The sequence below is a fragment of the Streptomyces sp. NPDC057697 genome (assembly GCF_042799335.1).
Classification (GTDB): Bacteria; Actinomycetota; Actinomycetes; order Streptomycetales; family Streptomycetaceae; genus Streptomyces.
The window spans coordinates 165,533-223,203 of the sequence record NZ_JBHVJA010000013.1 but is presented as its reverse complement, the minus strand read 5'-3'; the positions used below and the strand labels follow the sequence as shown (position 1 = coordinate 223,203).

The window sequence follows — 57,671 nt, the reverse complement described above, 5'->3', positions numbered from 1 at the left end:
CGGACGCGGCGCCGCCCGGCTTCCTGATGTCACGTCCGTACGAGGGCCACCCCACCGATCTGGCCGAGCTGCACGGCCGAAGGGTGATCGTGTGCAGTGAGGTCAAGCCGGGGGACCGGTTCGACGAGGCCCGGGTCAAGCTGCTCACCGGCGGCGACCGGATCAAGGCACGGCGGATGCGCCAGGACTTCTTCAGCTTCGAGCCGACGCACAAGATGTGGCTGCTCGGCAACCACCGCCCCGAGGTGGGCACGGGCGGCTTCGCGTTCTGGCGGCGGATGCGGCTGATCCCGTTCGAGCGGGTCGTCTCCGACGACCGCAAGATCGACAACCTGGCGGACATCCTCGTCACCCAGGAAGGTCCGGGCATTCTCAACTGGCTGATCGAGGGCGCCCGTCGCTACCTCGGCGGCGACAAGGACCTCTCCGGTCCCGAGCGGGTGCGCATCGCGACCACGGCGTACGCCGAGACCGAGGACCATACCGGGCGATTCGTCCACGAGGCCTGTCGGCTCGAAGCCGATCTGCGGGCCGAACAGGCGCAGCTCTACGCGGCCTATAGGGGCTGGTGCCAGAATGAGGGCGTATCAGCGATCTCATCCCGGGCCTTCGCGGCGCGTGTCCGCGAGCTGGTGGGGCTGGCGTCGCCGAAGGGAATGATCCTTTCCAACCAGCGCAAGTACTACCCGGGCATCGGCCTGCTCGCGGACCAGGAGACAGTATGAGCGCCCTCATCGCAGAGGACGAGATCGTCGACGAGATGGACCTCGTCTGGCTGGAGGACATCAGTCGGCTCGACTATGTCCGCCAGAGCCTGGACAGGCTGCCGACGCGACGGGGGAGACCGGCGTACCACCGCGACGGCCGGATGGTCGGGTACGCCCTGCTGGGGCCGAAGGCCAAACCGTCCCGGTCCTCGGGCACGTTCCGCCGACGGGTGTTCTGGCTGCTGCCGCACGACCGGGACAGCGAGCCCGACGGGCTGTACGCGCGGGGGGCGCCGGCGGAGGCCGTGGACGTGCGGACCCTGGCGCCGGGCGGCAAGGGGCACAAGACCGAGCGTTCGGAGGGCGGACCGATGTCGTCCGCGACGCGCGAACTCCAGCCGTGACCCCGGCCCCTGCCCGTCCCCGGGTCCGTACCCGCCGGTCGGGTGGGCGTCCCGTGCCCCCGGGCGGACGAGCGGGAAACAGGCTGTCCGGTATATTTCCATCAGCGGATTGTCCGCAGTCAGGGGAGGCGTCGCTGTGCAGGGGGAACGTCCGGTACGGGCGCAGGTCGTGGTGGTCGGCGGTGGCCCGGTCGGCATGCTCGTCGCCGCCGAACTGGCCGGGTACGGAGTCGACACCGTGCTCCTGGAATCCCGGGCCGATGTGTCCGAGCAGCCCAAGGCGACCACGCTGCACGCCCGCGCGGTGCAGAGCCTGGCCCGCCGCGGCCACCTGCCGGGGCCGGGGCATCCGTACACCGGAGGCGAGGCGGAGAGCCCGTTCCACTTCGCGGGCCTGCCCGGACTGACCATCACGACCCCCGCCCGCGAACCCGTGCCGATCCTCAAGTGCCCCCAGGCGGAGCTGGAGCGGCACTTCGAGGCACGGGCGCGGGCCGCGGGGGCGCGGATCCTGCGCGAGCACCGGGTGACCGAGGTCGCCCAGGACGACGCCGGGGCGCGGGTCACGGCCGAGGGGCCGCAAGGCCCCACGGTCTGCTCCGCCGCGTACGTGATCGGCGCGGACGGCGCCCGCAGCACTGTCCGGCACCAGGCGGGCATCGCCTCCGAGACCCACCCGGCGACGGTGTCCGCGCTCATGGGAGCCGTCACGCTCGCGCGGCCGGACGAGCTCCCCAAGGGCTGGCACCGCACCGAGCGCGGCTGGATCGTGGCCAAGCTCGACGCGGAGGGCCGGACGCACATCCGCACGCTGAACTGCGACGGAGCCCACCCGAACCGGCAGCTCCCGCCCACGCTGGAGGAGCTGCGCGCGGAGGTCTCCCGGATCGCCGGCCGGGACATCGAGATGGACGCGCCGCACTGGCTCAGCAGGTTCAGCGACTTCGCGCGGCTGGCCCGGACGTTCCGCGCGGGGCGGGTCTTCCTGGTGGGCGACGCGGCGCATGTGCACTTCCCGATCGGCGGCCAGGGCCTCAGCACCGGGGTGCTCGACGCACTCAACCTGAGCTGGAAGCTGGCGCTCACGGTCCTCGGATCGGCGGACGGAGGGCTGCTCGACTCCTACGACCCGGAGCGTCGCCCCGTCGCCCGGCGGGTCATCGACCAGACCCAGGCACAACTCGCCCTGATGCGCCCGGGACCCGAACTGGACGCGCTGCGCAGGGTGTTCACCGGTGTGCTGTCGGCGGACCGCGAGACCGGTCACCTCGGCGGCCTGATCAGCGCCCAGGACACCGTACTCCCGGACCACGCCGGAGGCGACGGCCGGGCGACGGGAACGTTCCTGCGCAACGCGGTGCTCACCACGGAGACCGGTGAGACCGATGTGATCGGGCTGCTGCACGACGGCAGGCCGCTGCTGCTGCTCCTCGGCGAGGAGGGCGAAGGCCACGGGGAAGCGGCGCGGGAATGGCGAGGCAGCCTGCGCGTGGTCCGTGCCCGGCCCACTCCCGAGGTGCCGCACGCCGCGCTGCTGGTGCGGCCCGACGGCTACCTCGCCTGGGTGCCGGAGGAGGGCCGTGACCTGACGGAGGCGCTGTCGGCGTACTTCGTCAAGGGCTTCGTACCCGGGGGTGAGAAGCCCGTGGGGGCTGTCGCCGGGGACAGCGCCGCCGTGGGGCAGCCTTGACGGCGCCCCACGACGGCGCCCGCGGCTCAGCCGGTGGCTTCGACGAGGTCCCGCATCTCGGCCGCCTTCACGGCTTCGGCGTAGACCGCGGCCCCACGGCTCTCGGAGAGGTCGAGGGAGGCGAGGACGGACGGGACCACCGCGCTGGGCAGCACATGACGCATCAGGGCGGAGACCCGCTTGACGAGGTCGCGGTACTCGCAGACGGCCTGCGACATGGACTGGATGCCGGCGAAGGAGCCCACGATGACGTCGGCCGTCTCGGACGGCGTGATGTGGGGCAGCAACTCGCCCTGGGCATGGGCCTGCTGGAGCAGTTCGTGACCGACCTCGCCCCAGCGCAGGAACGGACCGCTGCGGTCGAGGTTCTGCGCCAGCTGGTCCATCGTCAGCCGCACGCCGGCGCGCACCATCGGGTCGGTCTGCAACTGGTGGGCCTGGAGCATCACGACGTCCACGATCTCCTGGATCTTGGAGGCGCGGTGCGGGACGATGATCCGCTGGTCCTGCTCCGAGAGGACGCCCTGAGCCAGATCTTCCTTCGAATGGAAGTGGAAGTACAGGGCCCCCTTGGTGACCCCCGCCTCGGAGAGTATCTGGGAGATCGTGGCGGCTTGGTACCCATGCTCCTCGAAGATCTTGGCTGCCGCCGAAAGGATCGTCTGACGGGTACGGATGGCGCGTAGCTGCTCAGCCACTCTGCCTCCTCCCTCCTCGGGATGGTCGAACGTCGGGAGGCCGGTAAAGAAACCGTCCAGTTCGTATCTTACAGGCCGCTTCCTCGCCCTTACCGGCCGGGGAAATGCCGGACGAGAGAAGGAAGTTCATGATTCTTGTCACCGGTGCCACCGGGACCATCGGGCGGGAAGTGCTCCGCGGTCTCCCGGCCGACCTGGCCGTTCGTATCATGGCCAGGGACCCGGCGCGGGTCCGGGGGGCGGGTCCGGCGGCCGAGATCGTTGCCGGGGACTTCTCGGATCCGGCCTCGCTGGTGGGCGTTCTGCACGGGATTCACACCGTTTTCCTGGTGACCAATCCCGGTGGCGACGACGACTCGGCATTCCTTCGGAGTGCCCGCTCGGCGGGGGTGCGGCGGGTGGTCAAGCTGTCGGCGGCCGCGGTGGCGGACCCCGGGGCCGAGGACCTGATCACCCGGTGGCAGCGCCGCAACGAGGAGCTGCTGCGCGGATCCGGCATGCAGTGGACTCTGCTGCGTCCGCGCGCGTTCATGTCCAACACCCTCTCCTGGGCGCGCTCCATCCGCTCGGACGGCGTGGTGCGCGCGCTGTACGGGGACTCGGGCAACGCCTGTGTCGACCCGCGTGACGTGGCGCAGGTGGCGGTGCGCGCCCTCGTCGATGACGGCCATGCGGGCAGGATCCACACGCTGACCGGACCGGAGGCGATCACCGCGGCCGAACAGACCGCCCTGCTCGCCGAACTGCTGTGCCGCCCGCTCCGTTTCGAGGAACTGGAACCGGCGCGGGCCCGTGCCGCACTGGGCGCCCGCTACCCGGCGGACATCGCCGATGCGCTGCTGGAGAGCGCGGAGCGCGGCCGTGCGGGCGCGAAGGCGGAGGTGGACGGCACGGTCGCCGCTCTGCTGGGCAGGCCGGCCGGAACCTTCCGCGGATGGGCGAGCGATCACCTGGGCGCCTTCGGGTGAGTGCCTTCCGGCACCGGTACGGACAGGGGTACGGCGGCTGCCCGGCGGGGGCAGCCGCTGCCCGCCCCGGGTAAACCGGTGTTCGGCATGTCAGACGCCGTCCGTCAGGGGCGGCGCGCCGTGCGCCCCGGCCTTCACCGTGGCGCTGAAGACGGGCTCACCGTCCTGATGGGCGGTCACCAGGACGCTCTGTTCGTCCCCGGCGTCCGTGCCGGGCAGCAGGGATGCCTCGATCAGGCACGGGGAGTCCAGCTCGACGTACCGCTTGAACTCGTTGGCGACGTCGAGCGGGAGGTAGGAGGACCGGCCGAGGGCCGCTGCCGTGGCCTGGCGGGCGGCTTCGATCAGCACCATGCCCGGGACATGGTCGACCGCGTGCTCGAACAGCACGGGGTGGCGTGTGTCCACCCGCAGCTGCCAGCGGTTCGGTTCGCCGGTGGGGGAGAGCACGACATCCATGGGTGACATCCGCCCGACGCTCTGCGGGGCCGCCGGGCTGATCAGCGGCAGCTGGTCCCGGTAGCCGTCGGACAGGTGCTCGCCGCGCACCCTGCGGTAGACCGCCGGGGCCATGCAGGAGTAGGAGCCGCCACCGGTCGCGACGATATTCCCGTCACGGTGGAAGACGGCCTCGAAGCGCAGCCCCGAAAGGTTTCTGCCGCGTCGGTTGATCTCCGTGCAGTCGACGTCGATGCTGAGCGCGGCGGGTTCGTACCCCATCCGCAGGTGCTCGGGGCGTACGGCGATGTGGAGGTCCCAGACGAGGAACTGGTGGCCGAAGGGCACACCGAACTCCGCGTGCCCCAGCAGGATGCCGATCTGGCGGATGGTCTCGCAGCCCATGAGCGGGTCGTGGTAGCCGTCAGCGACCGGGACGAAGAAGCTGTGGCCGCGTGGCCATTGGGCGGATATGACGAAGTGGGTGTCGTCCACCCGCTCCCAGTCGGTGAGCAGGACCTCCGCGACGGCGGAACGGTGGACGAGCTCCTTGGGGACGGTGGTGGTCAGGGTGGTGGGGTAGAACCCACCGGGCTTGATCGTGGAGGCTCTGGTGCCTCGTGTCATTTCTCTGTCGAACACGGGTGGTTCGACCTGAAACGTGCGCGCAGACATTGGCTCCCCCTGGGCTGGCGCGAGAGATGTGTTCAGGAATGGGCTATTCCTGGGCCCGAAAATACATACCAACCGGTTTAATTTCTAGTGCCTCTGGGTCCTTGTCATCCCGCAGCGGCGGAGGGGTTCATTCCGCTCTGTCTGTTCCTGGAAATGAGTCCGGATCGGCGCGTTCTGACGCCGAGCCGGCGTCCAATTCTGGTCCGACATGGTCCGAGCGTGACACAAGTTGTCCTGGAGCGGGTGACCCGAGGTGTGCCGGCTGCGTTCTGGTGGGCGGACCGGAAATCAATCCCCTTCCGTGAAGAGGTCAGGGGCTTTCTTAGAAACCGCACGTACGGTTTGTTATAGTCACTTCCTGTCCTTCGACAATCACGGCAACCCCCAGCAGTGACGGAGCAGTTGATGGTCAAGCAGGAGCGTGCGGCGCGTACCCGCGAAACCCTGATCCGGTCCGCGGCCGAGATCTTCGACCGGGACGGATTCTCGGCGGCCTCGCTCACCGCGATCAGTACGCGGGCCGGGGTGAGCAACGGGGCACTGCACTTCCACTTCGCCACCAAGGCCGTCCTGGTGGACGTCGTCGAGGAGACGGCGCTGATCAGGCTGCTGGCCGTGACGAACGGCGCCCTGCCGTGCGGGACGAGCCATCTGCAACTCCTCGTCGACGTGACCCACGCGCTCGCCGACGCACTGCACGAGGACGTGGTGCTCCGGGTCGGCTTCGCGCTGGGCGGCGAGACGTCCCGACCGCCCCGGACCGACCTGCGGCAGTGCTGGCGGCGCTGGGTCGAGGAGACGCTGACGCGGGCCGAGGCCGAGGGCGAACTGCGCCGGGGCACGGCCGTCCAGGACGCGGCGACCGCCGTGGTCGCCGCGACCGTGGGGTTCGAGGTGCTCGGCATCCGGGACCCGACCTGGCTCGCGACCTCGACGGTCACCCGGTTCTGGCGGCTGCTGCTGCCGACGCTCGTGGCGGCGGCACCCCTCACCATGGTCGAGGCCGGGGGAACCCGGCAGCCGTCCCCGGTGGGATGACCCGGCCCCGCCCGGCAGGGCCTAGCGGGCGGCCGCGGTCGCGGCGTGCACGTCCTTCTTCCGCGCGCGGTAGGCGGCTGCCTTGATCTTGTTGCCGCAGGACTCCATGCCGCACCACTGCCGCCGCATGCCCCGGGAGCGGTCGATGTAGACGCGGGTGCACTCGGGGTTGCCGCACTCCTTGAGCAGGGGCACGTCCGGCCCGCTCAGGAGCTCGACCGCCAGGCGCGCCACGGCGGACAGGGCTTCGTCCGGCGTCGCCTGCGTCCACCGCCCCGACCTGGTGAGCTGGGGTGCCGCGGGTGGCCTGCGCGCCGCGCCGTTCAGCACCTCCAGCGCCTCGTCCGCGTACTCCTCACCGAGCCGGCGGGCCGTGACCAGTTGGTAGACGGCCTCCCGCACGGCCTTCGCGCGCTCGACGTCGGCCTGGTCGCCGGGGAAGACCGCGTCGACGATGCCGGACTCCAGGTACCACGCCCGCAGCCGCTCCGGCGTCACGAACATCTCGAACCGCACCGAACGCCGTGCCCGGAGCGTCGCGGCGAAGTCCAGTGCCGGGTTTCCGCAGACGAAGACGTGGTCCAGATTCACATCACCATTCTGGCAGGTGACTATCGGGTCGGCAAGGTTCGCCCAGGTGGTGCCCCGGGCCGGAACGGAGCCGGATCTCGCGGCCCTGCCAGCGTCCGCGCAGCCAGCGGTCGTGGCTGGCCAGGACGACCGCGCCGGGGCCGGTGCCCAGCGCCGCCTCCAGTTCGTCGCACAGCCGCGGGGAGAGGTGGTTGGTGGGCTCGTCGAGCAGCAGCAGTTCGGGCGGACGCGCCACCAGCAGCGCCAGCGCGAGGCGACGCCGCTGACCGACCGACAGCCGGCCGACCGCCTTGTCCAGATCCGCCTCGCGCAGCAGACCCAGCGAACCCAGCGGGACCGCCTCCGCCCGCTCGGCGCCGAGCGTGTGCGCGTAGGTCTCCCGCCCGGTCCGGTCGGGCCGGGCGAACACGGTGTCCTGGGCCAGCAGACCCACCGTCAGCCCCGGCCGCCGCCGTACGTCCCCCTCGGCCCCGAGCCGCCCGGCGAGCACCGACAGCAGCGTCGACTTGCCCGCGCCATTGCCGCCCGTGACGAGGAGACGTTCGGTCACCGACACGTCCAGCCGTGCGATGCCCAGCCGTCCCGGCACCCGTACCTCGCGCAGGGAGACGAGCGTGTCCTCCGCAGGTTCTTTGCCGGGCGCGGTCACGGCGAGCGCGGTCCCGTGGAAACGGAGCGGCCGCGGCGGCTCGTCGACCCGCCTGCGCTCCAGCCCGTCCAGCCTGCGGGTGGCGTTGCGCACCCGCCGCGAGACCTGGCTCTGCACCCGGCCGCCCCGGTGGCCGTACCCCATCTTCTCGTTGTCCCGCGGCCCCCGGTCGGGCGCCACGCGGTGCGCCGTCACACCGGCCGACCGGCGCAGCGCCGCCAGCTCCTCCCGCTCCTCGGCGTACCGACGTTCCCAGCGTTCCCGCTCGGCACGCTTCTCGGCCAGGTAGGCGCTGTAGTTGCCGCCGTAGCGGACCGGGCCGTCCACGGCCGGGTCGAGGTCGATCAGATCCGTGCACACGGCGTCGAGGAAGGCCCGGTCGTGGCTGGCCACCACGACGGCCCCGGGCAGGCCGCGCATCTGCTCCTCCAGGAAGGCGGCCGCGCCGTCGTCGAGGTGGTTGGTCGGCTCGTCCAGCAGCAGGGCCGAGGGCCGCCGGACCAGCAGGGCGGCCAGCGCCAGGCGGCCGCGCTGTCCGCCGGAGAGGGAGCCGAGCGCCCGGTCGTGCCGGAACGCGCCGAGGCCGAGCCCGTCGAGGACGATCGCGGCACGCCGGTCCGCGTCCCAGACCTCCCGTTCCTGGGCCTGTTCGAGCCGTCGGCCGTAGGTGTCGAGCAGTTCGGCGTACTCGGGGGAGTCCGGCGGGACCTGGGCGAGCCGTCCGGTGAGGCGGTCGAGTGCGGCCAGGTCGTCGCGGGCCTCGCGCAGGGCTTCGTCCAGCACGTCGGAGATGGTCGACGTGCCGTCGTACGGCAGCTCCTGGTGCAGGAAGCCCAGGTCGGCCGGGCGTGTGACGGTCCCGGCATCGGGTTCGTCCACTCCGGCGAGGAGTCGTAGCAGCGTCGATTTGCCGACGCCGTTCTCCCCGATCAGCCCGATGCGGTGGCCGGGGGAGGCGGTGAGGGAGACGCCGTCGAGGATCCGCTCGGTCCCGAGGGTGCGGACGACGTCGTGGGCGAGCAGTGCGGGTCGGGTCATGGGGGTCCACCTGAGGTGATCGGTGTGCGGCCCGCCGGGTGGTGACCACCTCGGGCGGGCCCGGTCGGCACACCGGCGGCTCACACCTCCGGGGCCCCCGTCTCCGTCAGCCCGCCGTCGGTCAGCCGCAGCCACCGGTCCACGCCGATCCGGGCGAGGAACCGTTCGTCATGGCTGACCACCACGAACGCTCCCCGGTAGGAGCCCAGCGCGCTCTCCAACTGGCCCGCGCCGACCAGATCGAGGTTGTTCGTGGGCTCGTCCAGCAACAGCAGTTGCGGGGCCGGTTCGGCGCACAGCACACAGGCCAGGGTGGCGCGCAGCCGCTCGCCGCCGGAGAGCACCCCGACGGGGAGGTGGGCCCGGGGGCCCCGGAAGAGGAAGCGGGCGAGCAGGTTCATCCGCTCCGCCTCCGGCCGGTGCGGCGCGAACGCGGTGAAGTTCTCGGCGACGGTACGGTCCGTGTCCAGCAGGTCCAGCCGCTGCGAGAGGTAGGCGATCCGGCCGTCGGCCCGCTTGACCCGGCCGCCCTCCGGGGCGAGTTCGCCGTTGAGCAGCCGCAGCAGTGTGGTCTTGCCGGAGCCGTTGGGGCCGGTCAGCGCGATGCGTTCGGGACCCCGGATGGTGAGGTCGAGGCCGGGTCCGGCGAACAGGTCCCGGCCGCCGTGGCGGACCTGGAGGTGTTCGCCGAGGACGAGCGTGCGCCCGGCGGGCACATCGGTCTCGGGCAGATCCAGGGTGAGGCGCTGATCGTCGCGCAGGGCGCGCCCCGCCTCGTCCAGCCGGGCCCTGGCCTCGCCGACCCGGGAGGCGTGCAGCTGTCCCGAGCGTCCGGCGGACTCCTGGGCGCCCCGCTTCATGTTCCCGGCGAAGATGCGCGGCAGACCGGCGCTCTTGAGGTTGCGGGCGGCATTGCTCGCGCGGCGCTCGGCGCGTTCGCGGGCCTGCTGCATCTCCCGCTTCTCCCGCTTCAACTCCTGTTCGGCGTTGCGGATGTTCTTCTCGGCGACCTCCTGCTCGGCCTGTACGGCCTCTTCGTACGCGGTGAAGTTGCCTCCGTGGAAGCGGAGTTCGCCGCGTTCGAGTTCGGCGATGCGTTCCATGCGGTCGAGCAGCGCCCGGTCGTGGCTGACCAGCAGGAGACAGCCGCCGAAGTCCTCCAGCACGTCGTAGAGCTTGTGCCGGGCGTCGAGGTCGAGGTTGTTGGTGGGTTCGTCGAGGAGCAGTACGTCGGGCCGCTTCAGCAGTTGGGCCGCGAGACCGAGCGAGACGATCTGGCCGCCGCTGAGCGTGCTCAGGCTCCGGTCGAGGGTGAGGTCGACGAGGCCGAGCCGGTCGAGCTGGGCCCGGGTGCGTTCCTCGATGTCCCAGTCGTCCCCGATGGCGGTGAAGTGCTCCTCGCTCACGTCGCCGGACTCCACGGCGTCCAGGGCCCGGATCACCGCTGCGACGCCCAGGACCTCGGCCACCGTGAGATCACTGCTCAGGGGGAGGTCCTGCGGGAGATGGCCGAGGGTGCCGTTCACGGAGACGGACCCGGTGCCGGGCCGCAGTTCGCCGGCGATCAGCCGGAGCAGGGTGCTCTTGCCGGCGCCGTTGGGGGCGACCAGGCCCGTGCGGCCGCCGCCCAGGGCGAAGGACAGATTCTCGAAGACCGGGGTGTCGTCGGGCCAGGCGAAGGACAGCTGGGAACAGATGACGGAGGCGTCGGACATGGAGAGACCTCGAATGGGATACGGGCAGCCGGAGACCGGTGCCCGGGACATGGAAGAAGGGGACGACTGAACGGCCACGACGGCGATGCTCCTGGGCATCGGCCGGTGGCCTGACAGGTCGGGGTCTCACCCCGAGATGTCGTCGTCACCCACCATGTCTGGTCTCCTCATATACGGACTGTCACCCATGGACTGTCGCGTCTGCGCACTGTGGCACGCCCACGCACTGTCGCACAGGCGGACTGTCGCGCGTACGGTCCCGCTCAGGTGCGGGACCGATGCTCTCGCGAGCCTAACAGCCCCGGGCTTCTAGAGACCGAGGTCGGCGGCCAGGCAGGAGAAGGACATCCACGAGCCCTCCGGGTCGTATGCGTCCCTCGCGGGCTCCCTCGGCGAGGCGGGCTTCACCTCGACCATGTCCTGGTAGGGGACACGCTCGGGCAGCTTCCCGAACCGCTCGTGCCGGGCCGCCGCGGCGCCGTCCGTAGCGCTTCCGCCACTCGCCGTGCCTGTGGCGTCCGCCGTGCCCGCGGTGTGCTGGGTGTCCTCGGTGTTCCTGGCGCTCGTGGTGTTCGTGGTGTTCGTGGTGTTCGTGGTCTTCACGGTCTTCACGGTCGACCTCCGCTCGATCGGTCATCGCTTGCGGATCGCGCCGAAGCGCTGGGGCTGCTATGAGCGTCACACTTCTGGCGTCACCTGTCAAGCCGGTGACGTATGCGAGGTGGCGCCGGACGGGACGTGTTGTGTGCTCCGTCAGAGGCGGTCCGCGTCGACGACGGCTCGGGCGAAGTCGGCGGGTGCCTCCTGCGGGAGGTTGTGGCCGATGCCCTTGAGGGTGCGGTGGTCGTAGGCGCCCACGAACCTGTCGCGGTACGACGATCCGTCGCCCGACGCGGTGAAGGGGTCGAGCTCGGCGTCGAGGGTGATGGCCGGCACCTCGATGACCGGCCGTGCGTCGAGCAGCTGCTCGTAACGGTCGTAACGCCGCTCGCCTTCGGCGAGGCTCAGCCGCCAGCGGTAGTTGTGGATCACGATGGCGGCGTAGTCGGGGTTGTCGAAGGAGGCGGCCGTGCGTGCGAAGGTGGCGTCGTCGAAGTCCCACGTCGGGGAGACGGTCTCCCAGACCAGCCTGTTCAGCTCGTCCCGCTTGCAGGGGTCCTCCATGGCCTGCCGGCCCCGCTCCGTGGCGAAGTAGTACTGGTACCACCAGGCGTGCTCGGCCGTGGGGTCCAGCGGCTTCAGGTTGGCCGCGAGGTTCGTGACGAGGTAACCGCCCACCGATACCAGGGCCTTGCAGCGCTCCGGCCAGAGCGCCGCGATGATGTCGGCGGTCCTCGCCCCCCAGTCGAAGCCCGTGAGCACCGCCTTCTCGATCCTGAGGGCGTCCATCAGGGCGACGATGTCGAGGGCGACCGCCGACTGCTGGGCGTTGCGGAAGGTGCGGGCGGAGCGGAAGCGCGTCGTGCCGTGGCCGCGGAGGTGGGGGACGATCGCGCGGTAGCCCCGGGCCGCCAGCAGCGGAGCGACGTCGACGAAGCTGTGGATGTCGTAGGGCCAGCCGTGCAGACAGATGACCACGGGGCCGTGGGCGGGGCCCGCCTCGACGTAACCGATGTCCAGCAGACCCGCCCTGACCTGCTTCGGAGCGGCGAAGGACGTGGGTGCGGCGGTCGGTGTCCCGGCCCCGTCCCGCGCGGTGGCGGACGCGGCCGAGGGGTGGACCAGGCCCGCCAGGGAGGCGGCGGCCGTGCCGGTGCCCAGACCCAGGACCTTGTTGAACGTACGCCTGTTGACCATGTGGAGCCCTCCGTGTGTGTCGACGTGCGGGGTGGTGCGCGGACCGATGGGCGGAACGAAGCGCGGACCGCCGGGCGGATCCGTGTACGGGATCGGCGGGCGGGTCCGGACGCGCATGACTGTCCCATGCGATGCGTCACCAGTCAAACAGGTGACGTCGGCGTGCCTGCGTATCGTGTCCGGCTCGTGCCTTTGGCGAACTCGATGGAGGAGAACCGGACATGACGGCCCCGTACCCGCCGATCGACCCCTACGACCACGGCATGCTCGACACCGGGGACGGGAACCTCGTCTACTGGGAGACCTGCGGCAACCCCGAGGGCAAGCCCGCGCTCGTCGTCCACGGCGGCCCCGGTTCGGGGTGTTCGACGGGCCCGCGCAGATCCTTCGACCCGGAGCGCTACCGGATCATCCTGTTCGACCAGCGCGGCTGCGGCCGGAGCACTCCCCACGCCGCCGACCCCACCACCGACATGGCGCTCAACACCACCGGGCATCTGATCGCCGACATGGAGCTGTTGCGCGAACACCTGGGCGTGGAAAGGTGGTTGCTGTTCGGCGGCTCCTGGGGCTCCACGCTCGGCCTCGCGTACGCCGAGCGGTACCCGGAGCGGGTGTCGGAGATCGTTCTCGCCTCGGTCACCAGCACCCGTCGCCAGGAGATCGACTGGCTCTACCGGGGTGCGGGCCGGTTCTTCCCGGAGGCGTGGCGGCGGTTCCGCGACGGCGTGCCCGAGGCCGACCGGGACGGCGACCTTCTCGCGGCGTACGCGCGCCTCATGGACCACCCCGACCCGGACGTACGGTCCCGGGCCGCGACCGACTGGTGCGCCTGGGAGGACGCCGTTCTCTCCGCCGAGCCGCACGGCTCACCCCACCCGTACGGGGGCAGGCCGCCCCGGGCGATGCTGGCGCTGGTACGGATCTGCTCGCACTACTTCTCCCGGGCGGCCTGGCTGGAGGAAGGGCAGCTGATCCGCGACGCGGGACGCCTGGCGGGCATCCCCGGCGTCCTGATCCACGGCCGGCTCGACATCAGCGGGCCGCTCGACACCGCCTGGGAGCTGGCCGAGGCGTGGCCCGGGGCGGAACTCGTGGTCATCGAGGACGCGGGACACAAGGGCAGTGCCGCCATGAGCGCGGCGGTGTACGAGGCGTTGGACCGCTTCGCGCAGCGGTAGGCGCCCCGGGGGCCGGTCGGACCCCCGGGAACGGCCCGGTACGAGCAGCCGGCCCCGGCTGCTCGTACCGGTGACACGTCAGGAGCGGCAGGTCACCCTCATCTGGGCGGCGGCGTGGTGCGCCTTCTCCCAGCCCTTGGACCAGTCGTCGCCCCGGTCGAGCAGCTTGACCCCGATCGTGGAGCCCTTCATGGGGAAGGTGCCCGCGTCGACCCACTGGCCGCGGTGAGCGGTCTGGTTGAGCGTGAAGCTGCTGTACATGGACGAGGCGTCGTTGGCGTTCACCAGCACGTGGTACTTCGTGGGGTGGCCGCCCACGTACTGCACGGAGCCGTTGTTCGGGATGTACACGGAGATCTGGCAGGTACGGGCCCGGGTGCCGGGCTTCCACCACCACTTGACGCGGTTCTGCATGTCGGTCGTGGTGCTGCCGGACATCGGGATGGAGGCGTAGCTGCCGTTGCAGCCGTTGCCCGTCCAGCCGCCGGACGACGGTGTGTACCAGCCGGCGCTGCCGTCGGTGAAGAAGTGGTCCTGCTGGTAGCCGCCGCCCGCGGGGGTGGGGCAGCCGCGACCGGCCACGCCCGTGTAGACCACGTTCGACTGCGGGGTGGTCTTCGTGGGGGTGCCGCCCGAGGTCCCCCCGGCCGATGTGCTGCCGGTGCCGGTCTTGACGGCGTTCTTGGTGGTGCTCTTGGTGGTGTTCTTCTGGCCGGTGGCCGTGTTCCCGGTCGTGGACTTCTTGCCGTCGGTGGACTTCTGGTCCGGGGCGTCGCCGCCTCCGGTGCCACCCGCAGTGCCCCCGCCCTCGTTGAGCGGCTGGGACCCGTTGCCGTCGGCCGAGGGACCGCCGCCCTTGCCGTTCTCGCCATGGGGCGGCTGCTTGCCGGAGCCCTTGCGGGGCGAGGGGTCGGCGGACGCGAACACGCCGGGCATGTCGCCCTTGCCGGATCCGAGCACCGTGCCGGGGGCCTCGCCACTGCCGGCGTTGCGACGGCCGTCGTTGCCGCCGCCCGTGTGGACCAGGAACGGGACGGTCACCAGCAGCACGCCCGCGATGGCGGCGCCCGCGAGGAGCGCCTTGTTCGGGCGGCCCACCTTCTCGGGGGCCTCGGCCGTGGTGGTAGCCGTGCCCGTGGCTATGGAGGCGGCTTCCTCCTCGGCGGTCGCGGTGGTGGTGGTTGAGGTCGCGGACTCGCCCTCGGCGGCGGTTTCGGCGGTGGCGGACTCGCCTTCGGCGGTGGCTGCGGCCTTGGTGGTTTCGGCGGTGGCGGCCTCGGCCTTGGTGGCGGCCTCGGTGGTTCCGCCCTTGGCCGTGGTGGTTTCGCCCTCGGCCGTCGCCGGGGAACTCGCCGCCTCGCCCTCCGTCTTCGCGGCCTGCTTCTTGTTCTTCTTCTCGGCGGAAGCCGCGGAGGCGGAGGAAGCGGGGGCGTTGGCGGGAGAGGTCCGGGCCGAGGTCCCGCCGGAGGCCTCTGCGGTGGCATGGACCTCCGACTCGGAGGCGGCCTCTGTCTCTTCGTTCTTGGACGTGGTCATGGAGTCCTCTGGATGACGGAACTGGTGGGGACGGTGCGGCGTGCATCGGTGGAGCTGGTCGCCGAGGTGGAACCGGTGGGACGGAGCACGTCGGTCACCTGACGTGCGTTCAGCGAGATACGCGCGGGGCCCGCCGGATTGACCGACAGACGGGTTTCGTCGGACGCGAGGCCCCGTACCAGGTCGGCGACGGAGACCCGGTCGTGTGCCAGCGCACCCTCGAACGGCTGGTGGGGTGCGGCGGTGAAGACCGGCACCGCGGGTGTGCCGTCCGCCCCGATGACGCTCGACGGACCGCCGTCCGGCCCCCGGAGCACCATGACCTCCGCCCCGGCCAACGCCTCCACGGCATCGTCCAGGGACCCGTATCCGGTGACGGCCAACTGTACGGCGGCATCGACGGGATCGGTGGGTTCGGGCCAGCCCAGTGCGAGCGGGGAGGGCCGGTAGTCGTCGTTGGGCTGCCACTCCACGACATCGCCGTCGAGCCCGGAACGCCACTCCCCGGCCACGGCCCAGGGCGGTGGTGGGGCGGCGTCGGTCCACGCGGGGTCGACGACGCCGATCCAGTGGTCCGGCGCCTCCCGCGCGGCCTCCCGGATGTGGTCGGGCACGGGTGGCAGCGTCCGTGAGCCCGTCTCGTCGGTTTTCTGCATCTCTGTCTCTGTGCCTCGGTTCGTGTCCGTCATGGCGTCGTCTCGGACGTCCACGCTGCGGATTCCTAGTTCTCGTGTCTGAGGATTGCTGCGTACCGTTCGTTCATGCGCAGGTGCGTCACCGCGTCCTGGGACGCGTACTGGTTGCGTGCCAGCACCCGCAGTACCTGTTCGTCGGTCAGGCCCAGTTCGCTCAACGACGCGGCTCGGCCCAACATCACCAGCGTGGCCAGCGCGCTGTCGATCTCGGTGACCTGGGTCAGGTGTGCATTGTGCACTCTGAAATCCCGCACGTTGTAGGTATCGAGGACCCAGCCCAGGAACTCGGGTGAGGTGGGGAGCGGAACCGGCTGAATGTTGTGGTTCGCGGGCAGCGGATGAACCGGTGCCGCGGGCTGGTTGGGCTGGTCGGGCTCGTCCGGCTGGTCCGGCTGGTCGGGCTGGTTCGGCTGGTTGGGTTGGTCGGGCTGGTTGGGTTGGTCGGGCTGGTCGGGCTGGTTCGGCTGGTCGGGCTGGTTGGGTTGGTCGGGCTGGTTGGGTTGGTTGGGCTGGTCGGGTTGGTCGGGCTGGTTCGGCTGGTCGGGCTGGTTGGGTTGGTCGGGCTGGTCGGGCTCGTCCGGTTGGTCGGGCTCGTCCGGCTGGTCCGGTTGGTCGGGCTGGTTCGGCTGGTTGGGCTGGTTGGGTTGGTCGGGCTGGTCGGGCTGGTCGGGCTCGTCCGGCTGGTCCGGCTCATCCTGCTCGTCCGACACCTCCGGCTGCTCTTGGTCCTGGTCCTCCTGGTTCTCCTGGTCTTGTTCCCATGTTTGTTCTTGTTCTTCTTGCCACCTTTGTTCGCGTGCTCGGTTTCGTGCTTGTTTCTGCTTCTGCTTTCGGGCCTCGGCTCGTTGTTGTTTGCGTGCTTGTTTTTCTGCTTTTTCCTGGTCTCTTTCCTTCTCTCTGTCTCGTTCTTGTTTCCTTCTTCGCTTCTCCTCTTTCTCCTGCCTTTCCTTCTGCTCCCGTGCCCGCTCTCGCTCCTGTTCGCGCGCCTGCTTTTCCCGCCGAGCCCGATTCCGCTCGGCCTCGCGCGCCTGCTCCTGCTCCTGCCGCTGTTGTGAGGGCAGCCCGGTTTCGTTGTCCCGGCCGTCGTGTGTGGGCGCACTCGACTCCGGTTCGTCCCTTTCGCTCCGGTCGTCTTCCTCTTCCAGGACTGTGACCTGGTCCTGGTCCTGGTCCTGGTGGTCTTGTTCCCATGTTTGTTCTTGTTCTTCTTGCCACCTTTGTTCGCGTGCTCGGTTTCGTGCTTGTTTCTGCTTCTGTTTCCGGGCCTCGGCTCGTTGTTGTTTGCGTGCTTGTTTTTCTGCTTTTTCCTGGTCTCTTTCCTTCTCTCTGTCTTGTTCTTGTTTCCTTCTTCGCTTCTCCTCCTTTTCCTGCCTTTCCTTCTGCTTCCGTGCCTGTTCTCGTTCCTGTTCGCGCGCCTGCTTTTCCCTCAGCGCCCGCTTGCGTTTCGCTTCCTGTTCGGCTTCGCGCTTCTGCCTCTCTTCGCGTTCCTGCCTCTGCTGTTCTCGCCTCTGCTCCTCCTGTTCTTGCCTCTGCTGTTCCTGCCTCTGCTGTTCTCGCCTCTGCTCCTCCTGTTCTTGCCTCTGCTGTTCCTGCCTCTGCTGTTCTCGCCTCTGCTCCTCCTGTTCCTGCTTCTGCTGTTCCCGCCTCTGCTGTTCCCGCTCCTCCCGCTCCCGGTTCCGCCGCTGGGCGTCGGGGGCCAGGGCCACCTGGTAGTGGCGGTCCTTGAGGTAGAGCACTACGTGCCCGGTGGACGGGGTGGTGGACGGCGGGTCGAATTCCTGGAATGTGCCGTCGTCCCGGACCACGGTCACCTGGACGTGGAAGCTCCTGGCGGCGAGCGCGGGCAGCAGGTCCGAGGCTCCGTGGTCCCAGCCGGTGTGGTCGGGCGAGCTGCCGACGCGCCGTAGCTGGGTGAGCGCCAGGGCCCTGCGCTGGTCGGCCGTCAGCTCGCCGTACAGGGGCAGGAAGCGGGGGTCACCCGTGGACTCGCGCGCCTCGGGGGAATTCGCCGTGTACGTGAGGCCGCCGGCGGACAGTTCATGCGAGCTGAACGTGTCGAGGAGATCCGGCGTCATGAAGTCCAACAGGTCACCGGAGTCGTTCGTCAGGGTCCCCGTCATCCGGTCGAGCAGGAAGGCGAGGGGCGTACCGGTGTGGGCCGGGTCACCGGTCGGGCCCGGCAGCATGGTGCCCGCGTCCGTGTGCTGGAGGCCCACCGTCAGTGCGTGGAAGAAGGCGTCGCCGTCCTCGGGCACGTCCCGCAGCGTGTAGGTGTCACCGGACGGGGAGACGATCGTCTTCGGGCCATCGGCGGTGTCCGTCTCGGTGGCCGGAGTGAACGCCGTGCCCGTGTACTTGGGAACGGTGGGTTTCACCTTGGCGGGGGCCGTGAAGGTCACCGGAGGCGGCGGGGTGCCGTCCGGGCGGGGGCTCTGGTGGTACCAGCGGGTGAGTTGGTCCGCCGCCGCACGTACCCGGCGGAACTCCCGCATCGCCTCGTTGGCGCTGTCCTCCTTCGTCCTGAGCTCTTCCGTCTGCTCCGGATCGGGCACCCGGGTGCCCACGGATTCGGTGATGCCGCGCCTGAGCTTCCAGTACGCCTTGTCCGCGTCCACCCACGCCTTGCTCGCCGCCGCCGCGGCGGTCCAGGCGTCGGTCACCTCGGTCGGGAACGTCGTGTCGTCGATCAGCCCGAGCTCCCGGGCCACGTCCTCCCGTACCCAGGTCAGGACATTGGTCTGGTACTCGACCGCCTGGGACGTGCTTCCGGGCCCGAAGACGCCCGCGACCTTGCCCCGGGCGATCGTCGCCTCGCCGAGCCAGTCCGTGGGGATCGAGAACAGGATCGCCCGGCCGGTCTTGGGCTTGATGTTCTGCTGGGTGCCGCCGGCCGATGTGGTCTTGAGGGTCTCCGTCTCGCCGGTGTTTCCCCCGCTGCCCGCCGGGGAGGGGGCGATGGAGCCCACTGCCGGTGCGGCCGTGCCGATGGTCGCGTTGACCGTCGTGCTCTGTGCGCCGGTCTCCGTGATCGTGGCGTCCGAGCTCGTGGTCAGCCGCTCGGGACTCTCCATCGTGGCCTCCGCGGCCACACTCAGCAGCACCGCCTCCCTCAGCCGGGGCCTGGAGAACAACCGGTAGCTGCCCTGGGTGTCCATCACGATGCTGTCGTCGTGCAGTGAGGCAGCCAGATAGCCGCCGTCCGTCGCGGTGTTGGCGAAGAAGGCCGCCGTCTGTGTGCTCGACAGCCCGTCGGAGAGCGCCTGCCCCGAGGCCCCGCCCTGGGGAGCGGGACCATTCTTCCGGGCCGCCGCGACGGCCTCCGTCAGCCTCTGGCCGGTGAGATGAGTGTCATCGGTGGAACGGGGCAGGTGCGGGACCTTGGACTTGTACGCCTTGGCCATGGCCAGCTGGGCGGCGCTCAGCGCGGTGCCGGCCTGGGAGATCCGACGTGGCATGAAGCCGTTGGCCGGCATGGTGAACGTCCGGGCCACTCCCTTGCTCCGCCATGCGGTGATCTCCGCGTCCGTGAGCCGTCCGGGCCGCCGGACCGTGACCGCGGGGGGCCTGTGCGTCGGCTGCACCGGACCGAGCACGGCGTTCTGCCGGGGCCGTATTTCCTGGATCTCGGAATTCTGCCGAGAGCTCGATGTGGGGACGTCGTTCCCGGACGACGCGTCATCCATGTCCGGCACGGCCAGGCTCAGCGGCAACTGCTCCCGCAGGGTTCCGACCGGGAAGTTCCGCGACGGGAGCTCCGTTCCGTCGGCGTTGACCAGGACCATGCGGAGCTCGTACTGGACGAGGAAGTCGGCGTGCGGCTCGTTGGGGTAGAACGTGTAGTTCTTCAGGCGGGCCGTCGATGTGGTGGTGGCCTTCTGCTGGGTCGAGGCGACGGATTCGGAGAGTGCCGGGCCCGCGTTGGGAACCTTCGTGTTCCCGGTCCGCAGCGTTTCGGTGACCGAGAATCCGACGGTCCGCGAACTGCCCTTGCTGTTGGCCACGTCGACGGTCTCGGTCATGCCGAGGGTCTCCTGGAAGGTGACGCTGTGGTCGATCCCGTCGAACTCCGTCTTCGTCTGGATGAGTTCGATGCGTACCGTGGCGCGCTGCGAACCGATGTGCACCTCACCGAGGCTGCTCCAGGCGGTGCGGGTCACCGCGGTGACCCCGCCCCCGGTGGCCGACATCTGCTGCCGCAGGGCGAGCAGCGCGCGCGGCGTCACCATGTCGAGGATGTGGTCCCGTCCGGCGTCGTCCACCCCCCTCGACCTGAGAAGCTCGGCGAAGTCCCGCGCGGCCCTGGCGGAGTCCAGGGAGTTGACCGGGAACGAACCGAACGGTGTGTCCTTCAGCCAGGGCGCGGGGGACCAGGAATCCTCCTGGTAACGGGGCGCGGGGGAAAGCGTGGTGCCGACCAGGCCCATTCGGTGCGCGGTCTTCTCCGGCACGTGGCCGAGCCAGCCGCCCGGCAGGGACAGCTGGAATCCCGCCCAGTGCGATTGCAGCGCCGGCAGCACGACACGCAGCGGACCGGCCAGCCCGTTGGCCCGGGTCGAGAACCCGACCTCGTGCTGGATATCGGCGGTGACCAGGTACTTCGGACTCTCGTCGTCCCGGTCGTTGTCCACCGCCACCGTGTTCGTCACCGTCGCCGTCCGGCCGTCGCTCGACGTCCCGTTCAGGACCAGACCGTACGTACCCACGGGGGAGGGCCGGCCGTCGTGGCTGCGCGCGTAGGCGAACCCGAGGTTCAGCTTGGCCACCGTCACCGAGGTCGTCGCATGGTTGACCTGGGTCTCGGCCCCGAGCGTCTGCTCCGTCTCCACCGAGATGGGCTTCGACTGCACGACCGGGTTCTGCAGGGTGACCCGGTGGACGAGCCGGCCCATCCGGTTGGAGTACGGTCCGGCGCCGAACAGCTCGACCATCCGCATGCCGGAGTTGCTGACCGACTGGTCCAGGAACGAGGCGACGACCTGCGGCTGGAACTGGCGCATCACCGCGTCGTGCGGCGTGGCCCCGTACAGAGTGAACTGCCAGGCGTCGCCGGATCCTTGCTGGAGGGCCGTCTGGACCTGCCGGGTCAGTTCGGAGCTTCCGGCGACCCCGATGACCTGGTGCGGCAGGTCTCCGAACGGCTGCTGCGGCTTCGGCAGGCGCGTCAGCTGGGTGCTGTCCGTGGACTCCTCCGTGGCCCGCCCCTTGCCCTTGCTCTCCGTGGGCGTCGGCTCCGGCGAGCCGTCCAGCAGCGCCCGCACCTGCTCGGTGGTCAGTGTCGAGGCGGCGGGGGCGGTGGTCGTGGGCCGCGGCGGGGTCGTCGAGATGTGCTCGTCGGGCGCGTTGAGCAGGATCCGTCCGGTCATCGAGGGCCGTGCCGCCGTGCCGCCGAGCAGGTCGGCCTTGCTGTCGCGCTCGACGAAATACCCCGTGCCGAGCACGCCGAGGACCCGCAGAACCTGGCGGAAGCGCGAGAATCCCTCGCTGGTGACGCTCACGTCCAGCTGGTAACTGAACACATGGGACGGCCCCGCCGTGGCGTGCAGCGGCTCGTAGGAGACGGTGGCGCCGGAACCGGTCTTGCGGTTCTTCTGCCAGGCGTACCGGCCCGCGGGGGAGATCACACCGCTGTTGAGCGGCTGCCCGAAGGAGTCGACGGAGTTCTGACGTACCGAGACTCCGACGTCGATGCCGACCTCCCTGGTGTGGGAGACCGTGCCCGAGCTGTCCAGCCGCTGATTGGCGTGCGTGCTGCTGCGCAGGATCAGTTCGTTGCGGGTGCCCTCGTAGCGGCGTCCCGTCAGCGCGCCCTTGACCAGGATCGTCCGGTAGTCCCGCTTGGTCCTCGTGGTGTCGACGAGCCGGATGCGTATGCCATCGGCGACGAACGACTCCAGCTGCCCCGCCATGCTGTGATGGCTGAGGGCGTCCATGAGGCTGAGCGTGTTCGCCAGGGCCGTGCTGAAGTGGTCCTTGCCTCGCCACCCCTTCGACGTGTCGTTGTGCTTGGTGAAGTCGGAGAGGGGGGCGACGATCCCGGGGTGCTGCTCGGCGACGGCCGCGATCACGTTGTTCGTCAGTTCCGTGAGGAACGCGTTGGCGGGCGGGGGCGGGGTCGAATCGGTTGTGCCTGCCGTGCCTCCCGTGCCTGCCGTGGTGTTCGGGTGGTCGGCGGGGAGGAAGGCCTCCACTTTGACCATGCCGAGCATGGTCGGATGGTTCTCGGGCAGGTAGATCGGCGCCGCCGGTTCGCCCGGCCGCGAGGCCGAGGGCGCGGTGACGGTGGTGTTGCCGTTCGTGACCACGCTCGCCCCGACCGTGGGCGAACTCTGGGACGCGGGGCGCGCGGTCCGGGTACGCAGCGTCGACCCGTCGTCCCAGCCCGCCAGCCGTCGTGCCTCCGCCCGGGTCATCCGGTCGACGGTCCAGACGGGGTGCGAGAAGCCGGGCTCCTTTCCGGTTTTACGGATGTGCACCATCTTCTGCACCAGGTAGAGCTCGGTGCGCACCTTCTTGGCACGGGCCACCGTCTTGCGGCTGCCCGCGCCGCCGAAGCCGGTGGTCCGGGTGGAGCGGTTTCCGGCCTGCACGAAGGCGGCCGCCTGCACACGTGGCTGTGCCACGCTCGTCGCGTACTGGGCGAAGGAGAAACTGGGACCGAAGGTGACCTGGGCGTCCTGGCTGTACGCCGTCGACGTGCTCCGGTCGTTCTTGATCACCCGCTGGATGGCGTTCCGCATCTCCACCGCGTTCGTGCCCGAGATGCGGGTGGCCCTTTCGGGCACGACCTTGTCCACGACCAGCACACCGGCAGGTGCGCCGGACTCCGTGTACAGCGGCTGGCTGGTGACCGGCCCGTGCGCCATCCGGTCCGCGAGCTGGATGAAGTTCTCGGAGCTCAGGAACCGCGTGATCTCGGCGTGCATCGTCGTGCCGACCACCGCTCCGGTCGCGCCGACCGCCCAGGTGTGGATCTCCGACACCGGCCCGACCCCCTCGGTGTGCACCATGCGGTAGTCGCTGTGCTCGCCGAGCGTCATCTCTTCCGGTGCGTGCTCCGCCGTGGGAGTGGCGGTCAGGTTGTCCGGGAGGCGGAGCAGCAGGCCGTCCGTCACACCGAAGTTGAGCTCAGAGGACCTTCCCTCGTCCTGGTGGGCGTTCCGTCTGCCGAGCCACCGGGCGATCCGGCCCAGGGGGGTGGACTTCTCGGGCGCCGGCTTCGTCAGCTTGACCGTGTACATCACATCACCCAGGTAGAGATGTGATTCGTCGGAGTGACGGCTCTCCACCTGACTCAGGGTCTGGTCCTGGAGGTTGAAGTCGACGGACTTCGTGAATCCCAGGGTGAGTCCCACGCGTCCGAACGGCCTTATCGGTCCGCTGGGCGGTCCCAGCGGCACCGAGAGGCCGAACTGCCGTGCGGAGCTGACCGTCTGGGATTTTCCGGAGGTGATCTGGGAGCGGTGGATCTGGTCCACCTTCACCGGGTCGAGCGTGATCGGCCGGCCCTCCGCGTTGGTCAGCATCGACCAGGGGGCCCGCGGTCTCTGGGAGACCTGCAGCTGACGCAGGCGCCCCGAGGTGTCCTTGAACGGGGCCGAGATCCAGCCGTCCCCGTGGAACACATGGGGTGTCTTCCTGAGCGCCTGCTCCAGTTCGGCGAGGGGGTTGTTCTCGGCGGGGGCGGTGTCCCGGGTGGGGATGGGCAACGCCGACGATTCGATGTGCTCCACTACGTTCTCGATGCCGCGCTGGGTCACCTCGCTCTGACCGTAGGTGAAGGCCGAATCGTTGCTCTCGCCGTCTCCCGTGATGTACGTGGGCAGGCGCAGGTTGCCGGGGAACCGCTGGATCGCGCCCGCGGCGGGTGCCGGTGCCATGGCGGGGGCGATGGTGGCCGGGCGCTGGGTGTCGAGCTGCGCCGCCACGAGCTGGACCACCCCCTCGGTCTCCGTGTCGTCCGTGGTGGAGGTCGATGCCTGGGACAGCAGCCCGCCCGCGTCCTGGGTGACGTCCCGGGAGGGGGACCGGGAGTCGTCCTGATGGGCGTCACCGCCCGGCCCGGTCCCGTTCTCACCGGATGCCGTGTGGACGCGGCCGAACAGATCCGCGTACCTCTCCCCGCCGGGCAGGGCGGTCCCCAAGAGCCCGGCGGTGATGCGACGCAGCAGATCGGGGGTCATCCGTCCGTCGCGGTACGGTGCCCAGACGGAGTCGTCCCCGGTGAAGCGCTCGTTGTCCAGCGCGCCGAGCGCGGCCAGCAGACCGTGGTGGTCGGGGGACTGCTCGATCTGCGGGCCGAGGGTGCCGCGCAGCGTGCGGACCAGCTGGAGCGTACGGGTGGTGGCCCACGGTCCGGGGGCGTCCCCGGCGTCCCCGGAGGGGTGCAGGCCCGCCGCGCGCGCGAGAGCGGTGAGCTCGTCCCCGGACGGCTCGGGGGCGTACGACACCCACTGGCCGGGGTTCTCCGCGCTGTCCCGGAAGAGCACCGGGCGTATCTGCTGCGCGGAGTCGATCGCCGTACCGGTGGCCGTGGTGGGCGCGTACACCGTGCGGCCCGTCAGGTTGGCCACGTGCTGGGCGACGGAGAGCCCACCGTGGGTGGGCGCGGCGCCGGTGGCGCAGGCGTACAGCACGATGGGGCGGTCCTTCGGACCGAGGTCGGCGGAGTGTTCCAGATAGCGGCCGAGCTCCCGGCCGCTGATCACGATCTCGGTGCCGTCGTTCTTCGTCAGCTTCACCCGGGTGGGGGTGCCGTGCGCCGCGAAGAAGGACACCTTCTGGTCGTGCCAGGGAAGTTGGCGGGGCTCCCGGTAGAGGGACTGTTCGCTGTGGTGGTGGTCCTGGTAGGTCGCCGAGGCGACGACGGTGCTGAAACGCTCGCCCCGCCGCGACCAGTCGGACGGGGTGTACGAGGCGACGAACGACGTGTCGGAGGAGCCGTCCGTGATCGTGTGCTGGACGACGTCGTCCGAGTCGGTCGTGGGGTCGTCGGCCTTGCGGGCGGATCGGAGCACGAGCCGGGGAGGCTTCCCGGGAGAACCGGGGGCGACGGGCGGCTGCGGACGGGTGACCGGCGCGTCGTTCTGCGCCGTCCGGGTCGTGGCGTTGTTCTCGCCGTTGTCCTTGGTGTTGTTCCCGGGTTCCGGCCTCGGGCGCGGGGTCGTCGCTCCCTTCTTCGGTTCCGGTTCCGTGTCCGGCTTGCGTACGGGCCCGGCGGCGGGCGCCAGCGCGGGCGCCGGCTGGACCTCGGGGGCGAGGTCTTCCGATACGGGTACGGGTGTGGGTTCCTGGCTCTCGGTCCTCGTCCGGCCGCCGTCGACGGGGAGCGTCGAACGGCTGGACGTCGGAGGGCGGTTCGCCGGATCCGGGCGACCGGGCACGGTGTCGGCGGGCGACTCGTCCGGATCGGTGATCTCGGTGGCGGAGTCGGCGTCCGGCCTGGTGTACCGGTAGTGGCGTGGGGCGCCCCCGTCGGAGGGGTTGAGCACGAGCGCCTGGTCGGCCCCCATGAAGTTCAGGAACCGTGTCGCCATGTCACTGTCGTCGCCGAGCCGGTCGCCCGCCGCGACCAGGACGAGCCCCTGAGCCCCCGGTTCGCCGGATGCCCGGCGGTCGGTCGTCGGGATGCCGGGGTCGAACGTGCGCGATTCCCAGGTGACGCGTGCGTTGAGCTCGTCGCTCAGCAGCGGCTGGAGCTTCTTGCGGACGTCGGCGGGGACGATCGCGGTGACGGGCCCCTTGTGGCCCAGTCCGTCGAGCGACCCCAACAGCAGTGCGGCGGCGGCGTGGTGGTCGATGGCCGCCGCGTCGTCGATGAAGACCGTGACACTGCCCTTGTCGTCGGTCAGCTGCTTCGACAGCTCCCGGCGGAGGGTGGTCTCCTGCGGTGACGGGGTGGCTGCCGGGCGGTGGCCCGCCGGGTCGGCGGGGGGAGTGGCCGGTGGTGTGACGGGGGGTGCCGGGGCGGGCGGCAACAGCTCGGTGTCGGAGGAGCCGTCCTCCGTGAGCAGGTCCGTGCTGGGTTCGGTGCTGGTGTCCGGGTCGCCCGACCTGTTCGACTCGCTCGGCTCGTTCGACGTATTCGATGTACTCGACGTATCGGATGTGTTCGACGCGTCGGACGGGTTCGGCTCGCCCGTTTCATCGGTCTCCGTGTCCGGGTCCGCGTCCGTGTTCTTCCGCGGGTTCGTGGTCTCGGAGCCCTGCTGCGACTGCTGTGTCTGCGGCGACTGCTGCGACTGCGGGGTCCGCTCGTCGCGTGAGGGCGTGGTGCCGTCGTCGTTCTGCCGCTGGTCGTCGTGCGAGGTGTCCTGGGTTTCGTCGGCGGGAGCCGCGTGGACCTGGTCGTCCTTGCTGGAGGTGTTGACGGACCCCTTGGTGGGCGAACCGCCGGAGTTCGACGGGCTCGTCGACCCCGAGGGAGGCGTCTTGGACGCCGGCCCCGTGTGCTCGTCGTCCCCCGGCTGTTCGGACCGCTCGTCCTGCCCGTTCTCCGTCTGGTCCTGCTCGTCGGTCGATTCCGTCCGGCCCGGGGTGTCGGTACTGTTCGTCGGGTTGCTGCCCTTGCCGCTTCCCGAGCCCCCGCCGCTGCCCGTTCCCGAACCGCTGCCCGTTCCTGTTCCCGTTCCCGCGCCTGTTCCCGTTCCCGTTCCCGCGCCGCTTCCGGTGTGCGTACCGGTGCCGGAGTCCTTCGTGTTCTCGGAGTCCGTCCCCGACCCGGACTCCGACCCCGTGCCGTTCTTGTCGTTCCGGCTCGACGTCGGGATGTCCTTGAAGTTGTTCTGCACCCAGTTCCCGGGCTTGGCCGCGCCGCTGCTGAGCACCGACTCGGCCTTGCCGCTGATCCCGGAGCCGAGGAAGGTGTCCCAGCTCGTCGACCACTTCCCCGTCATGAGGCCACCGGCCACGATCTCCGCGACGGCTTCCGAACCACCCGAGACCAGGAAGTCCTTGGTGTCCTTCACCCCGTTCTTGACCAGGTTCTTCACGGAGAACTTCGGCGGAGGAACCTTGCCGGTCACGTCCTTGGTGAGGTTCTTGGTCGGATTCGGGCCCTTGAAGTTCTTCAGGAACTTGCCCATGCCGGACGAGAACACGCCGTGGAACAGACCCGCGAACGCACCGAAGACACCGTCCTGGGCGATGGCCTTCCAGTCGAATCCCTTGGGTCGGCGCCCGTCGGGCCCGGCCGCCATCATGGCGAGCCGGACCGCGAAGTTCATGAACGCCTCTTCGAACGCCTCGCTCAGGCTCGGCATCAGGTGCGTACGCTTGAGCAGCGTGTCCAGGGCGGTGAGAATCACCACCCGGCTGCGGCCCTTGGCCACCGCGGCATCGCTCGCCGTGGTCCCCGCCGTGAAGAACGACATGACGAAGATGACCAGCAGCTCGATCATCAGCCGGATCAGCTCGGCGATGATCTGCCACTTGGACTCGACGATGTTCATCGACGTCTCGGTGCGCCCGTCACCGATGGTCTTCAGCTGGTCGGAGAAGTCCCGGAGATGGTTGGTACCTCCGTTGTCGATGAAGAGTTTCATCGACTGGAGGTAGTTCGCGCCCACATTGGGCGGCAGCGACCTGCTGATCCCGACGACGGACTGCTCGATCTCACCGGACAGATCGGTGAGACGGCCGGAGAGCCGGTGGTACGGCCGACGGCTGGCGTACGCCAGATCCTCGTCGGCCTGCAACAGCCGTTCGCCGATGAGGACGAACAGCAGGTTGTTCAGCTCGGGCGTCGCCTTGATCGACATGGGGCCGTGCTCTCTGTCGTCAGCGCTTTCCGCTGGTGTTGGGCTTGATCCGGTGGTCGCGGATGGCGTCCAGGATGTTGTTCTGGTTGGAGATGATCGAGGTCAGGTTGATCGAGGTCCCGTGTGCCACGCCCTTGACCGCCTCGGACAGGGCGATCGCGGTCTCGCAGCTGCTCTCCCGCTCCTTCTGCTCCTGCGGGATGACCTCCTGGGCGAAGCTGTCGTTCTGGCCGGGCCAGTCGCGCGTCGCCCGCACATCCATGACGAAGTCGTCCACCATCGCGCCGATCGAGGTGCTGATCGAGAACATCTGCCGCAACCCGGCCTGGATGCGGGCGGGTTCGGCGAAGTAGTTGTCGCTCATGTCGCGCTCAGCGCTCCTCGTCCTCGTCGATCTCGTCACGCAGTCGGCGTGCCGAGTCCTGCCGGGCCCGCTCCTCAGGGTCCTGGAGCACCTCGGGCCCGAAGATCCGCTCCCAGTCGATGTCCACACCCGTCAGCTCGGGCACCTCGGTGCTCGGCCGGGTGAACGGCTCGAACGCCTCCATCACCTGCCGGGCCATCTCCGCACGGGCGCGCCCGAACGCCTCCAGCACCGCCCCGGACAGCTCTCCCGGCGACATGGTCCGGTACTTCTGCTCCAGGAACCGCAGCGCGGTCAGCTCGCCCTGGGGGCCGACCGTCACCTCCACCGACCGGTCGGCCGACCGCACGGTGCGCTTCGCCTGACGGAGCTCGGCCTCGGCCTTCGCCACGCCCTTCTCGGTGGCCTCCAGCTCGGCCATCGCCGTGGCGAGCCGGGCCTCCACGGACCGGGCGTACGGCGAGACCTCGCCGCGCCCCGAACTCTCCGACGCCTCGTTCACCGCGCCGCTCACCGTCCCACCACCGTGGGCGTGCCGCCCTCCTCGGCGCCCCACACGTCCTCGTCCTCGGCCACCCAGTGCACCCGGTCGCGCTCACCGCTGCTGCCGGTCGCCTGCCCGCCCTGGGTGGCGCCGGGCGCTCCGCCGGCTCCGGCCGTGGAACTGGTGGCCGTACGGGCCCTGCGGGCGCTGCGCTCCTCCTCGGCGCCGCGTCGGCCGCCGGTGCGCGACGACCCGCCGCGCGTGCCGGGGCCGCTCTCCGTCAGGACGTTGCGGACGCGTTCGCCCGACGAACCGCCGGCCTGCCCGCCACCTCCACCCATGCCGCCCATCCCGCCCATGCCCATGCCGCCCATTCCCATGCCACCCATGCCCATCCCGCCCATGCTGCCCGCGGGGTTGAGCGGGGTGGAGCCGTCCTGGTCGGAGCCGGCGCCCGTGCCCGGTGCCGTGCCCAGCTCGGTGGTGGGGGGCGGGGCCGCCTCGGTGCCGGGCGGCGCACCGAGCGTTCCGCCCGGATGGAAGGTGTTGTCGTACTCCTCGTACTCGCCGCCGCCGGACCGGTTCCGGCCGCCTCCGGACGAGGACGTGTCGTTCAGCGCGTGCGAGTTCCCGCCGAGGGAGTTGAGATCGTGGCGGAGATTCCGGTCGAGGTCCCGCAGGCTCCTGTCGAGATCATGGTTCAGATCCCGGGTCAGGTTCCGGGTCGGATCGTGGTTGAGATCCTGGTGGACCGGCGGCGGTGTGAAGTGGGTCTTGGGGTTGGGCCACTGGAAGTCGGTCCGGGGGTTGAGATCGCTGACCGTCTCCTTGCCGTTCTTGTCGATGTTGGTGACCTTGCCGGTCGCCGGATCGACGATCTGCTTGCTGCCGTCCTTGTGCGTGGTGGTGAGCGTGCCGTCCTTGTTCAGCTTGGTGACACTGCCGTCCGGGTTGGTCACGCTCTGGCCCGGGTTGAGGTCGTGCACCGTCGGCTTGCCGTCCTTCGGGGTGACGGTGTACTTCCCGGTCTTCGGGTCGTACGTCGCCTTGTCACCGTTGGGGAACGTCATGACCGGGTTGCGGTCCTTGTTGAGCTGGACGGTGGTGCCGTCGGGCCCGGTGGCCGAAGGGTTCGGACTGTTGGGGTTGTTGGGATTGGGGAACATCGGGTTCAACGGGCCCGTGTGCGTGGTGTCGCCGTTGCCCGGGGTGGTGTCCTTGTTGCCCGGATTGAGATCGTCGATCAGCTTCTTGCCGGTCTTGTCGTCGAGACCGCCGCCCGAGCCGGGGTTGAGGTCCTTCGTGTCGCCGTTGCCGAGCAGGTCCTTGATGCCGCCCGGCCCACCACCGAAGTCGTTGAGGGACTTGGTGATGTTGTTCCCCATGTCCCCGATGCCCTTGTTGAGATTGTTCAGCGTCGTATTGAGGTCCTGGTTGTTCTTGTCCGCCTCCTCCTTGGCCTTGTCGGTCTTCTCCTTGGTGTAGAACTCCGTCAGCGACCCGGTGTTCTTGGTGGTGAGCGGCGTCTCGAACGGGGTGGTGGCGTCGATCCAGGCGTTGTTGAGGTCGGACAGCACCTTCTGCGCCGTCCCGTTCAGACCGAGTTCGAGCCCCGCGATGTCCGGGTGGGGGGTGTCGATGAACTCGTTCCACTGCCGTACGGCCTCCTCGCCCACCTTGGCCCAGTTCTGGATGTCGGTGAGGTCTCCGTACTGCGGATGGGGTTCCTGGAACCCCTCCTTGGTGGAGTACGTCGTGGTGGAGTTGGGGTTGACGGTGTTGCCCTGGATGGTCGTCGACGTGATGAACGGGATGTTGTGTTCCGTCAGCCAGGTCAGGATCTCGTTCAGGACCTTGATCAGGAAGTAGTGCGGGTCGTGCTCGTTGCGCCCCATCCACGCGTTCCACGCCGTCTGGAGGGACGTCCCCTGGGTCAGCAGCGTCTGCTGCGCGGCCATCAGCTGTTTGGAGTGGCTGGACTTCGGGGTGAACGCGGGGTCCCCGACGGCGTCGTACGTCTCGCCCGCGCCCAGCTGCTGCTTGTAGTTGTCGTAGTTTCCATTGAGCTGATGGACCAGCTGCCAGAAGATTCCCGCTGCCTGGCCCTTCCAGGAGGACTGCTCGCTCCCCAGCGACTTCTCCCACCCCGCCAGGACCTCCGTCTGGTCCACGAAGAACTGGGCGGCCCGGTCGAAGGCCTGGGCGGTGTACTGGAAGGAATGGAGATCCACCACGTTGGCGTCCGGGACCGAGGCGCCGTTGAACTGCACCCCCTGCGTGGTCTTCAGGCCGATCAGAGCGTTCAGGGCCGCTCCCGGGCCGCCCATGTACTGGCCCAGGGGGCCGATGTCGAAGTCGTCGCCGTACGCGCCCTTGTACTTGCCGCCGCTCAGGGACTCATGGGCCTCCAGCCCCCGGCTGCGCCCGTTCTCCGACATGAAGGAGCCGATGAAGACCAGCCGGGCGTGGTACATCCCCACGCGGCCGTCCTTGTTGGTGTAGAAGTACAGGTCGTAGTCCTGGCCCGAACTCTTCAGCGACCCCTGCTTCGCCGCGTCCACCACCGACTGGACGCCGATCTTGTCCAGGCTCATCCGGAAGAGCGGGCTCTTCTCCTTGCTGCTCAGGCCGGTGAACAGGCCCTTCCGGCTGGGCATCGGATAGCCGGTCAGCTTGTTGACGGCCTGCCCCCAGTAGTCGTCGGCGTCGTAGTTCTGTGAAGTCGGGGTCGACATGCGGAACGCTCCGGAGGCGAGGAAGAGGGTCGGGGCGGGCGGACGAGGAGTCGGTACGGAGACGGATCGGCCCGGACCGGCGGGAGCGGTCCGGGCGGATCACCGGGGAGGGGCCGCCCCGCGGGGGCGGCCGGGACGCAGGCTGCCGGAGCTCGCCCGACAGCCCCTCAGGCGCTGGTCGTGGTGGTCGGGCTCAGGTCCTTGTCCACGTCCGAGAAGATGTCGAGCAGCGCGGCGCCGTCGATCGATTCGAGGCTCTTGCCCTGGGTGCTGAGCAGTTTCTCGATGGTCGTCAGCAGGTCGATCTTGATGTGCTTGAAGAGCGTCTGCTGGCTCTCGAAGATCGCGTCGACCGAACCCGCCGCCGTCTTGACCGCCTTCACCAGGGACTGGCCGTGCACACTGTCGTCCGTTCCCAGCAGACCGATGGCCAGAGCCGGGTCCTGCTGGAGCGTGGTGGGTGTGGTGCGCCCGTCGAGGATGCTCTTGAGCGCCTTCAGGCCGTTGGGGTCGTCCTTGCGGATCTTGTCCAGCGCCGTCTGGAACTCCGTGACGTCGTTCTCGGCGAACGACTTGAGGCTCTTGCCGTCGAGGTGGGTCAGATCGGCCATCGGGTGCCCTCGCTCAGCGGCCGATGGTGATCTCGGACCACATCTGCGACAGCGAGTTCTCGCTGTACTTGTAGTTGCCCGAGATGTCGGTCAGCAGGGCCGCGTGCGAGTTCAGCAGCGTCTCCATGTTCTTCACCGCCTGGTCCCAGGCGGCCTGCTTCTGACGGTAGGTGTCGGCGTCGGAGCCGTACCACGTCTTGCGCAGCTCGGCGAGCTCCGCCTCCAGCGACGAGAGGGTCCGGGCGATCGCCTGGGTCTGGCGGACCATGTCGTCGCCGGCGTTGTTCATGTGGCCGTAATCGACCAGGATGTAACCGTCTGTCAGGTTGTCGGGCATCGGGGAGACCTCGCTTCACTGCCTGGGAACGATGCCCCGCCGCGGAGGCGGCGAGGGGGGTGCCGGACGGCCGGCGGGATGGACGGCGGGGCGGTGCCGTCCGGGGCGGTCCTACGCCATGAGGTCGTCGAACGCCTTCTGCGAGGCGCTGTACGCCTGGTTGATCGCGTCGTTGGACGATCCCTGCGTCTTGCCGTGCTCCACCAGGCTCGTGTTGAGCTTGTCGACCATGTCCTCCAGGTTGCGGAGGATGATGTTGACCTGGTCGTCCCACTGCTTCAGCAGGGCGCCGTACTGGCCGCCGTCGCTGCCCTGGTAGCCCTTGCTCAGGTTGTTGCGGGTGTCGTCGACGTCCTGGCGGGACTTGAGGATTCCGCTGTAGGCGGCTTCGAGGGCCTGGATGCCGTTCCGGGTCGAGGTCTCGCTCGACTGCTGGAGGTTGCCGCCCGGTCCCGCCTGAGCGTCTGTGTCTGCCACGGTCTCTCCCATGCTCAACTGCTGGATGGCCGCGATCCTATGATCAGATCAGCGGTGTGCTCAATGACTGGTGACGGCATCTGAGCTTTTCCTGAGGGTTGCTCAACTTCCTTTACCGGACGGCAACGTTCCGTTGCCCTGACGGCCCTCCGCTTTTCCCGTCGACCGCGGGCACGAAGGCTCCGTCGTGCCCGTGCCGCGTCCCGCCGCGGCCGCCTCCGGGCTCAGATCCGGGCCGGACGGCAGCATCGCCAGGATCGGCGACGGAAGCGCCTGCGCGGCCGCGCCCTCGTACCCCAGCGCCTTCTGCGCCGCCTGGGACAGGAGCCGGTACTTCACCCCGTTGTCGGCGACGAAATACGTGGTGGAGCCGACGTCGGTACCGCCCGCACCGAGCGCCTTGACCAGCGCGCCGTGTCCCGGGCGTACCGCCGTCGCGTCGACCGGCAGACAGGCCGGGGCGATGTCCTCCGGCGCGGCGGCGGAGGCCGGGGGCAGCGCGGTGAGCGGAACCAGCGCACCGGTCACCCGGGTGCCGTCCCCCCGGTCCGGCCGCACCCGGGCGCAGGCGGCCCAGCCCGCCGGTACGGGTTCGGCGTGCGGCGGCTTCGCGGGCAGCCCGGCCGGAACGGGCTCGGCGCCCTCCGCGCCGGGCGCCAGCCGGGCCTTCACCTCGGCCGCACCGATCACCACCGCGGCGGGCGCCGCGCCCCCGTACGCCGCGTCACGGGTGGCCGCGTCACCGAGCGCCAGCGCCGCCCCGGTCTCCGTCAACGGCACCAGGCCCTCCTTGCGCAGCAGGTAGTACTGGCGCGCCGCCCCCGGCGTACGGGACTGGAACACCTGCCCCAGCTTCGACGGCCGTCCGCCCAACGACGGTCCCGCGCCACCACGGCCGGGCACGGCGGGCGGCACCAGATCCGGGCCCTGCACCAACGCGTCCAGGAACGCGGCGGACACCGGCCGGGGCGTCACCGACCCGTACCCCAGCGACACCGCGGCGTTCCCGCCCCGGTCCAGCCGCAGCCGGCTGCCCTGCCAGACCAGATACCGCGTCCGGTCCGGCCCCGACACCACCAGGGCCTGCCCGGCGCCCATCCCCCGCCCCTCGACCGGCGCGCCCGCCACCAGCGCGGTGAACGCGCCCGTCGCGCTCCGGGCGCCGCCGGAGTCCTCCGCGCCCGCCTCCGACGCCAGCACCGAGCACACCTGCCACGGATCGCTCTCCAGGTCCGCCCGGCCCGGCACGGAGTCCGGCGCGCCCGGTATCCCGACCGGGGCGCCGACCGGAGTGCCCTTCAGCGACGCCGTACCCACGTCCTCGGACTTCAGCTTCCCCTCGCCGACCAGCAGCGCGGAGGCGTAGTTGCGCACCGGACGCAGCCGGCCCGACACATACACGTAACGGGCCCCCGTGTCCCGGTTGACCACCAGGGTCCCCGCGGCCCGCCACGCGTCATTGCCGCCCGGGGACATGAAGCCGTACACCAGGGAACCGGCGGCCACCAGCGCGGTGATCACCACACCGATCAGCACGCCGCGGGTCGTCCGCCCCAGCGGGCTCTCCGGCGCGTCCGGGTCGGCGAGCAGCATCCCGGAGGTCAGCCGGCCCATCACGAAGGTGTGCGCCTGGACTTGGTCACGCTTGGACTGCATGTCGCATACCTTCCGGATCAGCCGTTGATCGCCCGGAGCGCGGCGAAGACGCCGAGCACCCAGAGCGCGAGCGGCAGCAGGCTGATCGCCAGTGCCGAATGCAGCAGTTCGGCCGCGCGGCCCCAGTACGGCACCAGACGGCGTCCGGGCACCGTCCACGACACGATGGCCAGCAACGCGGTGAACGCCACGAGCCCCGCCACCAACAGCGGCCGCTCACCGGGGGCCAGCGTCGCCGCCAGCGCCAGGACCAGCAGCGCCGCCCCCCAGACGCCGGGCAGCAGCAGCGCCAGGCGCTGCGGAACGTTGACCATGCCCCGCCCGTGCAGCAGCAGGAGCAGCGAGAGCACCGAGGCGGTGAGCGTCTCCGGCAGGTTCGGACGGTCGGCCAGCACCAGGAGACTGGCCGCGCAGACGGTGCCCGCGGCCCCGTACAGCGCGGTCATCCAGCCGCTCGCCAGCTCGGTACGGGTCGTCACGTCGCCGCCCGCGTAGGGCTCGATGCCCTCCTGCAACTGCTGCGAGTTGGTCGGCAGCGAGGGCATCCGCATGCCCGCGAGCTTGAAGGCCAGGGCCGGGACGAAACCGCCCAGCATCACGGCCAGCGCGGCGAGCACCGTCGCCGCGCCGTCCATCGCCAGACCGGCGGGCCCGGCGAGCGCCCCGCCCAGCGCGACGGCGCACCAGAACACCGCCGTCGCCAGGAAGAACGGCACCGACACCGCCGCGAGGGCCAGCCCCAGCACGGCACCGCCCGCCCCGGCGGCCCCCGCCGCCAGCAGCCGGGCACCCAGCACCTGGTGCATGTCCGGGCCGCTCAGGTCACCGCCCGGCAGCAGCCAGCCCGCCAGCGCCAGATAGGGGCTCGCCATCGAGCCGAGGACCGCGGCCGCGGCCGCGTCGCCCACCGCACGGCTCGCCGAAGCGGCCCCGGCGAGCAACAGCGCACCCACCGCGCCCGCCCCGACGGCGCGCACCCCGACCGGCCCGCCGGGCCAGGCCAGCAGCGCGAGTCCGGCCAGCAGGGTCAGGACGCACAGCACGCGCAGCAGCCGCCTGCTGGAGTCGGCGGTCCAGCCGTGCAGCCGGTCGCGCACCACACTGGCGATGCCGTCGACCAGGTCGTCCAGCCGCACTTCGGGCAGGGCGTCGGTGTGCGGGCGCAGGTAGAGGACCTCGCCGTCCTTCAGGTCGAGGGACTCCAGGGACCCCTCGTCGTCCAGGACCGGGCCACCCAGCCTCTGCAACACCCAGCCGCTGTGGTCGAGGCCGTTCTCCTCCAGCTCCTCACCCGCGTAACGCAGCACGGTGGGAAGGAGATCGGCCACCGGCACATCGGCGGGCACCGCAAGGTCGATGGTCTTTTCGGGGGCACGTATGGTGAGGCGGCACAGGCCCGCCACGGAGCTGTCGGTCAAGGTCAGGGCTCGCGTTCTCGTGGGGACGTGTCGGAAGCGACATGGACGCGCTTGGCGAATCGGATGCAGACTACTGATCATCATCCGGAACGTCGTCAACGGACCTCGTCCGAGTCTCTGTTGGTCCGCAAGTGCCCGGGTTGTGCATATCTCGACACCCCCTGCCGCACCCGCGCCGATCCGGTCCACCCCCGTCACGGCGGGCGGTCCGCCGCCGTCCGCGGCCCGCCGTCGCCGTCGTCGAAGGAGTCTGTTCGTTGAGTGTGGTCCTCTTCCGCCGCCCAGCCCGCCGCCGCGGCCCCGACATGCCCGAAGGGGAGCTGATCCTCCAGGAGCCACCGACCCTGCCGGAGACGGTCCCCGACTCCTCCGCGATCTGGACCTATCTGCCGATGGCCATGATGTCGGTGTCCATGATGCTGATGTTCATGCGTCCGGGCGGCGGCAGCAGCGTCTTCACCTATCTGGCGCTCGGCATGATGGTCACCGCCTCCGCCGCCATGCTCATCGGCCAGATGATGCGCAAGGGCGGCGAGCGCAAACAGCGGCTGCGCGGCGAACGCCGCGACTACCTGCGCTATCTCTCCCAGATCCGGCGCAGCGTCCACGAGGCGGTCAGCGACCAGCAGGAGGCCCTCGCCTGGCGGCACCCCGAACCCAAGGTGCTGCGCACCATGGTGCGTTCCACCCGGCTCTGGGAACGCCGCGTCACCGACGACGACTTCGCCGAGGTGCGGATAGCCGTCGGCGACCAGCAGCTCGCGCTGCGCCTCAGCCCGACGGCGACCAAGCCGGTCGAGGACCTCGAACCGCTCTGCGCCCACGCACTGCGCCGGTTCATCAAGGCGTACGGGGTCGTTCCCGAGCAGCCCACCGGGCTCTACCTGCGCTCCTGGACCAGGATCCTGTACCGCGGCGACGACCGGGCCGTACGGGACTCCGTCCGCGCGGTCCTGTCCCAGCTGGCCTTCTTCCACCCGCCGGAGGAACTCTGGATCGCCCTGTGCGTCGCCGACGAACGGCGCGCCGAATGGGAGTGGGTGAAGTGGCTCCCGCACAGCCAGCACGCCCAGGAACAGGACGGCGCGGGCCCCTCCCGGCTGGTCGCCTCCGCCTTCCGTGACCTGGAAGCATTGCTCGGCGCCGAATTCTCCGAGCGGCCCCCCTTCGACCCCGAGGCCGTGCCCGGCCGCGACGAACCGTTCACCGTGATCGTCGTCGACGGCGCCACCGTGCCCGCCGGCCACCGGCTGGACGGCCCCGGCCTGCGCAATGCCGTCGTGCTCGACCTGTCCGGCGCGCTCAGCTGGCGCCCCGGCCGCACCACACTGCGCCTCGACGTCCAGCCCGACAGCCTGAACCTCGTCCGCACCGACCGCAGCCGCAAGGAACAGACCACCCTCCTCGGCCGCCCCGACGCCATGGGCCCCGGCGCCGCCGAGGCGCTCGCCCGGCTGCTCGCCCCGTACCGGATGAGCCTGTCCTCGGACGCCGCCCAGCCGCTGGACACCGACGTCGAACTCACCACCCTCCTCGGCATCCCGGACCTGTACCGGCACGAACCGGCCACCCTCTGGGAACGCTCCACCGGCGCGGCCCGGCTACGCGTACCGGTCGCGGTCGGCGCCGACGGAATCCCCGTGGAACTGGACATCAAGGAGTCCGCGCAGGGCGGCATGGGCCCGCACGGCATGCTGATCGGCGCCACCGGATCCGGCAAGAGCGAGCTGCTGCGCACCCTGGTGCTCGGTCTCGCCCTCACGAACTCCTCGGAAACACTCAACTTCATCCTGGTGGACTTCAAGGGCGGCGCCACCTTCCTCGGCCTCGACGAACTCCCGCACACCTCAGCGGTGATCACCAACCTGGCCGACGAGGTCGCGCTCGTGGAGCGCATGCAGGACGCCCTGCACGGCGAACTCGTCCGCCGCCAGGAACTGCTGCGCAGCGCCGGCAACCACACCTCCGCGCTGGAGTACGAGAAGGCACGGGCGGCCGGAGCCGACCTCGCACCGCTGCCCAGCCTCTTCGTCGTCGTCGACGAGTTCAGTGAACTCCTCTCCGCGCACCGTGAATTCATGGACCTCTTCGTGATGATCGGCCGCCTCGGCCGTTCACTCGGCGTCCATCTGCTGCTCGCCTCCCAGCGCCTGGACGAAGGGCGCATGCACCAGCTGGAGAGCCACCTCTCCTACCGGGTGGGACTGCGCACCTTCTCCGCCATGGAGTCGCGCGGGGTGCTCGGCGTCCCCGACGCCTACCAGCTGCCCTCCCAGCCCGGCAGCGGCTTCCTCAAGAGCGGCGTCGACGCGCTGACCCGGTTCCGGGCGGCATACGTGTCCGGCCCCTACCGCAAGCGCCGCGGCGCCGCGGTCCAGGCCAGGGTCGCCAGCCAGGTGATGCCCTGGACGACCGACTGGGTCGTCCCCCGGGCGCCCGCCCGCACCTCCGAACCCGATCCCGCCGCGGCGGCCGACGAGACGGACACCGGCGACACCCTGCTCTCCGTCGCCCTGGACCGGCTGCGCGGCTCCGGACCGGCCGCCCACGAGGTGTGGCTGCCGCCGCTGGACCTGCCGCCCGCCCTCGATGTGCTGCTCCCCCCGCTGGAACCCGACCCGGACCGCGGCCTCGCCCCGGCGGGGACCTCGGGACCGGGCCGGCTCAAGGTGCCGCTCGGGCTGGTGGACATGCCGTTCGAGCAGCGCCGCGACCCGCTGACGGTGGACCTCTCCGCCTCGGGCGGCCATGTCGCCGTCGCGGGCGGCTCGCAGAGCGGCAAGTCGACCATCGTACGGACCCTGATCAGCGCACTGGCCCTCACCCACACCCCGCGCGAAGTGCAGTTCTACTGCCTGGACTTCGGCGGCGGAGCGCTCTCCGCACTCTCCCGGCTGCCGCACGTCGGCGGTGTCGCGGGACGGCTCGACACCGAACGGATCAGCCGTACGGTCGCCGAGGTCACCGCCGTGCTCAACGAGCGCGAGCAGTTCTTCCAGGACAGCGGCATCGACTCGATGGCCTCCTACCGGCGCCGCCGCGCCGCCGGGGAGTTCCCCGACGAACCCCACGGCGACGTCTTCCTCGTCGTCGACGGCTGGGCCACGGTCAAGCAGGACTTCGACACCCTGATCCCCACCTTCCACCAGATCGCCTCCCGCGGCCTCAACTACGGCGTCCACCTCGTCGTCACCACCGCCCGCTGGATCGAGCTCCCCGCCCAGGTCCGCGACCAGTCCCTGACCCGCATCGAGCTCAAGCTGGGCGACCCGATGGACTCGATGATCGACATCCGCAAGGCCGCCACCGTGCCGCGCGGCGCCGGGCGCGGACTGACCATGGAGGGCAAGCTCCACTTCCTGACCGCACTGCCCCGGATCGACGGCAGCGACGAGGCGGACGACCTCGCCGAGGGCGTCGCCGACATGGTCGCCCGGATCGCCGAACACTGGCAGGGACCGCCCGCCCCGCCGGTCCGGATGCTCCCGCACCGCCTCCCGGCGGGTGAACTCCCCGCACCGGAGCGCACCGAGGGACTTCGCGTCCCGATCGGCCTGGACGAGGAGACCCTCTCGCCCGTCTGGCACGACTTCGGCCGCACCCCGCACCTGATCGGCATCGGCGACAGCGAGAGCGGCAAGACCAACCTGCTGCGCCTGCTGGTCCGCTCCATCACCGCGAAGTACACCGCGGCCGAGGCCCGCATCCTGGTGGTGGACTACCGCCGCGAACTGGTCGACGCCGTCCCCGAGGAGTACCGCCTCGGACACGTCGTCGCGATCGACTCGCTGCGCGAACTGGTCGGCGGCGCGGCCCGCGCCATCAAGACCCGCCTGCCGGGCCCGGACATCGCGCCGTCCCGGATGCGCCAGTGCGACTGGTGGACGGGCCCCCGGCTGTTCGTCCTGGTCGACGACTACGACATGGTCAGCGGCACCGGCTCCTACGACCACCCCTTCGCCCCGCTCCTGGACCACCTCGCGCTCGGTTACGAGGTCGGCCTGCACGTGGTGGCGGTACGGTCGGCCACCGGTGCCGGACGCGGCCTCAACGACCAGCTGCTGCGCCGCCTGGACGAGGTCAACACGCCCGGCATGCTGCTGTCCTGCCCGCCCTCGGAGGGGTATGTGTTCGGCAACGTGAAGCCGCGCAACCTGCCGCCGGGCCGGGCCCAGTACATCGTCCGGCGCAAGGCCACCCTCGTACAGACCGCACTGGCCCGGGAGGACGAGGCGCCGCCCGCGAGCTGAGGGAGGCGCGAAGGGCCCCGGGAATCCGCAGTGACTCCCGGGGCCCTTCGCCCTTTTCCGCAACCGGCGTTCAGTGGCCCGGCGCACGGCCCGCGGGCCGCCAGCCGCGCGACCGGCCTCGGGGCGCGACCAGCGCCGCCCACGCGACCAGCAGCGCGAGGGAACCCCCCGCCACCGCGATCCACCACGCCCTGCGGGTGGCACCCTCGCCGCCGTTGCCCGGGGGCAGCGCCACGGACTCGTCCCGCGCCGCCCGGGGGCGCGCCGCCCCATCCTGTACGGAGGTGACGGCCGCGTACGGGTCGAGGCGCGGCACGTCCGCCGGATAGGCGGTACGGATCAGCCGCCGCGCCGTGTCGCCCGCCGACAGCTCCGGGTGCGCGGACCGCACCAGCGCCGCCGCGCCCGCCGCGTACCCGGCGGCGAACGAGGCCCCCGAGCCGATGAAGTGGCCCGTGCCGCGCGGTGCGATGCCCACCACCCCGTCGCCCGGGGCGGCGAGGTCCGCGCCGCGCGGGGCGAGGGCAGCGGCCGGGCGGGTGCCCCGGGCGTCCAGGTCGACGACGGAGAGGACGCCGGGCGCCGCCGCGGGCCAGTAGTCGCGCGGCGGCTCCGGCTCCCGGCCCGCGCTGCCGCGCACCGGATCGGGGGTCGCGGCGGCCACGATCAGCGCGTCGTGGGCGGCCGCGTACTTCACGGCGGCGTCCAGCCCGGCCGAGGAGGCGGCCAGCGCGGGGGAGACCTGGATGACCTTCGCCCCCGCGTCGGCGGCCGCCCGGATGCCGTCGGCGACCGAGGCCGCGGTCGCCACGCCCCGCTCGTCCGTGCCGCGGACCGCGACGATCCGCGACTCCTGGGCGACCCCCGCGACGCGCACCTTGTCGGCGCGGGCCGCCGCGATCAGCCCGGCGACGAACGTGCCGTGGCCGACGCAGTCCGTCCCGGCGTCACCGACCGCCGAGACCCGGCCCGCGAGCACCGGGGACCGGTCCGAGACCCCGGTGTCCACCACCGCGACCTTCACCCCCTTGCCCGCACCGAACTCCCAGGTGCGGGCGAGCTGGAGGTTCTGCTGCTCCCACGGCACCGCCGTGGCCCGCGCCGCCGACCCGCCGGTGCACGGATCACCGGCTTCGAGACGCGCGGGCATCACCGGCAGCCTGACCTTCTCGTCGTCGGCCGCGGCGGGACCGGCGAGCGGCAGGACCAGCGCCGCGGCGAGGACGGCCGCGGCCGGAACACGTCCGGCGCGGCGGCAGGGGCCCGGGTGCCGGGGCCGGACGGGGCTCATTCGGGCACCGCCTGCGGACGGACGACATCCTCCGGGAGCAGCAGCCGCAGATCGTCCAGACCGGGGGCCGCCATGGCGCTCACCCGGCCCGCCTGACGGGTCATCATGCCCTCCAGCACCTGCCGGGCCAGCCGCGCGTTGCCGAACGAACGGTCCCTCGGCAGCGCGTCGAAGTACTCCCGCATCACCGCGCCCGCCCCCGGGCCGCACTCGTACCCGGACGTGGCCGCGTGCTGGCGCACGATGGTGACCAGTTCGTCCGAGGAGTAGTCGGCGAACTCCACCCGTCTGGAGAAGCGGGAGGAGAGGCCGGGGTTGGACGCCAGGAAACGTTCCATCTCACCGGTGTAGCCGGCGACGATCACCACCACCTCGTCACGGTGGTCCTCCATCAGCTTCAGCAGGGTGTCCACCGCCTCGCGCCCGAAGTCGCTGCTGCCCGAGGACCCTTCCGGCGTCAGCGTGTACGCCTCGTCGACGAACAGCACCCCGCCCCGGGCCCGGTCGAACACCTCCCGGGTGAGCTGTGCGGTGTGTCCCACGTACCGGCCGACCAGGTCGGCCCGCGCCACCTCGACGAGCTGGCCGCGCGGCAGCACGCCGAGCGACTTCAGCAGCTCGCCGTAGAGCCGGGCGACGGTGGTCTTGCCGGTGCCGGGCGGTCCGGTGAAGACCAGGTGGTGACTGATCCGAGGCGCGGGCAGCCCGGCCGCCTCCCGCTTCTTCGCGGTGGCCAGCAGATTGACCAGGTCGGTGACGTCACGCTTGACGGCGGCGAGGCCCACCATGTCCCCGAGCCGGGTCAGCGGGTCGCTCTCCGAGCCGTCGGCCGCCTTGCCGGAGGCCGCGGCGGCGGCCTCCTCGCCGACGTCCTCGGGGAGCAGCCGGGTGAGGTCTCGCTCGTCGGCGTCGGGGAGGGTGGCCAGCCGGTGGGCCTGCCGGTCCACCATCTCCTCGAACACCTGCCGGGCGGCGCGGCCGTTGCCGAAACCCGCGTCCCGGGGCATCCGCTCGAAGTGCGTGGCGAGCGCGGAGAGCGTCGACTCGTCGAGCTCGTAGCGGTGATGGGCACACATGCTCTCGATGATCGCGACCAGCTCGGGGACCGCGTAGTTCTCGAACTCGACCGTGCGCGAGAAACGAGACGCGAGACCCGGATTGGAGCTCAGGAAGTCGCGCATCTCGTCGGCGTACCCGGCGGCGACCACGACGATGTCGTCGCGGTGGTCCTCCATCAGCTTCAGGAGCGTGTCGACGGCCTCGCGGCCGAAGTCGGCGCCCGAGCCCCGCCCGTCGGAGAGCAGGCTGTACGCCTCGTCGATGAAGAGCACCCCGCCCAGCGCCCGCTTGAACGTCTCGGTGGTCTTGATGGCGGTGCCGCCGACGATCTGCGCCACCAGGTCCGCGCGCGACACCTCCACCAGGTGGCCGGAGGGCAGTGCGCCCAGCTCGGCGAGGATCGCCCCGTAGAGCCGGGCGACCGTGGTCTTGCCGGTGCCGGGCGGCCCGGAGAAGACCAGGTGGCGGCTCATCGGCGGGGCCGGCAGTCCGAGCCGGGCGCGTCGTTGGGCGAGCTGGATCAGATTGACCAGCGTCCGCACCTGGTGCTTGACGTTCTCCAGGCCGATCAGCGCGTCGAGTTCGGCGAGCGGTCCGTCCTCGCGGGCCGCCCCGGCGGCGCCGCCGGTGGCGCCCGTACCGGCCGGGTCGGTGCCCTCGGCCTCGCCGAGCCCCCAGGCGTCCCGCTTGCCGTTGCCGGTACTGGTCAGCTGCTCGACCGCCAGCCGGTCGCCCGCCTGGGCCTGCATCAGACCGCTGCCCTCGTTGTCCCGAGCGGTGCAGTTGACCACCGACACGGCGCCCGTGGTCTCCACCCGGAAGCCGTCCCGGCCGGAGCCGCTGACCTCGCAGGCGGTGAAGGCGCCCCGGCCGCCCTGGGCGAGCAGCACCCCGTGTTCGGCGGCGGCGGTGACCCGCAGCCGGGTCGCGGTCAGTTCGCCGCCGTCCTCCACCAGGACACCGGAGTCGGTGGCCTCCTGGACGTCACAGTCCCGGATGGTGACGCTGCCGCCCGCGGCCACGGACATGCCGTGCGTGGCGCCGCGCACGGCGCCCCCGCCGACGTAGACGTTGCCGTCGTCGGCGACCCTGATGCCGACCGCGCCGGGGCGGTCGATCTCGCAGTCCTCCAGCCGGCCCCGGCCGTCCTTGACGACCTCCACGCCGTTCCCCTTGGCGTCGCCGATCCTGGCCCTGCGCACCAGCGGGTTGGCACCGCTGCGGATGAGCAGGCCCGCGCCGCCCGCGTCGAGGACTTCGAGCCGGTCCAGTTCGGCGACCGACTCCTCCTCGAGCAGCACCCCCGTCCGCACGCTGTCCCGCACGGTCAGCCCGATCAGCACCGGGGACGCCGAGCCCCGCACATGCAGCGCGGCCTCCTCGGCCGAATCCAGCCAGCAGTCCTCGAAGGTGCCCCTGGCCCGGTCCGAGACGAGCAGCCCGGGACCCTTCGTACGGGCGGTACGGCACCGGCGCAGCAGCGGGTCGGTGCCGTCGGACAGGACGATGCCCGGTCCGCTCGTGCCGGTCACCCGGAGGTCCTCCAGCACCGTGCGGGCCGACGAGGAGAGCAGGACGCCGGTACTGGTGTCGTGGACCACGGTCCGCAGGATCTGCGTGGTGCTCTGTTCCTCCAGCGCGATGGACGGCTTGTCGGTGGAGGAGATGTCGCACTCCTCCACGGAGCCCTGTCCCTCACCGTTGGCGAGCACCCCGTTGGCACGGGCGTCGCGGATGGTGCAGCCCCGCAGGGTGATCCGGCCGCGCTCGCCGATCACCACACCGGAGGTGCCCAGGTGCTCCACGGTGCAGGACTCGGCGGAACTCTCCACCTCCGAGGTCACCACCAGGCCCGCACCGCGCGGATTGCTCACCCGGCAGTCCCGCAGGGCCACCGAACCCGAGCCGCGGGCCAGCAGCGCGGTCCAGGACGCGCCGGTGATGTCGCAGCCGTCCATCGCGATCTGACCGCGCGAGGCGTCCACCACCGGCAGTTCCTCGTCGCGGCCGCGCAGCACGAGGTCCGTGAGCATCACGGCTTCCGCCTGGAGCACCACCGCGCTGCCGTGGGGCGGGCATATCTCCACGCTGCCGCGCGACTCCTCGGCGACGAGGGTGACGGGGACGGTGATGACCAGACTCTCGGCGTAGGTGCCGGAACGGACACTGATCACGGCGCCGTTGCGCGCTCTGGCCAGCGCTTCCCCGATCGTTCGAAAGCTGTCGGGCCGCTCGGGACAGACCGTCAGAACCTGGCGTGACAAGCGGAATCCTCCTCCTTGGGGCCACACCGCGATCCTGGGAACACATTGTCGGAGCGGGTGCGGCACCATCATGCCGGAGTGAGCGGCGGGACCTCGGACCGGAGCGGGAACGCAGTGTGAACCACGCCTCGTGGACCCGCGCACGGACCACCGCATCACGGATGAAACGGGACGGAAGGCCGCCTGGCGCGCCCGGTGCGAGGGCGCCTCCGGCGGCGAAGGGCCCCGGCGGCGAGGCGCGGCGAAGGGGGGCCATGGTGTCGCCCTTGCTCCACCGTTGGACGCACGCGTATGGAACTGAGCGCTACGACTATGGTTCGTCTCGCCGGACCGCAGTTGACTGAGCGGCATGACGAACACACCGAACATCCAGCAGAACGACCACGGGCCCACGACGAGCACGACCCTGGTGATCGGCGGCACCGGAAAGACCGGCCGCCGGGTGGCGGAACGGCTCACCGCACGGGGGCTGCCGGTACGGGTGGGCTCCCGCAGCGGCGAGCCGCCCTTCGCCTGGGAGGACCCGGGCACCCTGGAAGCGGTGCTCGACGGCGTCGGAGCCGTCTACGTCACCTACTACCCGGACCTCGGGTTCCCGGGGGCCGCCGAAACGATCGGGGCCTTCTCCGAACTCGCCGTGAAGAAGGGCGCGCGTCGGCTGGTGCTGCTCTCCGGCCGCGGTGAGCAGGGCGCGATCGCCGGCGAGAACAGGCTCAAGGAGTCGGGCGCCGACTGGACCGTCGTACGGGCCGGCTGGTTCAACCAGAACTTCGACGAGGGCTTCTTCCTGGAGTCCGTTCTCTCCGGCGCGTTCACGCTGCCGACGGCCGACGCGGTGGAGCCGTTCGTCGACGCCGACGACATCGCGGACGTCGTCGTCGAGGCCCTCACCGACGACCGGCACATCGGCAGGACCTACGAGCTGACCGGACCCCGGTCGCTCAGCTTCCGCGAGGCGACCGCCGAACTGTCGAAGGCCACCGGCCGGGAGATCGCCTACATCCCGGTCTCCCTCGACGACTACCGGGACTTCCTGCGGGAGAACGGGCTGCCGGTCGAGTTCGCCGAGCTGCTCGGCCTGATCCTCGACGGGCGCAACGCCGGGGTCGCCCACGGCGTGCGGGAGGTCCTCGGCCGTGAGCCGCGCGACTTCTCCGACTACGCGAAGGAGGCCGCCGCCACCGGCGTCTGGAACGTCTGACGACGACGGCGCCGGGGGAGACCGGGAGCGGCGTCCGGGAACATCTGGGATTCTCTGGTGCGGATGCGACCCGGACGACCGCACCCTCAAGCCGAACGGGGAACCTCACATGGACGTGCTCACCGGGCTCCTGGACGGGCCCAAGGCGCGCGGCGCCTTCCTGCTCAAGTCCGTCTTCAACCCGCCCTGGTCGCTCCGCGTCGAGGACCGCGCCCCGATCTCCCTGGCCACCATGGTCCACGGCCACGCCTGGGTGATGCCGGACGGCGGTGTCCCGGTCCGCATCGGCCCCGGCGACGTGGCCGTGCTGCGCGGCCCCGACCCGTACACGGTCGCCGACGCGCGGGACACCCCCGTCCAGGTCACCGTGGGCCCGGACCAGCGGTGCAGCACCGGCGAGGGCGAGGACGTCACCGACAGCATGGCCCTGGGGGTGCGCACCTGGGGGGACCCGATCGGCCGGGGCTCGTCCGTCATGCTCAGCGGCACCTACCAGGCGCCCGGCGAGATCGGCCGCCGTCTGCTGGGCGCCCTGCCCACCCTCCTGGTACGGCCCGCCGCCCTCGACGACAGCCCGCTCGTACCGCTGCTGGCCGAGGAGATCGACCGCGACGAGCCGGGCCAGGAGCTGGTCCTCGACCGCCTGCTCGACCTGCTCTTCGTCAGTGTGCTGCGCACCTGGCTCGCCGAGCCGGACGCCGGTGCGCCGACCTGGTACCGCGCCCGGTCCGACGCCACGGTGGGACCCGCGCTACGCCTCCTGCACGAACGCCCGGCCCACGGCTGGACGGTGGAGTCGCTGGCCCGCGAGGTCGGTGTCTCCCGGGCGGGTCTGGCCCGCCGCTTCGCCGAGGTGGTGGGGGAGCCGCCGATGACCTATCTGGCCGGGCTGCGCATCGCCCTGGCCGCCGACCTGCTGCGCGAACCGGACGCCACGGTGGCCACCGCGGCGCGCCAGGTCGGCTACAGCAGTGCGTTCGCGCTGAGTTCGGCGTTCAAGAGGGTGCGGGGCGTCAGCCCGCAGGAGTACCGCAGGAGCGGTGCCTCGCGGATCGTCCTGCCCGGGGCGGCACCGTCCCGGACGGTGGTGCTGGGCGGCTGACGGTCCCGTCCGGCCCCTGCCCCGTACCCGCGAGAGCCCCGCACCGGTGCGCGGTGCGGGGCTCTCGGTCCGGGCGGTGCCACGGCCGCTACGAGTCCGTGGAGTCGACGGCTATGGCCCCGGCGGGGCAGAGGCCGACGGCCAGCCGGGCGGCGGCCCGGTGCTCCGGGGCAGGCGCGGGGTGCAGAAGCACCACCAGACCCTCCTCGTCGTCCTGGTCGAAGACCTCGGGAGCGGTCAGGGCACACATTCCGGCACCGGCGCAGAGGTCACGGTCGATGCCGAGACGCAGCGGATCCTGTGGGTCGCTCATGGGCTACTCCTTGTCCCAGGTGACGGGCAGACTGATCACACCGTAGATGTTGGAGCGGTCGCGCAGGGGCACTTCTTCCGGTGGCACCGCGAGACGCAAAGTGGGGAAGCGGGCGAAGAGCGCCGGGAGGGCGACGGCCATCTCGACCCGGGCGAGCTGCTGTCCCAGGCACTGGTGCGCGCCGTGGCCGAAGGCCAGATGCCCGGTGGCCCGGCGGTGGACGTCGAGCCGGTCGGGGTCGGGGAACCTGCGCGGGTCACGGTTGGCGGCCTGCACGGAGACGGTCACCGTCTCGCCCGCCCTGATCAGCTCGCCCTCCACCTCGACGTCCTCCAGCGCCGACCGCAGCAGCGGGTCGGCCACGCTCAGGTAGCGCAGCAGCTCCTCCACGGTCTGCCCGGCGAGGCCCGGATCGGCGCGCAGGGCGTCCAGTTGGCCGGGGTTGCCGAGCAGCGCGAAGACACCGAGGCTGAGCATGTTCATGGTGGTGTCGAGCCCGGCGGCGAGGAGCAGCCCGCCGATTCCGGCCAGTTCCCCGTCGGTGAGGTCGGCGGTGGTCAGATCGCTGAGCAGATCGTCGGTGGGCTCCGCGCGCTTGGCGAGGACCAGCTCCTCCAGGTACTGGAGCAGCGCCGTGTACGCCTCGCCCTTCGGCCCTTCGGCCACCGTCTGGTCGAAGAGGACCGCCACATGGCTCTGGAACCGCTCCCGGTCGGTGTACGGCACGCCGAGCAGCTCGCAGATCATCAGCGCGGGGACGGGCCGGGCGAACGCCTCCACCAGGTCGACGGCGGGTCCGGCCTGCTCCATGGCGTCCAGGCACTCGGCGGTCAGTCGCTCGGCGCGCTCGGTGAGCCGACGCATCCGGCGGACGGTGAACCTGCCGGTGAGCAGGCGCCGGTAGCGGGTGTGCTCGGGGGCGTCGAGGCCGATGATGTCGCCGACCGGCGCCGGAGGCAGATCCCCGGACACGCCCGCGATCGGCATCGGCAGGTGCAGGAGTTCGTAGCGGGAGCTGAACCGCGGGTCGGCCAGGACCGCGCGGGCCGCGGCATGGCCGGTGACCAGCCGGCCCACGTGCCCGTCGGCGTAGCGCAGGCGGCGCACCGGAGGGTCGTTCGGGGCGGTGAGCCCGGCGGGCGGGTCGAAGGGGCAGCCGGTGCGCCGATCGGTGGGCAGGGCGGGCAGTACGTCGGCGGTGGTGCTGTCCGGGGCGGTGCCGTCGGCGGTGGTGGCTGCGGCCGTCGGGTCGTACGACATGGGGGCCTCCGTGACCGTGGTGACAGTGGGCGGGGTGTGGCGGGACGAATCGGTGGAGTGCCCTGACGGGGCCGGGGGAGTCGTCGCCCGGCCCCGGGGCGCGGGAGCTACCGCTGGGCGCCGGTCTTGAAGGTGCGGCGTGCCCATACGTAGCCGACCAGGGAGAGCCCCACGCACCACGCGAGGCCGATGACCGCGCTGGAGCCGATCCCGGTGCCGAGCCACAGGCCGCGCAGGGTCTCGATGATCGGGGTGAAGGGCTGGTACTCGGCGAACCAGCGCAGCCCGGTGGGCATGGAGTCCGTCGGCACGACGGCGCTGCCGAGGAACGGCAGGAACGTCAGCGGCATCGGGATGTTGCTGGCGCTCTCCACGGTCTTGGCGACCAGGCCGATGCCCGCCGAGAGCCAGGTGAGCGCGAAGGTGAGCAGGGTGAGCAGGCCCATGGCCGCGAGCCATTCGACGGGCGTCGCGCTGGGACGGAAACCCATCAGGAGGGCCGCGCCGATGACGAGTGCGATGCTCGCCATGGTCTGGATGACACCGGCCACGACATGGCCGGTGAGGAACGAGGCCTGGGAGATCGGCATCGTGCGGAAGCGGTTGACGATGCCCTCGGTCTTGTCGACGCACACACTGATCGCGCTGGTCAGGGCGCCGGAGGTGGCGGCCATCAGGATGATGCCGGGTGCCAGGTAGTCGATGTACTCGCCGCTGCCGGTGGGCAGTTGGCTGATGCCGGTGCCCAGGGCGGTGCCGAAGGCGTAGTTGAAGAGCAGCAGCATCATGATCGGCATGATGACCACGGTGAGCGTCAGCGACGGGTAGCGCAGGGCCTTCTTGAGGTTGCGCCGCAGCATCGTCCTGGAGTCCCTGGCGGCATAGGACATGGTGGCCATCAGACGTTCTCCTTGGAGGATGCGGCGGTACGGGGCCGGCCGGTGAGGGTCAGGAAGACGTCGTCGAGGTCGGGGGTGTGCACGGTGAGCGACTCGGCCCGGACGGCGGTGGCCTCCAGGGTGTCGAGCACGGCCCGCACACCGGGGAGGGAACCGTCGCCGGGGATGCGCAGGGTGAGGGACTCCTCGTCGCGGGCGGCGATGCCGAAGACGTCCGCGGCGGCGTCCAGGCTCCTGGCGTCGGCGAAGCGGACCCGGATGTGGCCGCCGGGGATGCGCTGCTTCAGCTCGTCGGGGGTGCCCTCGGCGATCAGGCTGCCGTGGTCCAGTACGGCTATGCGATCGGCGAGCTGGTCGGCCTCGTCGAGGTACTGGGTGGTCAGGAAGATGGTCACGCCGTCGTCGGTGACAAGGCCACGGATGATGTCCCACATGGTGCGCCGGCTGCGCGGGTCGAGTCCGGTGGTGGGCTCGTCGAGGAAGATGACCCGCGGATTGCCGATCAGGGTCATGGCCAGGTCCAGCTTGCGCCGCATGCCGCCGGAGAAGGTGGTGGTGGTCTTGCCCGCCACCTCGAAGAGGTCGAAGCGGTGCAGGAGTTCGGTGGCCCGCCGCCTGCCCTCGTCCCGGTCGAGATGGTGCAGATCCGCCATCAGGAGCAGGTTCTCCTCGGCGGTCAGCAGGCCGTCGACGGCCGAGAACTGGCCGGTGACGCCGATCGAGGAGCGCACCGCGTCGGCGGCCCGGGTGAGATCGTGGCCCGCCACCCGGGCCTCGCCCGCGTCGGCGGCGATGAGTGTGGAGAGGATCTCCACCGTGGTGGTCTTGCCCGCGCCGTTGGGCCCGAGCAGGGCGAAGACGGTGCCCTCGGCGATGTTCAGGTCGATGCCGTCGAGCACGAGCTTGTCGCCGTAGGACTTGCGCAGTCCGGTGGCGGTGATCGCCGACGCCGTGGCGCCCTCGGCGACCGGCGTGGATGTCCCGGCAGCAGTCATGCCGCTTTCCTTTCGGGGCTGGGGAGTTCCGGGTCCGGGGATTCGGGTGTGCGGGTCAGGCACGGCGGATGATGATGTCGCCGACCGAGGTCCGCGCGTGCACCTCGGCGGTCTCGTCGGAGTCCGCGGGGCCGGCGGAGGAGTCGAGCGAGCTGCGGACCGTGCCGTACTTGGCGTTCAGGTCGAGCCAGGCCGCGGTGCCCCGGCGGATGCCGACTTCGAGGTCGCCGACCGAGGTGCGCAGGGTGACGCGGCCACGGGTCACGTCGCCGACCTGGATGCGGCCGTTGGAGGACATCGCGTCGACCCCGGCGTGGGCGACGCCGATCTCGATCCGGCCGTTGGCGGACTTGGCGGTGACGCTGCCGTGTGCGACGCCCACGGAGGTGTCGCCATTGGCCGCGTTGGTCTTCAGCTGCCCGGTGACCTCGCCGATCCCGGTCGCGCCGTTGCCGTTCTTGACGGTCGCCGCACCGGTGACCTCGCCGATGTCGATCCGGCCCGCGCCGATCGCCTCGACGTCGCCGGTCGAGCGGGTCAGGCGGATGTCGCCGTGGTCGGTCCTGAGGTCGGCGCCCGCCGCCTCTTCCACCTGGAGGTCGCCGAGCGAGGTCTTGAGCGTGACCTCCCCGAGAGGGCCCTCGCAGAGGAAGTTGCCCATGGCCGAGGTGCCCCGGACATCCGATCCCGCGGGCAGTTCGACGCTCACCTCGATGGCGCCCGGCTTGCCGAACAGGGACCGCTTCTTGGGGGTCCTGACCGTGAGCCGACCGCCCGAGCAGGTGACCTGGGTCTGCTGTACGGCGCGTACGTCGTTGTCGTCGGAACCGTTGCGCGGCAGCACCTCCACGACCGTGTCGGTGCGCTTGCCCGCGGTGATGCGGGCGGTGCCGGCCTCCAGCTCGAAGGTGGCGGAGATCGGTTCGGGGGTGTCGAAAGAAGGCATGGCTGTCCCGTTCTCTTGGCTCGGGTGGGTGATCCCGCTGGTGAGGCGGGTGATGAATGACGTCGGCCGGATCGGGGATCCGCCGGTGAAAGAGGTGGGGTCCGGGCAGGTTCCGCTACGGCCGCGTGCTAGCGGACCCAGCCGGTGAAGCCCCGGCCGCCCGAGTCCTTGCCGCGGCCGGGCGGGCTCACACGCTCCCCGCCGTCGAGGGCGTTGGACACGGCCCGTACCAGCCAGGCGTTGACCGACAGGCCCTCCGCCGCCGCGGTGTTCTCGGCGCGGCCCTTGAGGTGTGCGGGGAGGCGGAAGTTGATCCGCGCCATCGCGCCGTCGTCGCTGTCCACGGGCGGCGGTGGCGGCGCGGCCGCGGCGGCGGGAGCCGCGTACGGGGCCGGTGTCTCCTGGAACGGTTCGGGTGCGGGCGCGGGCGTCACCACGAACTCGGGGTCGAGCCCGCGCAGCCGTACGTCGACCGAACCGGGCGCGAGCTCCCGGGTGACCTCGCCCATGGCGGCGGACAGTGCGTTGAGCAGGGTGAGCCGGGTGGCGGACTCCAGGGGGGCGGTGAGCCGCTCGGCCAGGGCGCGGGCTTCTTCACCGCCGGCGTCCGCCGCGACGGCGAGTTCGTGTCGGAGGTTGTCGACGTAGGGCGTGAGGTCCATGACGCCATGATGGCACATGAATGGCGCCATGGCGAGCCATTCTGGCTCCGCTTTGGCGCATGCGCCTCTGACCTGGGGATTCTTGGATGTGGTGGCGCGGCCTGGCGCCGTACGGGCGCGGGTTTGGCTCGCGGTGGCGTCATGTCGATGCCACGATGGCGCCAGGTGGTGCCAGGTGGCGCAGATGTGGTGTCCGGCCGTTCGGTCTCGCTGCGGCGTGCGGCGTGCGGCGTGCGGCGTGCGGCGTGCGGCGTGCGGCGTGCGGTGACGGCGGCGGTCTCCGTCGGCGCGGTGGGATACGGAGCCCGGAACACCGGGTTCTGCCCCGTATCGTTCTGCCCCGTATCGTTCCGCGCCGGATCGTTCCGCCCCGGATCGTTCCACGTCCGATCGATTCGGATCGATCGGGCGTCAGGTGATTCCGCGTCAGATCGCCCGAGGGCCGTACAGCCGATCCGCGCGCGGCATGCCGTCCCCGCGCCTCGCGCCACCGCACCCCGGCGTACACGGCGGGCAGCAGTGCGGTCCAGACGGCCACCAGGACGAGCCACCCCCGGTTCTCATGGCCCCGGCCCGACGAGGCGAAGGCGCCCGCGATGCCTGCCGGAATCACGGCGAGCGCCGCCCACGGCGCGTACGTACCGAAGAACCGGATGCCGCGCGGCAGTCCGTGCGCGGCGACTTCCCGGGCGCGGGCGAGCAGGAAGCCCCCCAGGAAGAGGAGGTAGCAGCCGAACACCAGGCAGGCCACGGCCAGTCCCGCCTGCCACTCGGGATCGCTCTCGGGGCTGTCGGTGGAGTGCTGTCTCACGCCGTCGTGTTCGAGGGCGGTGGCATGGTCGCGCCACAGGGTGACGGTGACCTCGTCCCCCGCCCTCAGCCGCTTGAACAGCGGCTCGTCCGACCCCATCTCCATCACCCACGGGACGTCCGGCGGGCCGTCGAGCCCCACCTCGTGCCTCGGGCTCCTGCCGCCGGTGCGTTCCGTGCTCCGGACCGTGGCGGTGTACGTCCGGAGGCAGCCGGTCCGCGCCGCCCGGTCCGTGCACGGTGCGGCCACGCGGAATTCCCGGACCGTGGCGATGCTCTCCGGCACGGACGCCGCGAAGCCACCTCCCGCGACCAGCAGGACCAGGGCACCGAGCAGGGCTCCGGCCCCCCACACCCGGCGCCACCGCGCCCGGCGCCGGGGGGAGGCGTCCCCGACCGGCCGCCGCCGCGGGTGCCGTCCCGGGGCGAACGCCGAACGTATCCCCTTCTGGCGCCGAGGTGGTGGTATCGCGGATTTCATCCCGCAAGACCATGTCCGGTCCGCAGATGTACCCGGGCGTACGTTTCGGAACCTCGTCGGCCACGAACCGCCGATGAGGCCCCGCCGCCGCACTTCGGTCCACGGGCGTCTGGGCGGTGGTCGGCGCAACCGGCCCGGCCCGACGCGCCGTTCAGCGCCGTTCAGCGCCGACGGGCGCCGTCCGGCGCCGTCCGGAAAGGAGCCCGGAAAGGAGCCCGGAAAGGAGCCTCGGCCTCGGGCCCGGGAAGGAGCCCGGGAGGGGCCCCGTCGCCGGCCTCAGTCCGTGCCGACCCCCCGCTCCAGGGCGTCGAAGAGCCGATCGGCGAGCGCGCGCAGGTCGGCGTGGACGGCCTCCGCCGTCTCCCCCGTGGAGGTGCGCCGTGCCGCCTCCCGGAAGAGGATGTCGCGGATGGTCTGTACCGTCGCCGCCGTGTAGCGCGCCTCCGGGTCGTGCGGCGGACGGCCCGCGGCCAGGGCCAGGGTCTCGGCCAGCGCGGCGGCCGCCTCCTCGTTCATCTCGCGCCAGCGGGAGCTCAGTGCCGGGCTGTCCAGCACCACGCGCAGGAAGTGGCCCATGCCGTCGACCAGGCCGCTCAGCGGATGCCGTTCGTCGATCAGCCGCAGGATCGTGCGGCGCAGGGCGGCCAGCGGCGACTCGCCCCGTTCGCGGTCGCGGACCGCCGTGGTGAGCAGCTCGGTGATCTCCGGGCCCCGGTCCAGGAAGAGGTCCTCCTTGCGCGGGAAGTGGTTGAAGACCGTCATCGTCGACACATCGGCGGTTTCGGCGATCTCGGCCACCGTGACGCCCTCGAAGCCGCGTTCCAGGAAGAGCCTCGTCGCGACGCCCGAGATGTGGTTCCGCAGCTCCCGCTTCTTGCGTTCCCGTCGTCCCGGTGGAGGTGTTTCGGTCTGTCCGTCTGCCATGCGCCCACAGTACGAGAAAAGTGGATTCCACTCAAAGGTTGTAGTCGCTAAAAGTTTTGTCGCATACTCCTTCCCATGACAACTCATCGCACCTGCAAGGAATTCGACGCCGACGTACTGATCGCGGGGGCGGGCCCGACGGGCCTGATGCTCGCCCATGAGCTGAGCATCGCCGGGGTCTCCTGCGTGGTCCTGGAGCGCAATACGGAGATCGACCGGACGGTCAAGGCCGGGGCGATCGGACCGCTCGCCACGGAGGCGCTGTGCCGCAGGGGGCTGGGGCCCGCCCTGGAGGCGGCCTCGCTGCAAGCCGTGGCCCAGGTGCTCGGCAACTTCCGTGCCAAGATGCCCGAGATCGACGCGAGGATGCGGGCCTTGGAGGAGACCGGGGCCTCGCCCGTCGAGGTCGCCGCGGTGATGAACAAGGAGGCGCCCTTCGGCGGGAAGGGGCACTTCGCCGGCATCTGGCGCATCGACGCGTCCAAGCGCGAGGAGAGCAAGCGGGCCACCACGCTGATCGGGCAGCAGGCGCTGGAAGTCCTCCTGGGGGAGGCGCTGGAAGGCGCCCCGGAGGTCCGGATCGCCCGCGGCCTCACCGTCACCGGGCTCGCCCAGGACGCCGAGGGCGTCGACGTGGAGACCGACGGGGCCGGAGGGCCGGGGACCCTGCGGGGGCGCTGGCTGGTGGGCTGCGACGGCGGCCGCAGCCTGGTGCGCAAGCTCGGCGGCTTCGAGTTCCCCGGCACCGATCCGACCATGACGGGGCATCAGGTGGTCGCCGAGTACGCCGACCCCGATGTGCTGCTCCCGCACGGCTGGCGCCGCACCGAGAACGGCATGATGGCCTACGGGCCGACACCCGGCCGGCTCTTCCTGGCACGGTTCGACGGGCCGCCCGCCGACCGCGACGCACCGGTCACCCTCGACGAGGTCCAGGCGGCCGCGCGCCATGTCTCGGGCACGGACGTCGTGGTCACGGCGGTGAGCTCGGCGACGCGTTTCACCGACCACGCCCGCCAGGCGACCGCATACCGCAGCGGCCGCGTGCTGTTGGCGGGGGACGCGGCACATGTGCACTCGCCGTTCGGCGGGCAGGGTCTCAACCTCGGGCTGATGGACGCGGTCAACCTGGGCTGGAAGCTGGCGGCCACCGTCGTCGGCCGCGCCCCCGAGGGGCTGCTCGACACGTACACCTCCGAGCGCCACCCGGTCGGTGCCCGGGTCCTGGCCAACACCCGTGCCCAGGTGGCCCTGATGCGGCCGGGCCCGCATGTGGGCGCCCTGCGCGATCTGGTGGGCGAACTGCTGGACGAGGTGGACGGGGCCAACGCGTTCTTCGGGCGGATGCTGGGCGGTCTCGACGTCCGGCACGAGATGCCGTACGCGACCGGTGTTCCCGAGGAGGCGATGCCGTTGCTGGGGTGTCCGGTCCCGGATCTCCGGCTCGCCGACGGCTCCTCGCTGTCGGAGCGGGCGGCGGGCGGCCGGGGGATTCTCGTCGCGCCCGGTGCCGGACCGGCCGCCGCCTGGGCGGACCGGGTCGACCTGGTGACGGCCGGCCCGGCGGAGCAGGAGGCGCACCGTGGCGTCGCCGCGCTGCTGGTACGCCCGGACGGCATCGTCGCCTGGTCCGCCCCGGCGGCCGCCGAACCGGACCACACGCTGCTGGAGAAGGCGCTGACCACCTGGTTCGGCGCGGGCCGCTGACCGGTTCCGGCCGCGCCCCGCTCGCCGTGAGCCGTACGCGCGTACCGGCGCGGTGGCGGCCGGGCGGGCCACCACCGGCCGCGCGGATCCAGGTACGGGAGGCGGGGCTTCGGCCACCGCACCACCCCCGGCGCCGTGCCGGGCGGACCCTGCGGCCTCCCGGCCGGCCGCGCGGGTGGCGTTCTGTCAGGAGCCCCGCCGCCCCGGCACCCCCTCAGGGGCGTACCGGGGCGCGGGAGGGCGTCAGGACGCCCCGCGCTCGACCGGGCCGATGAGGGTGCCGGCGGCGACGGTCAGCTTGCCGTCGGCGAAGGAGGTGCCGGGGATCTCGCCGCCCGGGGCCCGCAGGGTGAACGACGCCTCCTGCGCGGCGATGCCGTGTGCGTTGTTGGGAACCTGGATGTCGAAGTGGACCGGATGCCCCGGACCGAAGGTCACCACGGTGGTCTGGTCGCCGTAGTGGCCGGGGACGACCCCGACGTCCGAGCCGTGGTTCGAGAACCGCACGTCGGTGGGCGAACCGGCCAGCTTGCACGAGGAGTACCCGCGCGGCGCCGTCAGCGTCACGCGGAAGTGGCTGTGCCCGCTGCTGGCGGGCCCCTGGGTGATCTTCGCGAGGTGGTTGGCGGGCCGGCAGGCCGAGGGGGCGGAGCCGTCGGCCGCCGCGGGCGACGCCTGCGCGGCGGCCGCACCGGCGGCCCCCGTGATCAGCGCGGTGGCGGCGACGGCGACGGCGAGCTTTCGGGTCATGCGCATCCTGAACACTCCTTGGTCTTGCTCGATGGTTCCGTGGGGGGCTCTCCGTCGCTGCGGCGGCGCCCCCGGAGGCCCGCCGCCGCAGCGAGGCACATCAGAGGACCGTGACGTGGAAGACCGGCGAGGCCGTGGTGCCGCTGACCATGCGCAGGTCGTTCTTGCCCTTCAGCCCGAGCTTGACGCCGAGCGAGTAGGAGCCGTCCCGCAGCGTGTTCGTGGACGCGGGCAGGCTGACCCACTTGCCCTGCTGCTTCTGCTGGAGGGTCACCTTGCTGCCCGCCGCGAGACCGGTGGTCCGGCCCGTGACGCGGAAGAGCTGCCAGGCCTTGACGGAGGAGACCGACGCCTTGGCCGTGATGCTCGCCTTGGCGGGTACGGCCTGCGGTGCGACGGCCGGGGACGCGGTGTGCGCGGCCGGGGTGGCCGCCATCGCCGTGCCCGTGAGAGCGAGGGAGGCCGCGCCGAGGACACCGACGACGGTCATGCGCAGGGAGCGCCGATTCGAGATCATCACAGATCTGCCCCTTTCGATCGTGAGAACAACCTTTCGCACCAAAGGACGCCTACATGTCGATTGGTGCACTCACTGAGAACGACGACACAACGGACGACGCCGTTCATCGGGGCTTTGTCACTGTCTTGCAACAGCCGTGCGGGGCGGGGGAGATGGGGCCCGAACGGCTGTGCGGCGCATCGGTCGCGGATCCTCGGACGCCGCAGGGCGGGGCCCGGTCACCCGGGGACTTCGGTGCGCTCCCACCATTCGTAGACGGGCAGCTTCCCCTCGGCCGTTTCCTGGTGGCGTGCCGTGGCCCTGAAGTGTTCGTACCCGCCACGGAACGGGACCTTGATGTCGGACCCGGGTGCGTCGAGCGGGACGATCCGGTCGGGGAGGTCGTCGGGGCCGCCTTCGAGGACTGCTCTGGATGCGTCGGTCATGGCGAGAGTTTCTCCGGGGGGGGGGGGGGGGGGCGGCGCCCGGGGGGGTGCGGGCGCCGGGGGGGGGGGCGGGGGGGGGCCGCGGGGGGCGCCGCCGCCGCGACGGAGAGCCCCCCACGGAACCATCGAGCAAGACCAAGGAGTGTTCAGGATG

The 57,671-nt window shown here is 71.2% G+C and carries 41 protein-coding genes (1 of these 41 cut by a window edge); 10 read left to right on the top strand and 31 right to left on the bottom strand.

What is annotated here, in order from left to right; all coding sequences use genetic code 11:
- From ACFVFH_RS29210 to ACFVFH_RS29200, 3 genes are all read left to right on the top strand, one after another.
- Window positions 1-725 carry the 3' portion of a phage/plasmid primase, P4 family gene (locus ACFVFH_RS29210; protein ID WP_383774025.1) on the top strand. Its footprint begins 895 nt before the window's first position, so only the last 725 of its 1,620 coding nucleotides appear in the window; its start codon lies beyond the left edge, outside the window; it ends in the stop codon at window positions 723-725.
- Window positions 722-1,111, top strand: coding sequence for a DUF6009 family protein (locus ACFVFH_RS29205; RefSeq protein WP_383774023.1), 390 nt, complete (start codon window positions 722-724; stop codon window positions 1,109-1,111). Before ACFVFH_RS29210 ends, ACFVFH_RS29205 begins: the two co-directional genes overlap by 4 nt.
- 136 nt (window positions 1,112-1,247) lie before the next feature.
- The gene (locus ACFVFH_RS29200; RefSeq protein WP_383774021.1) at window positions 1,248-2,801 is read left to right on the top strand and encodes an FAD-dependent monooxygenase; all 1,554 of its coding nucleotides are present in this window, start codon (window positions 1,248-1,250) and stop codon (window positions 2,799-2,801) included.
- Window positions 2,802-2,827: 26 nt separating this feature from the next.
- On the opposite strand, the gene ACFVFH_RS29195 is transcribed toward ACFVFH_RS29200, so the two are convergent.
- Window positions 2,828-3,499 (bottom strand): ScbR family autoregulator-binding transcription factor, encoded by a 672-nt coding sequence (locus ACFVFH_RS29195; protein WP_383774019.1) that lies wholly within the window; start codon window positions 3,497-3,499, stop codon window positions 2,828-2,830.
- Between the two features lie 128 nt (window positions 3,500-3,627).
- Between ACFVFH_RS29195 and ACFVFH_RS29190 the strand changes: the two genes are divergently transcribed.
- Entirely contained in the window at window positions 3,628-4,467 is an 840-nt protein-coding gene (locus ACFVFH_RS29190) for an NAD(P)H-binding protein (protein ID WP_383774017.1), read from the top strand.
- A gap of 90 nt (window positions 4,468-4,557) precedes the next feature.
- Here ACFVFH_RS29190 and ACFVFH_RS29185 read toward each other — a convergent pair whose 3' ends face one another.
- Window positions 4,558-5,532 (bottom strand): ScbA/BarX family gamma-butyrolactone biosynthesis protein, encoded by a 975-nt coding sequence (locus ACFVFH_RS29185; RefSeq protein ID WP_383774015.1) that lies wholly within the window; start codon window positions 5,530-5,532, stop codon window positions 4,558-4,560.
- A 453-nt stretch (window positions 5,533-5,985) separates the two neighbouring features.
- On the opposite strand from ACFVFH_RS29185, the gene ACFVFH_RS29180 reads away from it, so the two are divergent.
- On the top strand, window positions 5,986-6,618 hold the full coding sequence (locus ACFVFH_RS29180; protein ID WP_383774013.1) for a ScbR family autoregulator-binding transcription factor: 633 nt from the start codon (window positions 5,986-5,988) through the stop codon (window positions 6,616-6,618).
- Window positions 6,619-6,639: 21 nt separating this feature from the next.
- On the opposite strand, the gene ACFVFH_RS29175 is transcribed toward ACFVFH_RS29180, so the two are convergent.
- The 5 genes from ACFVFH_RS29175 to ACFVFH_RS29155 form a co-directional block, all read right to left on the bottom strand.
- Window positions 6,640-7,209, bottom strand: a complete 570-nt coding sequence (locus ACFVFH_RS29175; protein ID WP_383774011.1) for a CGNR zinc finger domain-containing protein — start codon at window positions 7,207-7,209, stop codon at window positions 6,640-6,642.
- A 1-nt stretch (window position 7,210) separates the two neighbouring features.
- The gene (locus tag ACFVFH_RS29170; protein ID WP_383774009.1) at window positions 7,211-8,896 is read right to left on the bottom strand and encodes an ABC-F family ATP-binding cassette domain-containing protein; all 1,686 of its coding nucleotides are present in this window, start codon (window positions 8,894-8,896) and stop codon (window positions 7,211-7,213) included.
- An 80-nt stretch (window positions 8,897-8,976) separates the two neighbouring features.
- A complete protein-coding gene (locus ACFVFH_RS29165) occupies window positions 8,977-10,611 on the bottom strand; it encodes an ABC-F family ATP-binding cassette domain-containing protein (protein WP_383774007.1) in 1,635 nt (544 codons plus the stop codon).
- 309 nt (window positions 10,612-10,920) lie between these two features.
- Window positions 10,921-11,214, bottom strand: a complete 294-nt coding sequence (locus ACFVFH_RS29160) for a hypothetical protein (RefSeq protein ID WP_383774005.1) — start codon at window positions 11,212-11,214, stop codon at window positions 10,921-10,923.
- Between the two features lie 150 nt (window positions 11,215-11,364).
- Entirely contained in the window at window positions 11,365-12,408 is a 1,044-nt protein-coding gene (locus ACFVFH_RS29155; RefSeq protein ID WP_383774003.1) for an alpha/beta fold hydrolase, read from the bottom strand.
- 221 nt (window positions 12,409-12,629) lie between these two features.
- On the opposite strand from ACFVFH_RS29155, the gene pip reads away from it, so the two are divergent.
- Window positions 12,630-13,589, top strand: coding sequence for a prolyl aminopeptidase (pip, locus tag ACFVFH_RS29150; RefSeq protein ID WP_383774001.1), 960 nt, complete (start codon window positions 12,630-12,632; stop codon window positions 13,587-13,589).
- Window positions 13,590-13,667: 78 nt separating this feature from the next.
- Here pip and ACFVFH_RS29145 read toward each other — a convergent pair whose 3' ends face one another.
- The 11 genes from ACFVFH_RS29145 to eccD all read right to left on the bottom strand — a co-directional run bounded on the left by ACFVFH_RS29145 (window position 13,668) and on the right by eccD (window position 35,658).
- On the bottom strand, window positions 13,668-15,125 hold the full coding sequence (locus ACFVFH_RS29145; protein WP_383774000.1) for a hypothetical protein: 1,458 nt from the start codon (window positions 15,123-15,125) through the stop codon (window positions 13,668-13,670).
- Window positions 15,122-15,739, bottom strand: a complete 618-nt coding sequence (locus ACFVFH_RS29140; protein WP_383773998.1) for a type VII secretion system-associated protein — start codon at window positions 15,737-15,739, stop codon at window positions 15,122-15,124. Before ACFVFH_RS29140 ends, ACFVFH_RS29145 begins: the two co-directional genes overlap by 4 nt.
- A 107-nt stretch (window positions 15,740-15,846) precedes the next feature.
- A complete protein-coding gene (locus ACFVFH_RS29135; RefSeq protein ID WP_383773996.1) occupies window positions 15,847-27,576 on the bottom strand; it encodes a hypothetical protein in 11,730 nt (3,909 codons plus the stop codon).
- A 19-nt stretch (window positions 27,577-27,595) separates the two neighbouring features.
- On the bottom strand, window positions 27,596-27,940 hold the full coding sequence (locus ACFVFH_RS29130) for a hypothetical protein (RefSeq protein ID WP_383773994.1): 345 nt from the start codon (window positions 27,938-27,940) through the stop codon (window positions 27,596-27,598).
- A 7-nt stretch (window positions 27,941-27,947) separates the two neighbouring features.
- Entirely contained in the window at window positions 27,948-28,361 is a 414-nt protein-coding gene (locus ACFVFH_RS29125) for a YbaB/EbfC family nucleoid-associated protein (protein ID WP_383774099.1), read from the bottom strand.
- A gap of 89 nt (window positions 28,362-28,450) precedes the next feature.
- Complete coding sequence (locus ACFVFH_RS29120) at window positions 28,451-31,159, bottom strand: AAWKG family protein (protein ID WP_383773992.1); 2,709 nt, start codon at window positions 31,157-31,159, stop codon at window positions 28,451-28,453.
- Between the two features lie 167 nt (window positions 31,160-31,326).
- Complete coding sequence (locus tag ACFVFH_RS29115; protein WP_383773990.1) at window positions 31,327-31,770, bottom strand: type VII secretion system-associated protein; 444 nt, start codon at window positions 31,768-31,770, stop codon at window positions 31,327-31,329.
- Between the two features lie 13 nt (window positions 31,771-31,783).
- Complete coding sequence (locus ACFVFH_RS29110) at window positions 31,784-32,107, bottom strand: WXG100 family type VII secretion target (protein ID WP_383773988.1); 324 nt, start codon at window positions 32,105-32,107, stop codon at window positions 31,784-31,786.
- A gap of 111 nt (window positions 32,108-32,218) precedes the next feature.
- Window positions 32,219-32,584: a hypothetical protein gene (locus ACFVFH_RS29105; protein ID WP_383773986.1), complete on the bottom strand. Its 366-nt coding sequence runs from the start codon at window positions 32,582-32,584 to the stop codon at window positions 32,219-32,221.
- A gap of 102 nt (window positions 32,585-32,686) precedes the next feature.
- A complete protein-coding gene (gene eccB, locus ACFVFH_RS29100; protein ID WP_383773984.1) occupies window positions 32,687-34,240 on the bottom strand; it encodes a type VII secretion protein EccB in 1,554 nt (517 codons plus the stop codon).
- A gap of 17 nt (window positions 34,241-34,257) precedes the next feature.
- Window positions 34,258-35,658, bottom strand: a complete 1,401-nt coding sequence (gene eccD, locus ACFVFH_RS29095; protein ID WP_383773982.1) for a type VII secretion integral membrane protein EccD — start codon at window positions 35,656-35,658, stop codon at window positions 34,258-34,260.
- Window positions 35,659-35,963: 305 nt separating this feature from the next.
- Between eccD and eccCa the strand changes: the two genes are divergently transcribed.
- Entirely contained in the window at window positions 35,964-39,908 is a 3,945-nt protein-coding gene (eccCa, locus tag ACFVFH_RS29090) for a type VII secretion protein EccCa (RefSeq protein WP_383774097.1), read from the top strand.
- Window positions 39,909-39,978: 70 nt separating this feature from the next.
- On the opposite strand, the gene ACFVFH_RS29085 is transcribed toward eccCa, so the two are convergent.
- Entirely contained in the window at window positions 39,979-41,199 is a 1,221-nt protein-coding gene (locus tag ACFVFH_RS29085; protein ID WP_383773980.1) for a S8 family serine peptidase, read from the bottom strand.
- Window positions 41,196-44,522 (bottom strand): right-handed parallel beta-helix repeat-containing protein, encoded by a 3,327-nt coding sequence (locus tag ACFVFH_RS29080; RefSeq protein WP_383773978.1) that lies wholly within the window; start codon window positions 44,520-44,522, stop codon window positions 41,196-41,198. The genes ACFVFH_RS29085 and ACFVFH_RS29080 overlap by 4 nt, the downstream gene beginning before the upstream one ends.
- A gap of 349 nt (window positions 44,523-44,871) precedes the next feature.
- Between ACFVFH_RS29080 and ACFVFH_RS29075 the strand changes: the two genes are divergently transcribed.
- Together ACFVFH_RS29075 and ACFVFH_RS29070 are read left to right on the top strand one after the other, a co-directional pair.
- Window positions 44,872-45,723 (top strand): NmrA family NAD(P)-binding protein, encoded by an 852-nt coding sequence (locus ACFVFH_RS29075; protein WP_383773976.1) that lies wholly within the window; start codon window positions 44,872-44,874, stop codon window positions 45,721-45,723.
- Between the two features lie 109 nt (window positions 45,724-45,832).
- Window positions 45,833-46,825, top strand: a complete 993-nt coding sequence (locus ACFVFH_RS29070) for an AraC family transcriptional regulator (RefSeq protein WP_383773974.1) — start codon at window positions 45,833-45,835, stop codon at window positions 46,823-46,825.
- Between the two features lie 88 nt (window positions 46,826-46,913).
- Here ACFVFH_RS29070 and ACFVFH_RS29065 read toward each other — a convergent pair whose 3' ends face one another.
- From ACFVFH_RS29065 to ACFVFH_RS29030, 8 genes are all read right to left on the bottom strand, one after another.
- Complete coding sequence (locus ACFVFH_RS29065) at window positions 46,914-47,138, bottom strand: ferredoxin (RefSeq protein WP_383773972.1); 225 nt, start codon at window positions 47,136-47,138, stop codon at window positions 46,914-46,916.
- 3 nt (window positions 47,139-47,141) lie between these two features.
- Entirely contained in the window at window positions 47,142-48,398 is a 1,257-nt protein-coding gene (locus ACFVFH_RS29060; protein ID WP_383773970.1) for a cytochrome P450, read from the bottom strand.
- A 107-nt stretch (window positions 48,399-48,505) separates the two neighbouring features.
- Entirely contained in the window at window positions 48,506-49,297 is a 792-nt protein-coding gene (locus ACFVFH_RS29055; RefSeq protein WP_383773968.1) for an ABC transporter permease, read from the bottom strand.
- A complete protein-coding gene (locus ACFVFH_RS29050; protein WP_383773966.1) occupies window positions 49,297-50,292 on the bottom strand; it encodes an ATP-binding cassette domain-containing protein in 996 nt (331 codons plus the stop codon). Before ACFVFH_RS29050 ends, ACFVFH_RS29055 begins: the two co-directional genes overlap by 1 nt.
- 55 nt (window positions 50,293-50,347) lie before the next feature.
- Window positions 50,348-51,238 carry a DUF4097 domain-containing protein gene (locus tag ACFVFH_RS29045; protein WP_383773964.1) on the bottom strand — a complete coding sequence of 297 codons (891 nt, stop codon included), beginning with the start codon at window positions 51,236-51,238 and terminating at the stop codon, window positions 50,348-50,350.
- Between the two features lie 128 nt (window positions 51,239-51,366).
- The gene (locus tag ACFVFH_RS29040) at window positions 51,367-51,900 is read right to left on the bottom strand and encodes a hypothetical protein (protein WP_383773962.1); all 534 of its coding nucleotides are present in this window, start codon (window positions 51,898-51,900) and stop codon (window positions 51,367-51,369) included.
- A 139-nt stretch (window positions 51,901-52,039) separates the two neighbouring features.
- On the bottom strand, window positions 52,040-53,065 hold the full coding sequence (locus ACFVFH_RS29035) for a hypothetical protein (RefSeq protein WP_383773960.1): 1,026 nt from the start codon (window positions 53,063-53,065) through the stop codon (window positions 52,040-52,042).
- A gap of 402 nt (window positions 53,066-53,467) precedes the next feature.
- Window positions 53,468-54,115 carry a TetR/AcrR family transcriptional regulator gene (locus ACFVFH_RS29030; protein ID WP_383773958.1) on the bottom strand — a complete coding sequence of 216 codons (648 nt, stop codon included), beginning with the start codon at window positions 54,113-54,115 and terminating at the stop codon, window positions 53,468-53,470.
- 75 nt (window positions 54,116-54,190) lie between these two features.
- On the opposite strand from ACFVFH_RS29030, the gene ACFVFH_RS29025 reads away from it, so the two are divergent.
- Complete coding sequence (locus tag ACFVFH_RS29025) at window positions 54,191-55,822, top strand: FAD-dependent monooxygenase (RefSeq protein WP_383773956.1); 1,632 nt, start codon at window positions 54,191-54,193, stop codon at window positions 55,820-55,822.
- A gap of 243 nt (window positions 55,823-56,065) precedes the next feature.
- On the opposite strand, the gene ACFVFH_RS29020 is transcribed toward ACFVFH_RS29025, so the two are convergent.
- The 3 genes from ACFVFH_RS29020 to ACFVFH_RS29010 form a co-directional block, all read right to left on the bottom strand.
- Window positions 56,066-56,578, bottom strand: a complete 513-nt coding sequence (locus tag ACFVFH_RS29020; protein WP_383773954.1) for a DUF4232 domain-containing protein — start codon at window positions 56,576-56,578, stop codon at window positions 56,066-56,068.
- A 94-nt stretch (window positions 56,579-56,672) separates the two neighbouring features.
- On the bottom strand, window positions 56,673-57,089 hold the full coding sequence (locus tag ACFVFH_RS29015; RefSeq protein ID WP_383773952.1) for a hypothetical protein: 417 nt from the start codon (window positions 57,087-57,089) through the stop codon (window positions 56,673-56,675).
- A gap of 221 nt (window positions 57,090-57,310) precedes the next feature.
- On the bottom strand, window positions 57,311-57,517 hold the full coding sequence (locus ACFVFH_RS29010) for a DUF5988 family protein (protein ID WP_383773950.1): 207 nt from the start codon (window positions 57,515-57,517) through the stop codon (window positions 57,311-57,313).
- Window positions 57,518-57,671 lie beyond the last annotated feature (154 nt).

Coding starts and splice junctions, on each gene's coding strand:
- ACFVFH_RS29205 (WP_383774023.1), top strand. CDS start 722: ATGAGCGCCCTCATCGCAGAGGACGAGATCGTCGACGAGATGGACCTC.
- ACFVFH_RS29190 (WP_383774017.1), top strand. CDS start 3,628: ATGATTCTTGTCACCGGTGCCACCGGGACCATCGGGCGGGAAGTGCTC.
- ACFVFH_RS29185 (WP_383774015.1), bottom strand. CDS start 5,532: ATGACACGAGGCACCAGAGCCTCCACGATCAAGCCCGGTGGGTTCTAC.
- ACFVFH_RS29180 (WP_383774013.1), top strand. CDS start 5,986: ATGGTCAAGCAGGAGCGTGCGGCGCGTACCCGCGAAACCCTGATCCGG.
- ACFVFH_RS29170 (WP_383774009.1), bottom strand. CDS start 8,896: ATGACCCGACCCGCACTGCTCGCCCACGACGTCGTCCGCACCCTCGGG.
- ACFVFH_RS29165 (WP_383774007.1), bottom strand. CDS start 10,611: ATGTCCGACGCCTCCGTCATCTGTTCCCAGCTGTCCTTCGCCTGGCCC.
- ACFVFH_RS29155 (WP_383774003.1), bottom strand. CDS start 12,408: ATGGTCAACAGGCGTACGTTCAACAAGGTCCTGGGTCTGGGCACCGGC.
- pip (WP_383774001.1), top strand. CDS start 12,630: ATGACGGCCCCGTACCCGCCGATCGACCCCTACGACCACGGCATGCTC.
- ACFVFH_RS29145 (WP_383774000.1), bottom strand. CDS start 15,125: ATGACCACGTCCAAGAACGAAGAGACAGAGGCCGCCTCCGAGTCGGAG.
- ACFVFH_RS29135 (WP_383773996.1), bottom strand. CDS start 27,576: ATGTCGATCAAGGCGACGCCCGAGCTGAACAACCTGCTGTTCGTCCTC.
- ACFVFH_RS29130 (WP_383773994.1), bottom strand. CDS start 27,940: ATGAGCGACAACTACTTCGCCGAACCCGCCCGCATCCAGGCCGGGTTG.
- ACFVFH_RS29125 (WP_383774099.1), bottom strand. CDS start 28,361: ATGGCCGAGCTGGAGGCCACCGAGAAGGGCGTGGCGAAGGCCGAGGCC.
- ACFVFH_RS29120 (WP_383773992.1), bottom strand. CDS start 31,159: ATGTCGACCCCGACTTCACAGAACTACGACGCCGACGACTACTGGGGG.
- ACFVFH_RS29115 (WP_383773990.1), bottom strand. CDS start 31,770: ATGGCCGATCTGACCCACCTCGACGGCAAGAGCCTCAAGTCGTTCGCC.
- ACFVFH_RS29110 (WP_383773988.1), bottom strand. CDS start 32,107: ATGCCCGACAACCTGACAGACGGTTACATCCTGGTCGATTACGGCCAC.
- eccB (WP_383773984.1), bottom strand. CDS start 34,240: ATGCAGTCCAAGCGTGACCAAGTCCAGGCGCACACCTTCGTGATGGGC.
- eccCa (WP_383774097.1), top strand. CDS start 35,964: ATGCCCGAAGGGGAGCTGATCCTCCAGGAGCCACCGACCCTGCCGGAG.
- ACFVFH_RS29085 (WP_383773980.1), bottom strand. CDS start 41,199: ATGAGCCCCGTCCGGCCCCGGCACCCGGGCCCCTGCCGCCGCGCCGGA.
- ACFVFH_RS29075 (WP_383773976.1), top strand. CDS start 44,872: ATGACGAACACACCGAACATCCAGCAGAACGACCACGGGCCCACGACG.
- ACFVFH_RS29070 (WP_383773974.1), top strand. CDS start 45,833: ATGGACGTGCTCACCGGGCTCCTGGACGGGCCCAAGGCGCGCGGCGCC.
- ACFVFH_RS29065 (WP_383773972.1), bottom strand. CDS start 47,138: ATGAGCGACCCACAGGATCCGCTGCGTCTCGGCATCGACCGTGACCTC.
- ACFVFH_RS29060 (WP_383773970.1), bottom strand. CDS start 48,398: ATGTCGTACGACCCGACGGCCGCAGCCACCACCGCCGACGGCACCGCC.
- ACFVFH_RS29055 (WP_383773968.1), bottom strand. CDS start 49,297: ATGGCCACCATGTCCTATGCCGCCAGGGACTCCAGGACGATGCTGCGG.
- ACFVFH_RS29050 (WP_383773966.1), bottom strand. CDS start 50,292: ATGACTGCTGCCGGGACATCCACGCCGGTCGCCGAGGGCGCCACGGCG.
- ACFVFH_RS29045 (WP_383773964.1), bottom strand. CDS start 51,238: ATGCCTTCTTTCGACACCCCCGAACCGATCTCCGCCACCTTCGAGCTG.
- ACFVFH_RS29040 (WP_383773962.1), bottom strand. CDS start 51,900: ATGGACCTCACGCCCTACGTCGACAACCTCCGACACGAACTCGCCGTC.
- ACFVFH_RS29030 (WP_383773958.1), bottom strand. CDS start 54,115: ATGGCAGACGGACAGACCGAAACACCTCCACCGGGACGACGGGAACGC.
- ACFVFH_RS29025 (WP_383773956.1), top strand. CDS start 54,191: ATGACAACTCATCGCACCTGCAAGGAATTCGACGCCGACGTACTGATC.
- ACFVFH_RS29020 (WP_383773954.1), bottom strand. CDS start 56,578: ATGCGCATGACCCGAAAGCTCGCCGTCGCCGTCGCCGCCACCGCGCTG.
- ACFVFH_RS29015 (WP_383773952.1), bottom strand. CDS start 57,089: ATGATCTCGAATCGGCGCTCCCTGCGCATGACCGTCGTCGGTGTCCTC.
- ACFVFH_RS29010 (WP_383773950.1), bottom strand. CDS start 57,517: ATGACCGACGCATCCAGAGCAGTCCTCGAAGGCGGCCCCGACGACCTC.